Source organism: Staphylococcus edaphicus (assembly GCF_002614725.1).
Classification (GTDB): domain Bacteria; phylum Bacillota; class Bacilli; order Staphylococcales; family Staphylococcaceae; genus Staphylococcus; species Staphylococcus edaphicus.
In genome coordinates this window covers 1-57,671 of sequence record NZ_MRZN01000013.1, presented here as the reverse complement: position 1 = coordinate 57,671, position 57,671 = coordinate 1, and the positions used below count along the sequence as shown (strand labels likewise).

At 32.5% G+C, this 57,671-nt stretch carries 54 protein-coding genes, 2 pseudogenes and 1 riboswitch (1 of these 57 running past the window's edge); of the genes and pseudogenes, 23 read left to right on the top strand and 33 right to left on the bottom strand.

Features of this window, described 5'->3' with window-relative positions; translation table 11 throughout:
• The 5 genes from BTJ66_RS08720 to BTJ66_RS08700 all read left to right on the top strand — a co-directional run.
• On the top strand, nt 1–958 hold the 3' portion of the coding sequence (locus BTJ66_RS08720) for a Gfo/Idh/MocA family protein (RefSeq protein ID WP_099090581.1). The gene continues 188 nt to the left of window position 1, outside the view; 958 of the gene's 1,146 nt are visible here — the last part of the coding sequence; its start codon lies off the left edge, out of view; its stop codon occupies nt 956–958.
• A 31-nt stretch (nt 959–989) separates the two neighbouring features.
• Nucleotides 990–1,997, top strand: coding sequence for a Gfo/Idh/MocA family protein (locus BTJ66_RS08715; protein ID WP_099090580.1), 1,008 nt, complete (start codon nt 990–992; stop codon nt 1,995–1,997).
• A gap of 162 nt (nt 1,998–2,159) precedes the next feature.
• Nucleotides 2,160–2,726 carry a dihydrofolate reductase family protein gene (locus BTJ66_RS08710; RefSeq protein ID WP_099090579.1) on the top strand — a complete coding sequence of 189 codons (567 nt, stop codon included), beginning with the start codon at nt 2,160–2,162 and terminating at the stop codon, nt 2,724–2,726.
• 16 nt (nt 2,727–2,742) lie between these two features.
• Nucleotides 2,743–3,549 carry an ATP-binding cassette domain-containing protein gene (locus BTJ66_RS08705; RefSeq protein ID WP_099090578.1) on the top strand — a complete coding sequence of 269 codons (807 nt, stop codon included), beginning with the start codon at nt 2,743–2,745 and terminating at the stop codon, nt 3,547–3,549.
• A gap of 1 nt (nt 3,550) precedes the next feature.
• Entirely contained in the window at nt 3,551–4,249 is a 699-nt protein-coding gene (locus BTJ66_RS08700; protein WP_099090577.1) for an ABC transporter permease, read from the top strand.
• Between the two features lie 98 nt (nt 4,250–4,347).
• On the opposite strand, the gene BTJ66_RS08695 is transcribed toward BTJ66_RS08700, so the two are convergent.
• Nucleotides 4,348–4,548, bottom strand: a complete 201-nt coding sequence (locus BTJ66_RS08695) for a Mid2-like cell wall stress sensor domain protein (RefSeq protein ID WP_099090576.1) — start codon at nt 4,546–4,548, stop codon at nt 4,348–4,350.
• A gap of 208 nt (nt 4,549–4,756) precedes the next feature.
• Here BTJ66_RS08695 and BTJ66_RS08690 point away from each other — a divergent pair, with 208 nt between their 5' ends.
• From BTJ66_RS08690 to BTJ66_RS08665, 6 genes and pseudogenes are all read left to right on the top strand, one after another.
• Nucleotides 4,757–5,569: a VOC family protein gene (locus tag BTJ66_RS08690; protein WP_099090575.1), complete on the top strand. Its 813-nt coding sequence runs from the start codon at nt 4,757–4,759 to the stop codon at nt 5,567–5,569.
• A 14-nt stretch (nt 5,570–5,583) separates the two neighbouring features.
• Nucleotides 5,584–5,787 (top strand): DUF6501 family protein, encoded by a 204-nt coding sequence (locus BTJ66_RS08685; RefSeq protein ID WP_099090574.1) that lies wholly within the window; start codon nt 5,584–5,586, stop codon nt 5,785–5,787.
• Between the two features lie 158 nt (nt 5,788–5,945).
• Nucleotides 5,946–6,737: an ATP-binding protein gene (locus BTJ66_RS08680; protein ID WP_099090573.1), complete on the top strand. Its 792-nt coding sequence runs from the start codon at nt 5,946–5,948 to the stop codon at nt 6,735–6,737.
• A 12-nt stretch (nt 6,738–6,749) separates the two neighbouring features.
• Nucleotides 6,750–8,639: a vWA domain-containing protein gene (locus tag BTJ66_RS08675; protein ID WP_099090572.1), complete on the top strand. Its 1,890-nt coding sequence runs from the start codon at nt 6,750–6,752 to the stop codon at nt 8,637–8,639.
• A gap of 122 nt (nt 8,640–8,761) precedes the next feature.
• Nucleotides 8,762–10,105 (top strand): branched-chain amino acid-like transporter carrier protein BrnQ3, encoded by a 1,344-nt coding sequence (gene brnQ3, locus BTJ66_RS08670; protein WP_099090571.1) that lies wholly within the window; start codon nt 8,762–8,764, stop codon nt 10,103–10,105.
• Between the two features lie 372 nt (nt 10,106–10,477).
• Nucleotides 10,478–12,070: pseudogene (locus BTJ66_RS08665) on the top strand (BCCT family transporter).
• A 169-nt stretch (nt 12,071–12,239) separates the two neighbouring features.
• On the opposite strand, the gene BTJ66_RS08660 reads toward BTJ66_RS08665, so the two are convergent.
• From BTJ66_RS08660 to BTJ66_RS08650, 3 genes are read right to left on the bottom strand one after another with little or no spacing between them, the layout of a single operon-like run.
• Complete coding sequence (locus tag BTJ66_RS08660) at nt 12,240–13,373, bottom strand: toxic anion resistance protein (protein WP_099090570.1); 1,134 nt, start codon at nt 13,371–13,373, stop codon at nt 12,240–12,242.
• 22 nt (nt 13,374–13,395) lie between these two features.
• The gene (locus tag BTJ66_RS08655; RefSeq protein ID WP_099090569.1) at nt 13,396–14,016 is read right to left on the bottom strand and encodes a 5-bromo-4-chloroindolyl phosphate hydrolysis family protein; all 621 of its coding nucleotides are present in this window, start codon (nt 14,014–14,016) and stop codon (nt 13,396–13,398) included.
• A 13-nt stretch (nt 14,017–14,029) separates the two neighbouring features.
• Complete coding sequence (locus BTJ66_RS08650; RefSeq protein WP_099090568.1) at nt 14,030–14,299, bottom strand: acylphosphatase; 270 nt, start codon at nt 14,297–14,299, stop codon at nt 14,030–14,032.
• Nucleotides 14,300–14,652: 353 nt separating this feature from the next.
• Here BTJ66_RS08650 and msaA point away from each other — a divergent pair, with 353 nt between their 5' ends.
• A complete protein-coding gene (gene msaA / locus BTJ66_RS08645; RefSeq protein ID WP_099090567.1) occupies nt 14,653–14,961 on the top strand; it encodes a regulatory protein MsaA in 309 nt (102 codons plus the stop codon).
• A gap of 179 nt (nt 14,962–15,140) precedes the next feature.
• On the top strand, nt 15,141–15,341 hold the full coding sequence (cspA, locus tag BTJ66_RS08640) for a cold shock protein CspA (protein ID WP_001831260.1): 201 nt from the start codon (nt 15,141–15,143) through the stop codon (nt 15,339–15,341).
• 211 nt (nt 15,342–15,552) lie between these two features.
• Here the strand turns inward: cspA and lysA are convergent, their stop codons facing one another.
• From lysA to BTJ66_RS08590, 10 genes are all read right to left on the bottom strand, one after another.
• Nucleotides 15,553–16,818: a diaminopimelate decarboxylase gene (gene lysA, locus BTJ66_RS08635; RefSeq protein WP_099090566.1), complete on the bottom strand. Its 1,266-nt coding sequence runs from the start codon at nt 16,816–16,818 to the stop codon at nt 15,553–15,555.
• Nucleotides 16,819–16,821: 3 nt separating this feature from the next.
• On the bottom strand, nt 16,822–17,895 hold the full coding sequence (alr, locus tag BTJ66_RS08630) for an alanine racemase (RefSeq protein ID WP_099090565.1): 1,074 nt from the start codon (nt 17,893–17,895) through the stop codon (nt 16,822–16,824).
• Nucleotides 17,895–19,049, bottom strand: a complete 1,155-nt coding sequence (locus BTJ66_RS08625; RefSeq protein ID WP_099090564.1) for a M20 metallopeptidase family protein — start codon at nt 19,047–19,049, stop codon at nt 17,895–17,897. The genes alr and BTJ66_RS08625 overlap by 1 nt, the downstream gene beginning before the upstream one ends.
• A gap of 285 nt (nt 19,050–19,334) precedes the next feature.
• The gene (gene dapD / locus BTJ66_RS08620; protein WP_099090563.1) at nt 19,335–20,054 is read right to left on the bottom strand and encodes a 2,3,4,5-tetrahydropyridine-2,6-dicarboxylate N-acetyltransferase; all 720 of its coding nucleotides are present in this window, start codon (nt 20,052–20,054) and stop codon (nt 19,335–19,337) included.
• Between the two features lie 22 nt (nt 20,055–20,076).
• On the bottom strand, nt 20,077–20,799 hold the full coding sequence (gene dapB / locus BTJ66_RS08615) for a 4-hydroxy-tetrahydrodipicolinate reductase (protein WP_099090562.1): 723 nt from the start codon (nt 20,797–20,799) through the stop codon (nt 20,077–20,079).
• Entirely contained in the window at nt 20,796–21,683 is an 888-nt protein-coding gene (gene dapA / locus BTJ66_RS08610; protein ID WP_099090561.1) for a 4-hydroxy-tetrahydrodipicolinate synthase, read from the bottom strand. Before dapA ends, dapB begins: the two co-directional genes overlap by 4 nt.
• A 1-nt stretch (nt 21,684) precedes the next feature.
• On the bottom strand, nt 21,685–22,674 hold the full coding sequence (locus BTJ66_RS08605; protein ID WP_099090560.1) for an aspartate-semialdehyde dehydrogenase: 990 nt from the start codon (nt 22,672–22,674) through the stop codon (nt 21,685–21,687).
• A gap of 50 nt (nt 22,675–22,724) precedes the next feature.
• Complete coding sequence (locus BTJ66_RS08600; protein WP_099090559.1) at nt 22,725–23,927, bottom strand: aspartate kinase; 1,203 nt, start codon at nt 23,925–23,927, stop codon at nt 22,725–22,727.
• An 87-nt stretch (nt 23,928–24,014) separates the two neighbouring features.
• Nucleotides 24,015–24,193, bottom strand: a riboswitch (Lysine riboswitch).
• Between the two features lie 188 nt (nt 24,194–24,381).
• Nucleotides 24,382–25,212: an aldo/keto reductase gene (locus tag BTJ66_RS08595; RefSeq protein WP_099090558.1), complete on the bottom strand. Its 831-nt coding sequence runs from the start codon at nt 25,210–25,212 to the stop codon at nt 24,382–24,384.
• A gap of 306 nt (nt 25,213–25,518) precedes the next feature.
• Nucleotides 25,519–27,123, bottom strand: a complete 1,605-nt coding sequence (locus BTJ66_RS08590) for an ABC-F family ATP-binding cassette domain-containing protein (RefSeq protein ID WP_099090557.1) — start codon at nt 27,121–27,123, stop codon at nt 25,519–25,521.
• 143 nt (nt 27,124–27,266) lie between these two features.
• Between BTJ66_RS08590 and cvfB the strand changes: the two genes are divergently transcribed.
• From cvfB to phoU, 6 genes are all read left to right on the top strand, one after another.
• Nucleotides 27,267–28,166 (top strand): RNA-binding virulence regulatory protein CvfB, encoded by a 900-nt coding sequence (gene cvfB, locus BTJ66_RS08585; protein WP_099090556.1) that lies wholly within the window; start codon nt 27,267–27,269, stop codon nt 28,164–28,166.
• Nucleotides 28,167–28,584: 418 nt separating this feature from the next.
• Complete coding sequence (locus BTJ66_RS08580) at nt 28,585–29,541, top strand: PstS family phosphate ABC transporter substrate-binding protein (RefSeq protein WP_099090555.1); 957 nt, start codon at nt 28,585–28,587, stop codon at nt 29,539–29,541.
• A gap of 122 nt (nt 29,542–29,663) precedes the next feature.
• Nucleotides 29,664–30,593, top strand: coding sequence for a phosphate ABC transporter permease subunit PstC (gene pstC / locus BTJ66_RS08575; RefSeq protein WP_099090554.1), 930 nt, complete (start codon nt 29,664–29,666; stop codon nt 30,591–30,593).
• Between the two features lies 1 nt (nt 30,594).
• Entirely contained in the window at nt 30,595–31,509 is a 915-nt protein-coding gene (gene pstA / locus BTJ66_RS08570) for a phosphate ABC transporter permease PstA (RefSeq protein WP_099090553.1), read from the top strand.
• A 104-nt stretch (nt 31,510–31,613) separates the two neighbouring features.
• Complete coding sequence (gene pstB, locus BTJ66_RS08565) at nt 31,614–32,489, top strand: phosphate ABC transporter ATP-binding protein PstB (protein ID WP_099090552.1); 876 nt, start codon at nt 31,614–31,616, stop codon at nt 32,487–32,489.
• Between the two features lie 7 nt (nt 32,490–32,496).
• Entirely contained in the window at nt 32,497–33,147 is a 651-nt protein-coding gene (phoU, locus tag BTJ66_RS08560) for a phosphate signaling complex protein PhoU (protein ID WP_099090551.1), read from the top strand.
• Between the two features lie 58 nt (nt 33,148–33,205).
• On the opposite strand, the gene pepF is transcribed toward phoU, so the two are convergent.
• Nucleotides 33,206–35,017 carry an oligoendopeptidase F gene (pepF, locus tag BTJ66_RS08555; protein WP_099090550.1) on the bottom strand — a complete coding sequence of 604 codons (1,812 nt, stop codon included), beginning with the start codon at nt 35,015–35,017 and terminating at the stop codon, nt 33,206–33,208.
• Nucleotides 35,018–35,265: 248 nt separating this feature from the next.
• Here pepF and BTJ66_RS08550 point away from each other — a divergent pair, with 248 nt between their 5' ends.
• Nucleotides 35,266–35,613 carry a heme biosynthesis HemY N-terminal domain-containing protein gene (locus tag BTJ66_RS08550; protein ID WP_099090549.1) on the top strand — a complete coding sequence of 116 codons (348 nt, stop codon included), beginning with the start codon at nt 35,266–35,268 and terminating at the stop codon, nt 35,611–35,613.
• A 68-nt stretch (nt 35,614–35,681) separates the two neighbouring features.
• Here BTJ66_RS08550 and BTJ66_RS08545 read toward each other — a convergent pair whose 3' ends face one another.
• Nucleotides 35,682–36,698, bottom strand: coding sequence for a siderophore ABC transporter substrate-binding protein (locus tag BTJ66_RS08545; protein ID WP_099090548.1), 1,017 nt, complete (start codon nt 36,696–36,698; stop codon nt 35,682–35,684).
• An 859-nt stretch (nt 36,699–37,557) separates the two neighbouring features.
• Between BTJ66_RS08545 and BTJ66_RS08540 the strand changes: the two genes are divergently transcribed.
• Entirely contained in the window at nt 37,558–38,079 is a 522-nt protein-coding gene (locus BTJ66_RS08540; protein WP_099090547.1) for an HdeD family acid-resistance protein, read from the top strand.
• A 360-nt stretch (nt 38,080–38,439) separates the two neighbouring features.
• Here BTJ66_RS08540 and BTJ66_RS08535 read toward each other — a convergent pair whose 3' ends face one another.
• From BTJ66_RS08535 to BTJ66_RS08470, 14 genes are all read right to left on the bottom strand, one after another.
• On the bottom strand, nt 38,440–39,699 hold the full coding sequence (locus BTJ66_RS08535) for an aminoacyltransferase (protein WP_099090546.1): 1,260 nt from the start codon (nt 39,697–39,699) through the stop codon (nt 38,440–38,442).
• A gap of 27 nt (nt 39,700–39,726) precedes the next feature.
• Nucleotides 39,727–40,989: an aminoacyltransferase gene (locus tag BTJ66_RS08530; protein WP_099090545.1), complete on the bottom strand. Its 1,263-nt coding sequence runs from the start codon at nt 40,987–40,989 to the stop codon at nt 39,727–39,729.
• A gap of 608 nt (nt 40,990–41,597) precedes the next feature.
• Nucleotides 41,598–42,254: a type 1 glutamine amidotransferase domain-containing protein gene (locus BTJ66_RS08525; RefSeq protein ID WP_099090544.1), complete on the bottom strand. Its 657-nt coding sequence runs from the start codon at nt 42,252–42,254 to the stop codon at nt 41,598–41,600.
• A gap of 121 nt (nt 42,255–42,375) precedes the next feature.
• Nucleotides 42,376–43,101: a tryptophan synthase subunit alpha gene (trpA, locus tag BTJ66_RS08520; protein ID WP_099090543.1), complete on the bottom strand. Its 726-nt coding sequence runs from the start codon at nt 43,099–43,101 to the stop codon at nt 42,376–42,378.
• Nucleotides 43,094–44,308 (bottom strand): tryptophan synthase subunit beta, encoded by a 1,215-nt coding sequence (trpB, locus tag BTJ66_RS08515; RefSeq protein WP_099090542.1) that lies wholly within the window; start codon nt 44,306–44,308, stop codon nt 43,094–43,096. Before trpB ends, trpA begins: the two co-directional genes overlap by 8 nt.
• Nucleotides 44,309–44,310: 2 nt before the next feature.
• Entirely contained in the window at nt 44,311–44,940 is a 630-nt protein-coding gene (locus BTJ66_RS08510) for a phosphoribosylanthranilate isomerase (protein WP_099090541.1), read from the bottom strand.
• Nucleotides 44,937–45,719 carry an indole-3-glycerol phosphate synthase TrpC gene (gene trpC, locus BTJ66_RS08505; protein ID WP_099090540.1) on the bottom strand — a complete coding sequence of 261 codons (783 nt, stop codon included), beginning with the start codon at nt 45,717–45,719 and terminating at the stop codon, nt 44,937–44,939. Before trpC ends, BTJ66_RS08510 begins: the two co-directional genes overlap by 4 nt.
• Nucleotides 45,703–46,719: an anthranilate phosphoribosyltransferase gene (gene trpD / locus BTJ66_RS08500; RefSeq protein WP_099090539.1), complete on the bottom strand. Its 1,017-nt coding sequence runs from the start codon at nt 46,717–46,719 to the stop codon at nt 45,703–45,705. The genes trpC and trpD overlap by 17 nt, the downstream gene beginning before the upstream one ends.
• A complete protein-coding gene (locus BTJ66_RS08495; protein ID WP_099090538.1) occupies nt 46,697–47,284 on the bottom strand; it encodes an anthranilate synthase component II in 588 nt (195 codons plus the stop codon). Before BTJ66_RS08495 ends, trpD begins: the two co-directional genes overlap by 23 nt.
• On the bottom strand, nt 47,281–48,687 hold the full coding sequence (locus tag BTJ66_RS08490; RefSeq protein WP_099090537.1) for an anthranilate synthase component I: 1,407 nt from the start codon (nt 48,685–48,687) through the stop codon (nt 47,281–47,283). Before BTJ66_RS08490 ends, BTJ66_RS08495 begins: the two co-directional genes overlap by 4 nt.
• 576 nt (nt 48,688–49,263) lie before the next feature.
• Nucleotides 49,264–49,476 (bottom strand): hypothetical protein, encoded by a 213-nt coding sequence (locus tag BTJ66_RS08485; protein ID WP_099090536.1) that lies wholly within the window; start codon nt 49,474–49,476, stop codon nt 49,264–49,266.
• Between the two features lie 96 nt (nt 49,477–49,572).
• Nucleotides 49,573–49,833 carry a hypothetical protein gene (locus tag BTJ66_RS14030; RefSeq protein WP_099090535.1) on the bottom strand — a complete coding sequence of 87 codons (261 nt, stop codon included), beginning with the start codon at nt 49,831–49,833 and terminating at the stop codon, nt 49,573–49,575.
• 195 nt (nt 49,834–50,028) lie between these two features.
• Nucleotides 50,029–51,063, bottom strand: a complete 1,035-nt coding sequence (locus BTJ66_RS08475) for a M42 family metallopeptidase (RefSeq protein WP_099090534.1) — start codon at nt 51,061–51,063, stop codon at nt 50,029–50,031.
• A 159-nt stretch (nt 51,064–51,222) separates the two neighbouring features.
• Nucleotides 51,223–52,149 (bottom strand): D-2-hydroxyacid dehydrogenase, encoded by a 927-nt coding sequence (locus BTJ66_RS08470; protein WP_099090533.1) that lies wholly within the window; start codon nt 52,147–52,149, stop codon nt 51,223–51,225.
• 280 nt (nt 52,150–52,429) lie between these two features.
• Between BTJ66_RS08470 and BTJ66_RS08465 the strand changes: the two genes are divergently transcribed.
• Nucleotides 52,430–53,521 carry a prephenate dehydrogenase gene (locus tag BTJ66_RS08465; protein WP_099090532.1) on the top strand — a complete coding sequence of 364 codons (1,092 nt, stop codon included), beginning with the start codon at nt 52,430–52,432 and terminating at the stop codon, nt 53,519–53,521.
• A gap of 484 nt (nt 53,522–54,005) precedes the next feature.
• Here BTJ66_RS08465 and BTJ66_RS08460 read toward each other — a convergent pair whose 3' ends face one another.
• The 3 genes and pseudogenes from BTJ66_RS08460 to BTJ66_RS08455 form a co-directional block, all read right to left on the bottom strand.
• Complete coding sequence (locus BTJ66_RS08460; RefSeq protein WP_238597614.1) at nt 54,006–54,878, bottom strand: hypothetical protein; 873 nt, start codon at nt 54,876–54,878, stop codon at nt 54,006–54,008.
• A 21-nt stretch (nt 54,879–54,899) separates the two neighbouring features.
• Nucleotides 54,900–54,965: pseudogene (locus tag BTJ66_RS14025) on the bottom strand (zinc-ribbon domain-containing protein); the annotation flags it as partial.
• 914 nt (nt 54,966–55,879) lie between these two features.
• Nucleotides 55,880–57,142 carry a Y-family DNA polymerase gene (locus BTJ66_RS08455; RefSeq protein WP_099090530.1) on the bottom strand — a complete coding sequence of 421 codons (1,263 nt, stop codon included), beginning with the start codon at nt 57,140–57,142 and terminating at the stop codon, nt 55,880–55,882.
• 150 nt (nt 57,143–57,292) lie between these two features.
• Between BTJ66_RS08455 and BTJ66_RS08450 the strand changes: the two genes are divergently transcribed.
• Complete coding sequence (locus tag BTJ66_RS08450) at nt 57,293–57,481, top strand: 2-hydroxymuconate tautomerase (protein ID WP_099090529.1); 189 nt, start codon at nt 57,293–57,295, stop codon at nt 57,479–57,481.
• The last annotated feature ends 190 nt before the right edge of the window (nt 57,482–57,671 follow it).

Below are 57,671 nucleotides of genomic sequence, written 5' to 3'. Positions count from 1 at the left end.
GGAAAGCGGAGATGTTGATGCTATCGTAACAACAGTTCCACACTATTTACACACTGAAATTGGAAAAGAAGCCTTGTCTAGAGATATTCATGCACTATTGGAAAAACCAGGCGATATTTACGCAGAAAAAGTAAAAGAAATTAGTGATTTAGCCGCTTCAAAACCTGAATTAACATTTGGTATATTTTTCAATCAACGAACAAATCCACTTTATCAAAAAGTAAAATCATTAATCGACGATGGCGAAATAGGTGAAATTCGTCGTACAAACTGGATTATAACTACATGGTGGCGCCCACAAGCGTATTATGATCAAAGTTCGTGGAGAGCAACATGGCAAGGAGAAGGTGGTGGTGTATTAGTAAACCAAGCCCCTCATCAAATTGATTTACTGCAATGGCTTTGTGGTTTACCTGAAAAAGTCTATGCAAATGTAAAATATGGTTATCAAAGAGACTTAAACGTCGATGATGATGTGACTACTGTACTAGATTATGGTAATGGAGCAACAGGTGTATTTATTACATGTACACATGACATCATTGGCACAGATCGCTTAGAAATCACTGGTGATAAAGGGAAAATTTTAGTTGAGGATAGTAAAAAAATTACATTAAAACGCTTAAATAAATCAGAAACAGAAATGAATCAAACAATGACTTGGGAACAAGTAGCTGAGCTATTCAAAGGGAATGGTATGGGCGAAATATATAATGAAGAATCGTTTGAATTTGAAAGCGTTTGGGGCGAACAACATATTAATGTCTTAGAAAACTTTACAGCCAATATCTTAGATGGCACGCCACTCATTGCACCTGGTAGCGATGGTATCAATGGCGTAAACTTTGTTAATGCAATGTATCTATCTAGTTGGTTAGGTGAAGCCGTTTCGCTTCCTGTAGACCCTGAAGTATTTAAAGCTGCCTTACAAGAAAAAATCAATTCGGAAATAAATTAGGTCAAAACATGCAATCATTGGAGATGGTCAAATGCTTAATGTAGGTTTAGTTGGACTAGGGGATATCTCAAAAGTTCATATACAAGCGATTCAAAACAGCTCTATGGCTCAATTAGTAGCTATTTGTGATAAAAATGAATTGTTGGGCAAAGGCATGCCACATGTGAATTATTATCATGATTTGGATAAGATGATAGGTTCTGAAACATTGGACTGTGTCCATATATGTTTACCACATTATTTACACGTTTCAGCTACAAAAACATGTGTAGAAAATGGTATTAACGTCTTACAAGAGAAACCATTAGCTATAAATGCAAAAGAAGGGCTTGAACTTGTAAAACTTCAACATAAACATCCAAACGTTAAAATTGGTATATGTTTCCAAAATAGATACAATGATACTTTTCAAACATTGCAAAAAGTTGTCGAAAGTAAGACTTACGGAGAAGTGATTGGTGTAAAAGGATTAGTTACGTGGTTTAGACCTGAATCTTACTATAAAGACAAACCGTGGCGCGGTAAAATGTCAACTGCAGGCGGCGGGGTCCTAATTAATCAATCCATCCATACGCTTGATTTGATGCAAGTATTATGTGGGAAAATCGCATCAATTAAGGGAACTGTATCACAATTATTAGATTACGATATTGAAGTTGAAGATACTGCTTCAGCACATATCAAGTTTGACAATAAAGCAAATGGCATGTTCTTTGCTACAAATGCAAATTTCGGAAATTCAACTGTTGAATTACAAATTATTTTTGAAAATGAAAAGTTTACGATCAAAGATAATATACTTACCCGAGTAAATGAAGATGGTTATAAAGTAAAAATTGCGGAAGATGAAAAAATGACTAGTAGCAAAACTTATTATGGACCGAGTCACAGAAAATTAATTAATGCGTTTTATACATGCATTAATAATGACAGTGACCAATATATTCATCCAAAAGATGCACTTCCTTCGATTGCTATGATTGATGCCATCCAAAAATCATCAGAATCAAATCAAACTGTTCAATTTAATAACATTTAGTATATCAAGCAATAAAAACTGATCGTATCGTTTTAAGTACGATTAGTTTTTATTATTTATTAATAACTTTTACTAGACAGATTAATAAATAAAACATTTAATTGATATTTCAATCATACTTCAATACACTGAGTATAATATGATAGAAAAGAGGTTGTTTGTATGAAAAATATTCCTAAAGTGATATTGGATTTAGCTGTTTCTTTAGACGGATTTATTGAAGGACCAAATGGAGAGATAGATTGGTGTATCATGGATCCTGAAATGAATTTTAATAATTTTTTAAATCAAATCGATGCTATTATATATGGTCGTAAAAGCTATGACCTTTGGGGAACATACGCACCTAATGACGCTGAATCAGATAATGACGATAAAATGATGTGGCAAAACATTCACAGCAAAAATAAATATGTGTTTACGCATCAAACATATTCCAATAACAGTAACACACAATTTATTAATCCTATAGATATAGTTGCTACGATCAACGAAATCAAATCATATCACCAAAAGGATATTTGGTTATATGGCGGCGCTCGTATTATTACCTCACTTATCAAACACAATCTCATTGATGAATATCGCTTATCAGTACATCCTGTTATTTTAGGTAAAGGAAAACCACTTTTCGAAAATATTTCTGAAAGACTTAATCTATCTCACACACAAACTCACACTTATAAAAGTGGTGTTGTGCAATTAATTTATAGTAAACAAACATACTAAGAAGGGAAGCGTACGTGTGAGTATAGCAGTTAATGTAAAAAATGTTTCTTTAAAAATTAATAACAAAGCAATAGTTGATAATCTGTCTGTTGAGATACCGAAAAATTCTATAACGTTAATCAGTGGTGCTAATGGTATAGGAAAGAGTATTACTTTAAAATTAATAGCAAAATTAATTCACCCCAGCAAAGGAAACATTCAAGTTAATGGTCGTATTTGCTATGCTCCCGATAAATTTCCTGACAATTTAAACATCAAAGTCCATACGTTTTTAGAGACAATACAAAACTTAAATAAAGACAATGGACTAAATTGGAAATATTATAGTAAATTATTCAATTTAACTTCATTTGAAAAAGATAAATTAAATCAACTGTCAAAAGGAATCCTTCAAAAAATTAATATTATTCAAGCACTTTTAAAAAATGGAGATATATTAATCTTTGATGAACCATTTTCTGGTTTAGATAAACTAGCAATCAATCGATTTATTATTTTGTTAAAAGATTTATCAAAGTCAAAAACGATTATTTTAACTTCTCATGAAAATGATAGCTTTCAATCGTTTATAACTCACGAAGTCAATCTACAAAATGGAAATTTCACAAATAATCATACAAAACCTTTATTGAAATCTATTACTGTGTTAAGAACCGAAACTACACCGAATACTTTCCCTACTACAGTAGAACAAAAAGTTTATAACAAAAATATCATTAATAATAATTCGATAAAATTATATATAGCGCGTTCTGATACTAATAACATATTGAGTGACTTAATTAAGCATAATTTCAAAATACTAGAAGTAAAGGACGAATAACATGTTACTTACATTTTTGAAGTATGAAAATTTAAAATTTATTAAATCTTTTCAATTTGTTGCACCTGTATTTTTATATTTAATGTGGGTGATTGGTATTTATATATACACTGATATACCTATTTTATCTAGTTATGGCTCAACTTCAGTAGGTTTGTATCTTATTTCAACATGGATTACTATTGTGATATTCAAAGATGATTCTATTAATGAAAGACATATATTTTATATTCAGCTGTCTTCAAAAATTAAATACTTATTATTGAAAATGATATACATACATTTCATTAGCTTAATATTACTTACTATTGCTTTACTTTATCCAATATTAATTGGGAGTTTCGATAAACCTATGACAATCAACCTATTTTTAATAGGGTTCACTACTCACTTTCTTATGGGAAATTTCGGTATTTTATTAGGAAGCTATGTAGCAAACACGGGGCTTTTTTACAAATCTTACTGGTGGTTGATTACTATTTTATTTTTAATAGTCTCAATGATTAAATCTCAATTAGTGGAGGTTTCACCATTTTTAAAATGGATTTTATGGATTTTACCTCCTATTAATAATTTATTATCTAGTTTAACAGAAGATTCATTGGTGATTAATAATACCAATTTTCTCACAATAGTTTTACTATCATTCACATACATATCAATAGCTTATTATTTTTTAACTATCTTATATAAAAAATAATAAGCTAGACCATCTGAAGTTGATGGTCTAGTTTTTATTATTTGCATAAGGCTTGTCAATCAGAAACATAGATTTTGGGCTTTATAATAATAAACTATTTATGCTATATATACAAAAAGTTCTATAATGGCCAAAATTAAAAAGACTAAAAAGACTATACCGTATATATTATTCTTTTTAACACTTTTATCGTTAGCTTTTTTTTGCTTAGCTTTACTATTTAAATTGAAAAAGAAAGTAATGCCAGAATACACTGCAATAAGTACCGTTATTCCAAATACAACCCATATACTAGTCATCTTATACCTCCTATATTAATTTGTTATATTCTACGTGTAAGAAATGTTTTAATATCCTATATACCTATAGTAATACATATTTCCAAAAGGTCCAATGTATAATCTTGAAATTTCATAAAATGGACTTTACTGACAAACTTCATCGTATAAATCATATTGAAAATGCGTTATAATAAATTGAAAAGTGATAAATAAAGGGGTTAATTTAATGAATGGTCTAAGAAGTGTAACAACAGGGACAGATAATTTAGAAAAAACTAAAACTTTATTTAAAGACATACTTGGATTAAATGTTGCTGATAAAGGCAATGCGTTACGTTTTGGCGATGCTGAACTAAGTTCTGGTACCCGTATTCATTTTGTAGAAATTCCAAAGTACCAAAATAATGATAATCATATTGAATCTATTGGACTAAGAATTCCAAGTGATGAAGGTCTAGATGAATATATAAGCATTTTGAATCATCATCAAATTGAACATAGTGACATTACAGATTTAAATGGGCATAAATATTTTGAATTTAAAGATCATAATAATCAATCCTTCAATATTTATTCAAACGAACATAATATTGGGGCGCCATTAGGTATGCCTACATTTGATAGTACTGTTAACCCACTACATCAAATACAAGGATTGGGTCCTGTGTTACTTAAGGTCAACGAATTATTATTAACACAATCAATATTAGTTAAAGTCTTCGGTTTAACACACTTTGCTGAATATGCACCACATCCAGATGCTGATTATAAAGTACAAGTATTTCGCGTTGGAGAAGGCGGTTTAGGTGGAGAATTGCATTTATTTGCGTCCTCTGATGAAATTAAAATGCCAGAACATGGAATCGTTGAACAAATTGAATTTGCTACCGAATCTAAAAAGCAATTCCAAAACGCTTTACAGCAATTAGAATCCATTGGCATTCCTTATCAATCATTAGACCAAGATGGTGAAAAATCCCTTAGAATAAGTGAGAAAAGTGGTATCACTTTCATATTAACTTTAGAAATCAAAGCATAAGTGGAGGTATAAATATGTTACATGAAACATGGAAAAGCAATACACCTAAAAAGAAAATTGAAGTCGTACATACAGATGCACAAAAATTCACGGTATCTGATATGCTAACTGTCGGTAAGCAATATGATGTTATCAACGAAACCGAAGAATATTATCAAATTATAGATAACTCTGGTCTTGTCGGTGGTTATTATAAAGACTATTTTAAAGAAGTTTAAACTTAGCGCAACACGCACAGCTTCATATGCATGTGTATCAATATTTCTTTCCAAATAAGACTAGGGCAAATGAATGGTTATGTATTCGTGCCCCAGTCTATTTTTAGTGATGTGACAACTTACTATCCAATACATTTAACAAAGGAGATGCTATCACAATGTCGAATACGAATTATATTAATAAAGATGAAACTGTATTTAATGATGCCCAGTCATTAATGAGCCTTAATAAAAACATATTACTAAAAGGGCCAACAGGTTCAGGGAAAACAAAATTAGCTGAAACGCTAAGTGAAACTATGAATAGACCCATGCATCAAATTAATTGTTCTGTTGATTTAGATGCCGAAAGCTTACTTGGATTTAAAACGATTCAAACCAATGAAAATGGTACACAAGAAATTGTCTTTATTGATGGACCAGTTATTAAAGCGATGAAAGAGGGCCATATACTTTATATTGATGAGATTAATATGGCGAAACCTGAAACCTTACCTATCCTAAATGGCGTATTAGATTATCGTAGAAAATTGACGAATCCATTTACAGGCGAAGTTGTAAACGCTGCACCTGGATTTAACGTAATTGCCGCAATTAACGTTGGTTATATTGGCACATTACCTATGAATGAAGCATTAAAAAACCGTTTCGTCGTTATCCAAGTGGACTATATTGATGGTGATATTTTAAGTGATGTGATTAAGCAACAAAGTCAATTAAACAATCACAAAATGATACAGAAAATCATTAAATTCAACGAAGATCTGCGTACAATGACAAAACAAGGTCAAATTTCCGAAGAAGCTGCAAGTATTAGAGCATTAATTGATCTTAGTGATTTAGCTACAATCATGCCAATTGAACGTGCGATACAACGTACAATCATTGACAAATTAGAAGATGAGCGTGAACAACAAGCCATTTTAAATGCAGTAGAATTAAACTTTTAGTGAGGGATAATGATGAGTGATCGTTTTATAAAATTTAATGACGAACAACTAGACGCTAAGCAAGTAATGATGCTTCAAGATTTAGCTCGACTTTTATTAAAAAATGATCAAACACAGGTAAAAATACAAAAGTTTCCTTATTATGACCCTATCAATAACACATTAATTACCAGTTCATTTTGGTCTCACAGAGATAGGAAAGTAGAAACGACCGGATTAAAAACGGATGTTATGCTTGCCGCCTATGGCTATCAATTGATGGATGAACAGATTGTCAATGAAGTTATACACAATCAAACATTTCAACATCCAAAATTTTTCCAACAGGTATTCAAATTACTTGAAGATCAACGCATTTTAAATACGATTGCTAGACAACGCCCATCAACTCAGTCCTCTATACAAATGCGCAATGAGATAAGGTTAAATTATACGAAAACACAAATAAATGTATACAAGACAAAAACTACTTTTACTGATTTGTTATTTTTATATTTAGAAGCTTCTTTTATAACAGAAAATTTCTATGATATTCCTCAAATCCATCCTCATATTGATGATATTTTAATCAATATGTATATGTATTTACCTAATTTCTTCTATAATCAGACATCTGAAGATAATATGTATTTAGCAGAAAGAATCATGTATCAAATTGATGATATTTTAAAAGAGGATATGTTAAATGAGTATTATCATTTACCTAAAAAAGTATATGAAGCTATAGAAACACTTAAACTCGATGATTTAACAAGAACAGACGCTAGTAATTCAGATGGTAAATCAGATGAACAAAATGATGATAACTCAGTTAGTGAAGACATAGAATCTAACTATCAAGATAGTGCTTCTCAAGGTGGCGCATATTTAGAAATGGAATTACATGAAGGTGAAAATAGTGATGTTATGGGAGACAACGATACTGCTCGTGAAGGCGATGCAAGTGATGATATGACTGACATGCAAACGAAGAAAGGTAAAGGATCAGCCAATCATCATGACGAGGATGAAGGTGGATCAGTTGGTCATAATCAAGCTTTTGCATTAAAAGGTATCAATGAAAACGTTGAAATTAAATGGCATATTCCTGACATTGAACCCTCCTATATACAAACATATAAAAATGTAGAATCAGATGTTCAATTTGAAACAAAAGATCTAATTCAAATCATTCAAAAGACTATAGATAGAGAGCATGTAGATGAACGTCATAATTTAGCTAAAGGAAGACTGCAAAAGAATTTATTGAATTGGTTTATTGATGATCAGTATAAATTGTTTTATAAGAAGCAAGATTTAAGCCAGTCGTTTGATGCTACTTTCACTTTATTAGTAGATGCCTCAGCAAGTATGCAAGATAAAATGGAAGAAACAATTAAAGGCGTAGTATTATTTCATGAAACGTTAAAATCATTAAATGTCAAACATGAAATATTAGCGTTTAATGAAGATGCATTTGATGCAGATGAAACTAACCAACCTAATATCATTGATGAAATCATTTCTTATGACCATTCTATGTTAGAAAAAGAAGGTCCTAGAATAATGGCACTTGAGCCACAAGATGATAATAGAGATGGCGTTGCTATCAGAGTTGGAAGTGAGCGTTTAATGCGCCGCTCTCATAACCAAAGATTTCTAATTGTATTTTCAGATGGTGAACCTTCTGCATATAATTATAGTCAAGATGGTATTCTTGATACCTATGAAGCGGTGGAAATGGCTCGAAAAATGGGAATCGAAGTATTTAATGTCTTTCTAAGCCAAGAAGCAATTACAGAGGATATCGAACAAACCATTCATAATATTTATGGACAATACGCATTATTTGTAGAAGGTGTTGAAAATTTACCTGCACAGTTATCACCATTACTGAAAAAATTATTGTTAAAATCCTTTTAATTAATTGGAAAGTTATATTTAGCTTTTATATTTTTAAATATTCTGAAATTTATATAGACGGTATCTAATTAAACGTGATAGAATGGATAATATTATTTTATTGGTTAGAAGGAGAACGACATATGAATAAAAATACATGGATTATAGGTTTCACATTATTTGCAATGTTTTTTGGTGCAGGAAACCTTATTTTTCCACCAAATTTAGGCTTCGATAGTGGACAGTATTTCTGGCCATCCATCTTAGCATTTGCTTTAACAGGCATTGGCTTACCTTTATTAGGCGTTATCGTAGGTGCATTGGATAAGCAAGGTTATATTGGCTCTTTAAATAAGATTTCACCTAAATTTTCAATAGCATTCCTAATCATTATCTATCTTACAATAGGGCCGCTATTTGCAATTCCACGTACTGCGTCGACTTCATTTGAAATGACAGTTACACCTATTGCAAATACAAATAGTAGTCTGGCATTATTTATTTTTACAGTAATTTATTTCTTAATTGTATTATATTTATGTATCAACCCCGGTAAAATGGTTGACCGCATTGGTTCATTATTGACACCTTTGCTGTTAATTACAATTTTAGCAATGATTATTAAAGGTTTTGTCGATTACGGTAGTAACTCACATAGTCAAGCAGCAGACGTGTTCACATCTAATTTCAGTGGATTTTCACAAGGCTTTACGAACGGCTATTTAACAATGGATGCTATTGCAGCCATTGCATTTTCAATGATTGTGGTGAATGCCGTTAAAGCAACGGGTATCACACATGCGAATCAGATATTCAAACAAACATTGATGGCAGGTATTATTGCAGCCGTAGCACTTATGTTTATCTATATATCTTTAGGATTTATTGGTAATCATATGGCAGTACCACATGAAAAGATTGAGAGCCTGACAGCTAATGATCAAAACATTGGTACATATTTATTAACAACAATGGCAAGTGTAGGGTTTGGCACTTTCGGTAAATATTTATTGGGTATTATTGTTGCGCTTGCCTGTCTAACTACAGCATGTGGTTTAGTGGTGGCTGTGTCACAATATTTCCATAGAATTTTCCCGAGAATTTCTTACAAAATTTATGTTATTATCTTTACATTAATCAGTTTCATCTTAGCCAACCAAGGTTTAAATTCAGTCATTACGATGTCTGTACCTGTATTAAGCATTGTCTATCCTATTGCCATTACGGCAGTATTACTCATATTATTGGCACGCTTTATACCTACAAAACCAATTGCACAGCAGATACCAGTAGCCATCGTTTCTATTGTATCTATCCTAAGTGTTATTCATACTCAAGGATGGGTTAAGATGAACTTTATCGATAGTTTGCCATTAAAAGCATACTCATTAGAATGGTTCCCTATAGCTGTCATTACAACAATTATCGGTTATATTATGGCTACAATGGTTAAAAATCAAAAACCAATTATTTATGAAAAAGAGTAATATGATAAAAGATTTGCCTGAGCTTAGCTCAGGCATAAACCCCACTAACTCAATAAATTGAGAAGTGGGGTTAGAGGATTACTTGAGCTTAGCTCATGCATAAGTCCCACTAACTCAATAAATTGAGAAGTGGGTCTATAGAGGTAGGGACGAATCAATGATGTCCTAGCCTCTTTTTATTATTTATAAAGCTATTATTAAATTTTAAAAAGTTATTAGATTAAACAATTTTAAAAGTCCAATTGATTAGTTTTCAAAAGTAAGCTATACTCTTTACTTCAAGTGTTTCGTCTTGAATAAACTTTTTATTATATTTTTAAAATTATAAATCGTTTAAGCAATGAGAACTCGAAAATAGAGGAGTCGAATTATATTAAATATTCACATTGGAAAGAAAAATTAGATTGGCCAGTATTCATAATAAGTGGTGGTATTCTCATCTTATTTGTATTGATGTCGTCGATATTCACAAACACCACATCAGCATTAGTTCAAAAAGGATTTCAGCTTTCAATTACATATTTTGGTGCATTTTGGCAAGTATTATTGTTAGCTACATTTGCCATTGGTGCATTTTTAGCTTTTTCCAAATATGGACGTGTAAGGTTAGGCAATGCATCTAAACCTGAAATGGGCTATTTTAGATGGGCAGCTATAGTAATCACATCTGGATTAGGCGCTGGTGCAATATTTTGGGCAGCGGCAGAGCCAATGTATTATTTCATAGATGTACCACCGACCATGGATTCTGACATAAAAAATAGCAGTCCGCAAGCAGTACCTGCAGCTATGGCGCAAAGCTTTACCTCATGGGGATTCACAGCATGGGCTGTATACGGAGCTGTCAGTGGTATCATTATCATGTATGCACACTATAATAAAAATATGAAAATGCGTCCACGTACACTGTTGTATCCAATTTTTGGAAGTAAAATTGAAAAAAATAAAATCGGATGGATGATTGATGTATTTTGTATATTAGGTGCCGTTGCAGGTACAATTGGCACAATTGGTTTCTTTGGATTTCAATTTAGCTACTGGTTACATAGTATATTTGGTATTCCTGATAATATTATTACACAAGTTTTATCCGTTGCTGGTTTAATGGTCATTGTTACCATTTCAGCGACCACAGGCATTGATAAAGGCATACAGTTTTTAAGTAAACTTAATGTATGGCTAGCGTTAGCACTTGCAGCATTTATTCTATTATTAGGACCTGGCCGTTTTATTATTGATACATTTATTTCATCTTATGGTGTATATCTTACCCATTTTTTAGAAATAAGCACGTTTAGAGGAAATGATAAATGGGCCGGAGCTTGGATGTTATTTTTCTTTGGTTGGTTTATAGGTTATGGTCCCTTAATGGGCATGTTAGTTGCGCGAGTTTCAAAAGGGCGTACAATCAGAGAAATATTTTTACTCGTTTCCATAGTAGCAGCAGTTGTATCTCACTTATGGTTCTCAATACTTGGGGGTAGTGGGTTATTTTACGAAACGAAAGATAGTGGGGCGATTAGTAATCCTTTAGCTGATAACGGCCTTCCAGCTGCTGTTATATAAATTGCATCCCATTTACCATTAGGTACCACATTAGTCATCGTCTTATTATTGTTAACACTGATATTTGTCATCACAACCGCTGATACTATGTCATTTTCAATATCGATGTCCGTTACTGGTGAGGGAGATCCACCGAAAATGATTAGACTTTTCTGGGTTATTATCATGGGAGTTATCTCTATTATCTTAATCAATATTGGAGAAGGTAGCATTGACGCAATACAATCTTTCATCATTATCACTGCTGTACCCATATCAATCATTATGTTACCAACAATTTGGACAGCACCTAAAATTGCTCATAAATTAGCTATTGAACAAAACATAACTACTGATAAAAAGAACATGCATACTAAGGATAATATCTTAGAAGAAAAATCATCAGAAAATCATCACTAAATATGTCATCAAATATTGACAGTCATCTATTATGATGCCTTCTTTGCGAAAAGCACTTGTCGAAGATTACAGTATAAGGCTATAGCCGTGAGATGTATACTTATAAACTGTCGACAGTTTAAAACACGGAATTACTATAATCAGTAATTCCGTGTTTTATTATATTCTTTTATTTTTTCTCTTTCATATCTAATAATTGATTTTGTAACTCTGTTTCAAGTACATTTAATTCTGATTCAGCTTGTTTACGTTTCGTGCGGCCTTGCTCTTGAATTTGTAATGTTTGCTCAATTGTTTCAATGATATCATTTTGTGTTGTTTTCAGTGTTTCCATATCAACAACACCGCGTTCATTTTCAGTAGCAGTAGCTAAGGCATTTTGTTTTAATAGCTCTGAATTTTTCAACAATAAATCATTAGTTGTATCAGTCACTGCCTTTTGTGCAGAAACCGCATTACGTTGTCTCATCAGTGTCAGAGCGATAGACATTTGATTTTTCCATAATGGAATACTAGTTAATATTGAACTTTGTATTTTTTCTGCAAGTGCTTGGTTTACATTTTGTATCATGCGTATCTGTGGGGCAGTTTGTATTGCAATTTGTCTAGATAATTGTAAATCATAAATACGCTTATCTAAACGATCAATAAATTGTTCCATATCAGATGCAGCTTGCACATCCATTTGATTCCCAGTCGATTTCGCTTGTTCCCTTAGTTTAGGCACTTCTTTAAGTTGTAAATCAGCTTGTTTCTTTTTAGCAGCTTCAATATATAAAGATAACTCGTCAAAATAATCTTTATTCATATCATATAATTCATCAAGCATATCTATGTCTTTTTTTAAGTTATTCTTATGTTTATCTAACTCAATTGATATACGATCAATTTGTGATCCAACAGATTGCATTTTTGAAAATATTTCATTTACAGATGCTTTTGTTCGTTTGAAAATGCGCTTTAATTTTGATTGGTTTTCTGGATTTAATTCCTCAGGATTAACTGATTTCAATTTACTCATTAAGCCATTTAATGAGTCACCTACAGGCCCAACATCTGTAGTCTTAACTTCGTTTAAAATACGGTGTGAGAATTGTGACATATTAGATTGTGCTTCTGTACCGTAACTTAACAACCCGTCGTTATCCATTGGTTTAATTTGTTCACTCAATTTATCAATTTTTTGTTGATCTTCGTGAGAAAACTGTGTTGTGCTTTTAACGATTTCAGACTCATTTGCTGAATTCTCATCTATATATTTATCCAATGGATGTGAATTAATCGAGTCCTGTTCTCTAACCATAAACTTCCTCTCCATTCTATGTTTATTTGTTTCGCTTCTGCTCAATTTTATTCAATTCCATCTCAATATCTAATTGACTATAATCTTCGTCATTTATTCTTCTTAAATCAGCGACCAGCGTTCGTTTCACTTCATCTAAAGTAATGCGCGTTTGTTCTAATTTTTGCTTTTCTTCTTTAGATTTTTTTGGTGATTTAGACAATCTCGTATACGCTTCAATTAAATTCAAAGCATTATCTATGTGAGAGTAAAAGAAACTTTCAACTTTAAAAAATGCCCCTGGCTGTTGTTTAACAGCAAAATATATTGCGCGAGATATACGATATATCTCATTCACTTGCTTAAAATCTTTAATAGATCTAACATTCACAAAAGATTTGAATATTCTTCTAATTTTATCTTGAGCATTATTTAATTGACTGTTTACAAAATGATAGTCGCGACGTGACAAACCAATTTCTCTTAAATATTTTCTAGAAGTTAGTCGCTGAGTAGGGAAATAAAATACGACAAATGTTGCTACAGATATTAATACATCAAAAATAAAATATATGTCTAGTGCAAAGATACTAGCGAACCATGCAATAACCGCTGCTGGAAAAGCAATAATCATCCCAAAAACACGAGAAATATTATATCTCAAATTTCATCTTCCTTTATATCGTTCTAAATTTTTTCAATGATTGATCATTCTCTAAGTCTTCAATTGTATAGTCTTCAACATGTGATGCTGGAGAGGCACCTTCTGTAACAGCGTTGATAAATTCTGTTAACGATGGCTCATTCCCTTGAGCATAAATATCAACGTAATTGTCAACATTTTCAACAGTACCAACAATATTATGTTTTTGTGCTATTCTTTCCGTATAGTAACGGAAACCCACACCTTGTACCATTCCAAATACTTTAATATGTTTGCGTTGCATGAAAATCACCTCTTAATAACATTATACGAAATTTCACACTACAAAACTAATATTTACGTTTATAATTTAATTGTTATATCGGCCAAAAGTATGAGACAGATAACTTGATTTTGTCTCTTAACCCGTTAGAATATTACACATAGGCAAAAATTGTACGTCTCTGAATTGAAAAACGTCTATCGTTAGTCTTACTAATTTATAGGCTTCATGTAAACATGGGGGACTTTTATTTAGGGTAAATATATCAAAAGTATACATAGGTATATCCAATTTGCACTATGAGTCTAAAATAAAGCACGCGTTTAAATATCAAAAAAATGCAATTTAGACTAATTGTGAAAGGGTGAAATAACATGTGGACAGTTGCAAAAATTCGAGCCGATTACGAAGGTTGGTGGTTATTTAGTGACTGGACTGATCAAATTGTGGAACAGTACAATTTCGAGACATATCAAGAAATGATTACTTTTTATAATTCTTTAATACTAAAAAGTAAAAATGATTATGATAATTACTTAGTTGGCAAATATAATATACATGCATTTTATAATAATTGCGAATTGGGATTTTGCGAAGATTGCGATGAAGATTTACAAATATTCTATAGTTATATTGTTTTAAATAACAATGAAGTTTATTATAATTTACCTATTATTGAATAAACAGTTTATTCACATTTGTCTTGCAATTCACTAACAAATGCTTTATACTGTAAGTCAAGCAATTGTTTTATTCCATATTGCAAAGAATATGCTACAAGTTTTTTGCTATGTTATTGTATTTTTTGTAATATGCGAATAACGCATATTGAATGAATATTAGTCTTGGAGGTTTCACATTTATGAAACAAGGTACAGTAAAATGGTTTAACGCCGAAAAAGGTTTTGGTTTTATCGAAGTTGAAGGAGAAAACGATGTGTTCGTACACTTCTCAGCAATTAACCAAGAAGGTTACAAATCATTAGAAGAAGGTCAATCAGTTGAATTTGAAGTAGTTGAAGGCGATCGCGGTCCTCAAGCTGCAAACGTTGTAAAACTATAATATAGATGCAATATTGACTTATCTAAAGAACCTTGTTAAAGGTTCTTTTTTTTTTGTAGAAATTTTTAACTATTAAGCTACGTCTTCTTATAAGAAGACTTTAAATGTATGTCGTAATTACTAGATTCGGTAACATAATTGATATTTTTAATTGCGTTATATCAATATAAAAAAGATAGCTGTGTTTCCTAAGTGAAACACAGCTATCTTTTTATTTAGTATCGTTTATGATTAATTGGCGTAATGACTGACGCTTAACGACTTCTCTTGCTTTACCATCTTTCAAGAAAAAAACAGAGGGTTTCTGCATTTGATTGTAATTAGAAGCCATAGAGTAGTGATATGCACCTGTAGATAAGATAGCTAAATAATCTCCACGTCGAACTGTACTAGGTATTTTGGCATCTTTGATAATAATATCGCCAGATTCACACAATTTACCAGCAATTGTTACCGTCTCGTCTTTAGGATCATTTCTATTGACTAATAACGCTTCATATTTCGCATCATATAACGATGTTCTAATATGGTCACTCATGCCACCATCGATTGAGACGTATTTGTTAACTTGTGGGATTTCCTTGATTGTTCCAACTTCATATAAAGTGATACCCGCTTCACCTACAATTGAACGACCAGGTTCAATACCAATTTCAGGCACTGGATATTCTGTTTCTTCAGCAATTGCCTTTATAGCAGAAGTAATTTCAGAAATACCCTCTTCAATAGGGAAGCTGATGTCCTCCTCAACATATTTAATGCCAAAGCCACCGCCTAGATTAATCAAATCAACTTGGATATCATTTTCTTTTAACCATTTGATAACAATATTAGCTGTTTCAATCATTGCCTCAGTTCCTTCTATTTGCGAACCGACATGGAAGTGAACACCTTTAAGTTTTAACTTTTTAGAATTACTTACTTTTTCAACACCTTGTATTGCCAAGCCGTGTTTAATGGATAGTCCAAATTTACTATCTTCTTGTCCTGTTTGTATAAATTCATGAGTATGTGCTTCAACACCTGGATTTAATCTAATAACTACATTGACTTCTTCACTCGCATATCGCTCAATAAGGTCTATTTCTTCTAATGAATCAATAACAATATAGCCAACCTTACTTTCTAAAGCATATTGAATTTCATGCTTCGTTTTATTGTTGCCGTGAAAATGTATATGTTGTGACTCAAATCCAGCTTCTAATGCTGTGTACAGTTCTCCTTCAGATACCACATCTAATTCGAGTCCTTCTTCTTGTACTAATTTAACCATTTGTAAACAAGTAAATGCTTTAGAAGCATATGAAATATTATAATTCAGTCCACTTTGTTTAAACGCTTCATGATAACGTCTCATTTGATTTCTAATTTGTACTTCATCATAAACAAAAGTAGGCGTTCCAAAACTCTGCGCTATCGTTTTTAGGCTCGTACCTCCCATTGTAAGTTCACCATTGTCATTATATTCTACTACCATATTTTATCTATACTCCTTTATTAATGAGTCATGATTCATTGCACTTAATTGTTCTGAATTAGCGCCAACACCTTTAAAAGTAAATTCATCGACGCGCATATTGTTATTATATAGTATCACTTCATCTTGTGCATTAACACTATCATCAACTTCTACAAACATATGACTCATCATAAGTGCTCGAATAGGGTAACGCTTGTTATTTATCAATGCTTCATGTTGCGCTCTTGCTTTGAGTATACCGTCTCCATAGCCAATATCAACTACTGCTAATTTAGTATTATTTTTAGTCGCTTCAAAAGCAAAGCTATAACCACAAAAATCACCCGCATTGACTTCGCGCACTTGAATTACATTACCTTTAACTGTCAAAGATTGTTGTATGTCAAATTCACTTATCGATTTATAAGGCCTTGAACCATACAATGCGATACCTACACGCGCATGTGTATGGTTAGATAATACACCCTGTTCACGATAATAACTCGCACTATTTTGGGCATGAATCATGTCGAAATGATAACCTTCATCCAGCAATGTATTTACAACGCTCAACCACGATGTGCGTTCTGTATCATACTCTGAAACGTCAAATTCATCTGCATAACCAAAGTGGGTCCATAAGCCTTTAATACACATTTTTCGTTTATTATTATTCTGAGTATGATGTTGTAGCACTTCTTTTATTTCTTCAATTGTTTTAAAACCGGATCGATGTAATAAATTTTCATATTCTAAGTGAACTTCTATGTCGTATAGTTCATTAATATTTTCATAATAAAAGGAAAGGGAAGGCAATGTCATCTGAATATGATGTTGACGTATTTTATCGAATTCATTAACTGCATTCATTAAAAAAATGGTTGCATTTGGCGCTATGTTACGTATACGAATTGCTTCTTTAAGTGAAGTGGTACTGAAAGTATCAATGCCAATGTTTAAAAATTGTTCAACTGCAAACTCAAGTCCATAGTGATAAGCATTATTTTTCACTACTGCCATGATTGAGTTGTTTTGCTTCACATGTTCAGCATTTTTTCTAAATAGCTGTCGATTCACGGACCATATGGCTGTCATTACGATTGCACCTCGCTATATGATTTTAATATTTGTTCATAGTAATCAGCAATTCGTATCAATATAGATTCATTAAAATTCAAATGGGATGTATGTAAACCGGTAACAAATCCTTGTGTTTCGTCACGAACACCCACAAATACAAAATAGCTTGGTGCAATTTGGCTATAGAAACTAAAATCTTCCCCAAATAAGTATGGCGTAGGTTTATCAATTACTTCAAACTCAGCATTTACTAAGCCATTTTCAACGTGTTTTCTTAATTGAGGATCATTATATGTAGGTGGATATCCTTCTTCGAATTTTACTTCGCAGTCTACATTAAATAATAATTTCACACTTTCGCTAATTTTAGTCATTTGCTGTTTTACTATTTCTAAATCTTTTACGTCATATGTTCGAATCGTACCTTCTAAATATCCATTACTTGGAACCGTATTGATAGCCTCTCCAGCTTCAAAGTGACCCATATGTACAATGTTTCGTTTCAAACCATTTAAATGGTATTGTTGAATTTGTCCTACTTGTGTTAATACATGCTGTAAGGCTTCGCCACACGAATGACCTTGTTCTTTATCCGCAACGTGACTAGAAAGACCATGCAAATAAAATCTATATTCAGTAGCACTCGCTGTCATTTCTTCATCTCTAATCACAACACGACCTTCATTTTCAAATGGCATAACATGTACACCAAAAACCGATTCAATAGGGTATTTATCGAATGCACCTGCACGTATCAAACGATTCGCACCTCCACCTGTTTCTTCAGCAGGTTGAAATATAAATACAATATTTTGAGGAAGTTCGCTTTTATCTGCCATTATTTTACAGCGCTTCACAAATAGCATTAGGGCAGTTGTATGTCCATCATGACCACAAGCATGCATGACATGATCAACTGTGCTTCTGTATGGAACATCATTTTCTTCAAAGATGGGTAACGCATCGATGTCAGCGCGATATGCGATTGTATGTGCACCATTTCCAGATAAATAAGCAATTACACCAGTATCTAATGGACGTTCATATTGAATACCTAATGCTTCTAAAAAACGAACAATATAATTGGTTGTTTCATACTCATGTAAACTTAATTCCGGGTGCATATGTAAATAACGTCTGTGATCTGTTACAAATTCCAACTCATTCATTATTATCAAATCCTTCAAGTTAATATATTAATGCAGTTTATAAAAATAAAAATTCAACTTAATATGTATACTAGTCATTTGTTATTAGTATGAAAATAGGAGGCTAGACAAACTTATCAAATAATAGGGCAATATAGCACCAAACCTTTGATAAACAGAGACATCATAGCAAAAATATAGTGCCTCGTCTAAACCTCCTACATTGTTAAAATGATTAACATGTCTTTATTTGATATACATGACATGCAGTCATAACCATCATTCAAAACGCATTAAATTTCCAAACTAGTCATTTAATTTTCTTAACGCTGAAACGATTTCACGTTTTGAATCTTCAACTTCACTTGTTTGTTTAATTACTTTAGCTGGCGTACCGGCAACTACTGCACCTGCAGGAACATCTTGCGTTACGATTGCGCCAGCAGCCACAATTGCACCAGCACCTACACGTACACCTTCGAGAATTACTGCATTCGCTCCGATAAGAACATCATCCTCAATGATAACAGGTGACGCACTTGGTGGTTCTATAACGCCAGCTAACACTGATCCTGCACCAACATGTACATTTTTGCCTGTTGTAGCACGACCACCCAATGTTGCATTCATATCAACCATTGTGCCTTCTCCAACAACTGCACCAATATTAATTGTCGCACCCATCATGATTACAGCACCATCCTCAATTGTAGCTTGTTCACGAATAAATGCACCGGGTTCTATACGTGCATTCGTATTCGTTAAATCTTTTAACGGAATTGCTGAGTTTCGACGATCCATTTCAACTTCAACATCCTTAATAACAGATTGATTAGACTCATAAAATGGTTTCCAATCCTCTGCTTCACAAAAAATAACTTTAGAATCCGATGAACCAAATACTTTAAAGTTATTAGGGAATACTACATCCTCAAAATCGCCATTGATGTATACTTTAAGTGGTGTAGATTTTTTTGCATCACTTATATATTGAATTATTTCTTCTGCCGTTAAATGTTGTACCATAATTAAATTCGCTCCTTAGGGTTTATAGATTGTCAAAAGTATAAAAACCATTTTTATTTTGTATTAATTTTTCTGCCGCGCCAATTGCACCATTGGCAAATATATCTTTAGATTGTGCACGATGTGTAATTTCAATTGTTTCATCTGTACCTGCAAAAAGTACATCATGTTGACCGACAATCGTACCTCCTCGAACGGAATGAATACCAATTTCATCTTGTGAACGTTTTTCAGTAATTTCATGTCTATCGTAAACAGGCGTCGAATAATCACGTAAAGACTCAATAACATCATATAATTTAACTAAAGTGCCGCTTGGTGCATCGACTTTTTTATTATGATGTGCTTCTGTAAGTTCGATGTCAAAATCTTGTAACAAAGGTACAGCCGCTTCTAAAATTTTTGTGAGAGCATGTACACCATAGCTCATATTTGCACTGAAGAATACTGGCACGTTATTACTAAGTTCTTTTAATTTACTAATGATTGTTTCTTTTTCACCAGTAGTTGCAATAACTAAAGGTAAGTTAAAATCTTCATCTAATAAAGATAAGAGTAATTCTGGGTTTGAAAAATCAATTGCAACGTCCGCTTCAGTAGCATCTGCGATATGTTCGAAAGTAGGGTAGGGATAACTTTTCTCACTATTTCTCACAATAATCCCAACAATCTCATGTTTTTTCTCCTCAGCCAATCTTGCTACACGCTGATTCATAGCGCCAAATCCAATTAATAAAATTTTCATGTATTTCCACCTGCTTTAAACTGTTCATAAGCTTGTTCTAATATTTGACGCTCTTTATCTCTAAGCGTAACAAGCGGTAAACGAACTTCATAATTACCGAATCCTTCAACTGCAGTTAGTGCTTTAATTGGTATAGGATTGACATCCACTGATAAGGCATCTAACAATGTTTGAATAGATTGAAATTGTGACTGAATATTTTCTCCATTTTGTTTAGCATCATATAAAGATTGCAAGGCGTATGGAATAACATTGGCAACTACGGAAATAACACCATGACCACCTTTATCAAAGTAATCGACCACATTATCGTCGTTGCCACTATATAATGCAAATTCATCTAAATTGATTCTTTGCTTTAAATCATCTAAATAATCAAAATCGTTTGTCGCATCTTTTAATCCAACGATATATTCATTTTTACTTAGTGTTTCAACTGTTGCTGTTTCGATAGTCATGTTTGTACGAGAGGGCACATTATACAATATAACCGGTAACTTGGCTGCATCGGCAATTGTTGTAAAATGAGCGATTAAACCTCTTTGATTTGTTTTATTGTAATATGGTGTTATCAGCATAATTGCATCCGCACCAATTTCACGTGCACGAACTGAAGCTTGAATTGACTTCTGTGTATTATTCGTACCTGTACCTGCAATTACAGGCACTTGACCATCTACTTCATTAACTACAATCTCTAATACTTGGTTTTTTTCATCATCTGTTAGTGTTGGATTCTCAGCTGTTGTACCATTTACTACTAATGATTGTGCACCGTTATCTAGTAAATATTTAACGTGTCTTCTTAGTGCATCAAAGTCGATTTCATTATGTGTGAACGGCGTTGCTAAAGCAACACCCACACCTTCAAATATATGTCCCATATTATTTTACTCCTTTCAAGCTCATTACTTGTTCAAGTATTTGTACTGCATTCAATGCTGCACCTTTCAGTAAGTTGTCAGAAGTACACCATACATGGAACGTATTATCTAAGCTGTCATCTCTACGAATACGTCCAACAAAAATTTCATCTCTACCTGTAGAATGAATTGCTAATGGATATTCATTATTTTGTGGATTGTCAATGAGTACAACACGCTCATCTTGTTCAAACAAATCTTGAATGGCAGAAACCGTTGCTTCTTTTTCTAATGTTACGCTCATGTGCACGCTGTGACTATCTTGCACAGGAACTCGAACACAAGTAGCTGTCACGTTTAAATTATCATCTTTTAAAATTTTACGCGTTTCATCAATCATTTTTTGTTCTTCTTTTGTATACCCGTCTTCAAGGAAAGTATCTATATGTGGTAACACATTGTTATAAATAGGGTGGGGATATGCTTCCGGTTCTTTACCATTTATACCTTCTGCTAAATCTTCTTTACCTTTCACACCTGAACCCGACACTGCTTGATATGTTGTATACGCAACACGTTTCAATCCAAATGTATCTTGTAATGGTTTCAATGGAACTACAGATTGAATTGTAGAGCAGTTAGGATTTGCAATGATTTTTCTTGCTAATTTTGGTTCGTTGACCTCTGGTACAATTAAATCAATATCTTTAGTCATTCTCCATTGACTAGAATTGTCAATGACGATAGCACCCGCTTGTTCGAAAATAGGAGAATAATGTTCACTTGTACTGCCACCTGCACTCATTAAAACATAGTCAAAAGCTTCACTCGCTGCTTCGTCAGTTAATTCACGAACTGTGTATGATTTACCTTGAAACGTTATTTGTTCTCCTGCTGATCTAGCTGATGAAAATAGTACTAATTCGTCAAAGTTAATTTCTTTTCTATCTATTGTTTCTAACATTTTTCTTCCTACTAAACCTGTTGCACCCGCAATTGCTAATCTAGTCATATACAAAACACTCCATTTTTATTTTAGTTAATTTTAAAAATTATGAAAATTCAGATATCAAACACTTCATATAATGTCTGTACAGCACGTTCACCGTTATTGGCATCAATCACACATGAAATACTAATTTCTGATGTTGTTGTTTGATAAAACGATATATTATTTTCAATCAAGGTAATAAATGCTTTTGAAGCAACGCCTGACATATCTCTCATACCAGATCCAATTAGAGAAAGTTTAACGTAGTCCTCGTTTATTTTAAAATCTAAAGCGCTAAAACTTTCTTTTAATATGTCTAGAATAGATGAAATCTGTGCTACATCTGTGTCCTTAATTGTAAAAGACATTTGCAAGCCTTCTAAATTAACAATTTGAGAAATCATATCTACATTCACAGCACCTTCTTCTAATTTACTAAACAATTCTGTAAGTAATTTATTATCAGGCAAGGGGTAACTAATTGTAACATGCATCATATGAGTATCTAATGCAACACCCGTGACGGCTTTTTTCTCTAAAATTTCTGTTTGAGACATAATCCAAGTTCCTTTCACATTTGATAAAGTTCTACCTAAATATAGGGGGATATTATAGTTATTTGCTAATTCAACACTTCTCGTTTCTAACACTCCGGCACCTAATGCACTCATTTCCATCATTTCTTCATAAGATACATAATCAAGACGTTTCGCTTTTTTATATACGCGGGGGTCCGTAGCATAAACGCCATCCACATCTGTATATATCTCACATGGTGTATTATTACTAGCTGCCAACGCCACGGCAGTCGTATCAGAACCACCACGTCCTAATGTAGTTACCTCTAATGCATCATTAATCCCTTGGAAACCCGCGACAACAAGTACATCATTTTCCTCAAAAGCCTGTTCAAATGTGTTTGGATTAATTTCCGCTATGCGACTTTTCAAATGATGACCGACTGTTTTAATACCAGCTTGATAACCTGTCATCGCTTTAGCATTAATCCCAATGTCATTCAATACCATTGATAAATACGAAACGGTTTGTTGTTCTCCAGTAGTTAGTAAGAGTGCTAATTCCTGATCTTTTGGACTAGTCGTTAATGTTGAAACATTTGCCATCAATTCATCAGTCGTTTTACCCATAGCACTTACGACCACAATAAGTTGTTCTCCTTGTTGAATTCTTAAACTGAGCATCTCAGCTATATTTTTAATTTTAGTAAAATCACTAACTGAAGAGCCTCCAAACTTCAAAACACTTCTTTCCAAATCTATATCCTCCTCATTGAATAGGGGAGAATCACAGTAATATAAAAAAGAACAAGTCCGGAATGCGAACCTGTTCTATAATATATATACAAGTGATGCACTCCATTATTTTAAAATAATGACAGACTCTTAGCTCTTAACCATAAAGTCCAACGTGTTATAAGCTGCTATTATAACTGTTTCGGCATCTCACCCTTTCAAAATTAGCTGCTAGCAGTCAGGTTCTTCTAATTTTTACTAATGATTGATGCGCCTCATCAAAAACTTATTTAATTTTTGTTTATGTTTCATATTATACATAGGCATATATGTACTGTAAACCGCTTTTCACTAATTTTTTAAATTTACTGAAAAATATGACATTTAAAACATACTTTTTACCTCGGAAATGTAAAATCACACACTTTTGATGTGCTATTGTGCTTTTTCCTTACTGTAAACATAAATCAATCCCTTAAAATTCTTCATAAGTGGCTGGATCTTGACCTTTTAATCGACCATTTTGTTGTGTCAATTTGTTAATTTTATCGATATCTTGTTGTTCTAATGTAAAATCAAACACATCTTTATTTTGAATTTGTCGTGCAATAGATGTTGACTTAGGGATAGGGACGACACCGTTTTGTACATGCCATTTCAGTATAATTTGAGGAATCGTTTTATTATATTTTTCAGCAATGACTGCAACGTCCTTATCATTAATCACCTCAGAAGCTCGTCCTAATGGACTCCATGCCTGTGTAATAATCCCTTTTTCATTATGGAACGCAACCATATCTTGTTGATTAAAATATGGATGTAATTCAATTTGGTTAACTACAGGCAATACTCCCGTTTCTTTTTCTAATGTTTCGATATGCTCAGGTAAGAAGTTACAGACTCCAATTGATTTAATAAGACCAGATTTTTGAGCATCAACCATAGCTTGCCATGCTTCTACAAATTTCCCTTGCTTAGGATTAGGCCAATGAATTAAATATAAATCTAAATAATCAACGCCTAAGCGATAAATGGATTCTTGGATGGCAACCATAGCTGCATCATAGTCATGATAACGACCAGGTAATTTTGAAGTTATAATTACTTGATCTCTTGTGACATGACTATTTTCAATAGCTTTACCCACAGTGCCTTCGTTTTCATAATTATATGCCGTATCTAATAATCGATAACCTTGATTCAAAGCATTTGTAATGGCAAAGGCACCATGTGACCCATTAAGTTTATATGTACCAAATCCAATTTGGGGTATTACTTGTCCATCAAGCATATTTAAATTGTCCATTTAAACATTCCTCCTATAATTTAATTAATTATGATTATATAATTCTAAAAATGCTTTTTAAAGCGATCGGCCTATAAAATGCTGGTTAGATAATTAAAAGGCGCAGTACATCAATCAATTTATACTAAAATAATATCAACCAGAGTAGGTTAGGTGTTAGATAATAAAACAGAGGCTAGGACATCATTGGTTCGTCCCAGCCTCTGTTTATATTTTTCAATTCTAGTCATATTTGCCGTGGGGGGCGACAAAATCTTTTTAATAAGTTTAGATTTTTGCCCAATTCCCAGTTTAATAAACTGCTGATTATTTAGATAAAACACCAGATTCTTCTAAATATGCTTCGTATGAGATTTCTTTAGAAACTGCACCAGCAGGGTTTAAATCAATGACACGATTTGCTATTGTATTGATAAACTCAAAATCATATGAAGTAAAGATGATTGAACCTTTGAAGTTCTTTAATCCATCATTTACTGCAGTAATACTTTCCAAGTCTAAATGATTTGTAGGTTCATCTAATAACAATACGTTTGCACTTGATAGCATCATTTTACTTAACATACAACGTACTTTCTCTCCACCTGAAAGGACGCTTGCTTTTTTCTTAACTTCTTCACCACTGAATAGCATTCTTCCCAAGAAACCACGTAAGAACGTCTCAGTTTGTTCATCTTCAGGTGCGTATTGGCGTAACCAATCAACTAAATTCATATCTACACCTTCAAAGTAAGCTGAATTATCTTTAGGGAAGTAGCTACGTGAAGTAGTAACACCCCATCTTACTGTACCTTCATCAGGTTCCATTTCACCAGCCAGAATCTTTAATAACGTCGATTTAGCAAATTCACTATCGCCAATTAATACAGCTTTGTCATTAGGATCCATCGTAAATGAAATGTTATCTAGTACTTTCACACCATCAATTGTTTTTGAAAGGTTTTCTACAAATAATAAATCATTGCCAATTTCACGTTCTGGCGTAAACTTAACGAATGGGTAACGACGTGATGAAGGTTGAATATCATCAAGTTCGATTTTTTCAAGTTGTTTTTTACGACTTGTTGCTTGTTTTGATTTAGAAGCATTAGCCGAGAAACGTGCGACGAAATCTTGCAACTCTTTAATTTTTTCTTCTTTTTTCTTATTTTGATCTTGTGCCATTTTCATTGCTAATTGGCTAGATTGATACCAAAAATCATAGTTACCAACATAAACTTTAATCTTTCCATAATCTAAGTCAGCAATGTGAGTACATACGTTGTTTAAAAAGTGTCTATCGTGAGAGACTACTATAACTGTATTTTCAAAATTAATTAAGAAATCTTCCAACCAACTAATCGCAGGAATATCTAAACCATTGGTAGGCTCATCTAGTAGCAATACGTCTGGCTTGCCAAAAAGACTTTGTGCCAATAACACTTTTACTTTTTGATTATTTTCTAACTCTGACATTGTTTTATCTTGTAAATCCGCTTTAATTCCAAGTCCAGAAAGTAGGGAACCAGCATCTGCTTCCGCGTTCCACCCGTCCATTTCTGCAAACTCGCCTTCTAATTCAGCAGCTCTAATACCATCTTCATCACTGAAGTCTGGCTTCATATAGATTTCATCTTTTTCTTTCATTACAGCATATAAACGTTCATGTCCTTTAATGACTACATCTATAACACGTTCATCTTCAAATGCAAAGTGATCTTGCTTTAATACTGCTAGACGTTCGTTTTTACCCATAGATACATGCCCCGTTTGAGCATCTAATTCTCCAGATAAAATTTTCAAGAACGTTGATTTTCCTGCACCATTTGCGCCAATCAATCCATAGCAATTGCCATCTGTAAATTTAATATTTACATCTTCAAATAGCTTACGATCACCAAATCGTAAACTTACATCAGTAACTTGTAACATGCATTTACTCCTTTTCGTTAATCTACCGCACAAATTATAACACACTTATCTAGTACTTTCGAGCTTTCGCGCTAGACTGATGCTTGTTTATCTATAGCATGTTATAATAAAGAAGAATAAATATAAGTACGAAGGAGAAAAGTATGGCCCAAGATGAAAAAGATATTGTAGGTTCAATAGAATTCCTTGAAGTTATGGGATTAGAAGGATCCACATACAAATTAAAAGGACCAAATGGTGAAGAAGTAAAACTAAACCAATCTGAAATTAGCGACGATGATGAATTACAAATAGGCGAAGAATATAGCTTCTTTGTTTATCCAAATAGATCTGGTGCATTATTTGCCACTCAAAATATGCCAGATATAACAACGGATAAATACGATTTTGTAAAAGTATTAAAAACAGATAGAGATGGCGCGCATGTTGATGTAGGCTTACCAAGAGAAGTATTAATCCCATGGGAAGACCTTCCAAAAGTCAAAGAAGTCTGGCCAGTGCAAGGCGATGAATTATTTGTTACTTTACGTATAGATAGAGATAACAACATGTTCGCTCGTTTAGCAACGGAAACAATCGTAGAACAAATGTATACGCCTGTATTTGATAACGAACAACAGAACCAAATTATCGAAGCGAGACCGTATCGCTTATTAAGAATTGGTAGTTTTCTCTTATCAAAAGATGGTTATAAAATATTCGTTCATGAATCAGAACGTAAACAAGAACCAAGATTAGGGGAGAATGTAAGCGTTCGTATTATAGGCCACAATGAAAAAGGCGAATTAAACGGTTCATTCTTACCATTAGCTCATAAAAGACTAGATGATGATGGACAACACATATTTGATTTATTAGTTGAATATGAAGGCGAGTTACCTTTTTCTGATAAATCAAGCCCAGAAGCAATTAAAGAAATTTTTAATATGAGTAAAGGTGCATTCAAAAGAGCCATTGGCCATCTTTATAAAAATAAAATTATCACGATAGAAAGTGGTAAAATCACTTTAACCAAACATGGCTGGGAAAGAATTGAAAAATAGTTTCTTCTATTATAGTACTGTGCACTTTGTAAATAATATCATTAAAATTTCACATCATAATTTAACTAATTGATTATAATTCTAACGCGTTCATATAACCCAATATCATACAGTACGCGATATTAAAACCTGAAAATACTACTTTTTTGTAGTAAGTTTCAGGTTTTTTTATATGCCTGTAGCGAATGTGTTCTATTTTTGTAATATAAGAACGATAGTAAAACATTGATTTAAAGGGAATTAGCTAAGAAAACGATCTTATTATGTTACAAATATAAATATTGTAAACAATAATAATAATCCCTTAACAAAACATTTACATTATCTATATTTGTATTTAATAAAAGGCGTGTAGTATAGGAACTGTAAGAAATACATATAACTTTTTGGGTTATTCATTTATTAGGAGGATGTTTCAATGAAAAAATGGCAATTATTTGGTACTACAGCAATTGGTGCTTCACTTTTATTAGGTGCTTGTGGCGGCGGTAATGCTGGTTCAAGTAAAGACGGAGGAGAAGTAAAAGGCGATGGTTCATCAACAGTAGGTCCAATCATTGAAAAACTAAACGAAAAATTTGCTAAAGATAATAAAGATGTAACTGTATCAAATGGTACTGCTGGTACTGGTGGCGGTTTCGAAAAATTCATCTCAGGTAGTACTGATTTTTCAAATGCATCTAGACCAATAAAAGATGAAGAGAAGAAAAAATTAGATGATAAAGGGATTAAATATGACGAGTTCAAAATTGCGCAAGACGGTGTAACAATTGCTGTCAGCAAAGATAATGATTTCGTTAACGAATTATCTAAAGATCAACTTAAAGAAATATATTCAGGTAAAGCTAAAACGTGGAAAGATGTTAATCCTAAATGGCCTTCTAAAGAAATTAAAGCTTTCTCACCTGACCAATCACATGGTACTTACGATTTCTTCACTGAAGAAGTAATGGACAAAGGTGATATTAAAGCAGAGAAAAATGCTGATACAAACGTAATTGTTCAATCAGTAGAAAAGAACAAAGAAGGTATCGGTTACTTCGGTTATAACTTCTATGAACAAAATAAAGATAAATTAAAAGAAGTTAAAATTAAAGACGACAAAGGTCAAACAACTGAACCTACTAAGAAAACAATCCAAGATGGTTCTTATGCTTTAAGCAGACCATTATACATCTATACTAATGAGAAAAAACTTAAAGATAACAAAGGATTCCAAGACTTCATGAAGTTTGTTCTTGAAGACAAAGGTAAATCAGCTAACGATGCTGGATTCGTTGCATTACCGAAGAAAGATTACAATGAACAACAATCTAAACTAAAAGATATTATTGGCAAAGACAGTAAAAAAGAAGATAAAGAAGAAAGTAAATAATAGCTTAGGGTTGGGATTCTGGAATTGGGGGACAAAGTTAGATTTCTTAGATACTTTGTCTTCTAATGTCCAGGCCCAACTTTTTTAAATAATTGGGAGTTTACAAGAAGGAAGGAATTCATATGGCGAATAATAACCTCTCCGTAAGTGAAATGATAGCAAAAAATAACGCTAAAAAGAATGGCGCAAGCGATAAAGTTGCACCTATTATCTTAGGCCTAATAGCCGTCTTTTCTATATTAGCTACTGTTGGGATAGTTATAACATTGTTGACTGAAACCATTACGTTCTTTACACGTGTTTCGTTAGCAGACTTTTTCTTAACGATGGAATGGAACCCATTCTCATCATCACCTAAATATGGTATTTGGGCATTAATTCTCGGGACATTAAAGATTACAGCCATTGCTACTATTGTAGCCGTACCACTTGGTTTAGGTGCTGCACTTTATTTAAGTGAATATGCATCTAGTAGAGCGAGAAGTATTATCAAACCAATTCTTGAAATATTATCCGGTATTCCTACAATTGTATTTGGTTTCTTCGCACTGACATTTGTAACACCATTATTACGCTCAATCTTCCCTGAACTTGGTAGTTTCAACTCTATCAGTCCTGGTATTGTCGTAGGTGTTATGATTATACCTTTGATTTCTAGTATGAGTGAAGATGCAATGTCTTCAGTGCCAAACAAGATGCGTGAAGGCGCATTAGGACTTGGTGCAACAAAATTTGAAGTAGCTACTAAAGTAGTCTTACCTGCAGCAACTTCTGGTGTCATGGCCTCCATTGTACTAGCTGTATCTCGTGCAATCGGTGAAACAATGATTGTATCGTTAGCTGCCGGGAGCACACCATCCGCATCACTTGATTTAACTGGCTCTATCCAAACAATGACTGGTTATATCGTACAAGTAGCAACAGGGGATGCAACATTCGGTTCAGACATTTATTACAGTATTTATGCTGTAGGTTTCACATTATTCTTATTTACATTAATTATGAACTTAATTTCACATTGGATTACGAAACGTTTCAGAGAGGAGTATTAATATGGCTGAAGCTAATAATAGTAAAGTACTTGTCGATCAAAACACTGTTGAAAAGAACCTCTCTGGGAGATTGTCGGTTAATAGGCTTAATAAATGGGCATTTTTTGCATGTACGATGATCGGATTGCTCGTCTTAGCGGCATTGATTATTGATACTTTAATCAAAGGGGTCGGTCACTTAACACCATCATTCTTCACAAGTTTCTCATCATCTACACCATCCATGGCAGGTGTCAAGGGGGCACTCATTGGTACAATTTGGTTGATGGTTACGATTATTCCAATTTCTATAATTTTAGGTGTCGGTACAGCCATTTATTTAGAAGAATACGCAAAAAACAATGCATTCACAAGTTTTATAAAAGTAAGCATCTCTAATTTAGCCGGTGTCCCATCAGTCGTATTCGGTTTACTAGGATTAACTATTTTTGTAAGAGGTATGGGAGTGGAATCGTTAGCATTAGGTAATTCTATCTTAGCTGCCGCACTTACAATGTCATTACTTATCTTACCGGTAATCATTGTGGCTAGTCAGGAAGCGATAAGAGCCGTGCCTAATTCGGTTAGAGAAGCATCGTACGGCCTAGGTGGTAATAAATGGCAAACAATCAGACGTGTCGTATTACCAGCTGCCATACCAGGTATTTTAACTGGCTTTATTTTAGCATTATCTCGTGCATTAGGTGAGACAGCACCACTCATTCTTATTGGTATACCAACTGTATTGTTACAATTGCCTTCAAGTATCTTTGATCAATTCCAAGCATTACCAATGGCAATTTACAGCTGGGCGAAATTACCACAAGCAGAATTCCAAAACGTAGCTTCTGCAGGCATTATTGTATTGCTAGTTATCTTATTATTGATGAATGCAATTGCAATTTTCTTAAGAAACAAATATAGCAAAAAATTCTAATTCATAATCTATAAAAAGCATTAAACCTAGGCTAGTAAACTGGGAATATTCGATTTATTTTAAATCGATAACTACTAGTCTTCTATAAAAAAGGAGTTTTAATTATGGCTAACAAACAAATAATTGACAAAAATGATGATTTACAGGCACATACAGACCGCAATGATACACCTATTTCAACTATTGAACCTAATCACACTGAAAAGACTATTCCAGATAGTGAAAAGAAAATTGTTTATTCTACAAAGAATTTAGACTTATGGTACGGTGAAAATCACGCGCTTAAAAACATTAACTTAGATATTTTAGAAAACAATGTTACTGCTATTATAGGACCATCCGGTTGTGGTAAATCAACTTATATCAAAGCTTTAAATCGAATGGTGGAACTCGTACCTTCAGTAAAAACTGCTGGTAAAATTATGTATCGTGACCAGAATATTTTTGACGAAAAACATTCTGTTGAAAAATTAAGAACTAATGTAGGAATGGTATTTCAACAACCCAATCCGTTCCCTAAATCAATTTATGATAATATCACTTATGGTCCAAAAATTCATGGTATCAAAAATAAAAAAGTGTTAGATGAAATTGTAGAAAAATCGTTACGCGGTGCTGCAATTTGGGATGAGTTGAAAGATCGCTTAGACACGAATGCCTATAGTTTATCAGGTGGGCAACAGCAACGTGTATGCATTGCACGTACATTAGCAATTGAACCAGATGTTATCTTAATGGATGAACCAACATCTGCACTAGACCCAATTTCAACATTAAAAGTTGAAGAACTTGTTCAAGAATTAAAAGAAAAATACTCAATCATTATCGTTACACATAACATGCAACAAGCTGCTCGTGTTTCTGATAAGACAGCATTCTTCCTTAACGGCTATGTGAACGAATACGATGATACAGATAAAATCTTCTCTAATCCTTCTGATAAACAAACTGAAGATTATATCTCAGGTCGTTTCGGTTGATCGATATATGGCTATAATCAGACAAAAATATGAAGGCCAACTCGACGGTTTAATAAAAGATTTACGTCGACTTGGTCTTCATGTATATCAAAATATTGAATTTGCATTGACATCGTTAAGTGAAGAGGATCGGAATTTTGCCAGAGAGTCCATTGCCAGAGATAAAATTGTAAACGAACTTGAAACTGAAATTAATGAAAAAGTTATTATGCTGATTACGAAACAGCAACCCATTGCAACCGATTTAAGATTGATGATGGCAGCATTAAAAATTGCATCTGATTTTGAGCGTATAGGTGATAACGCTGCAAATATTGCTGAAATTAGATTAAGAGCAAAAATCATTGATCATTACGTACTGACAAGGCTTAATACAATGGGTAAATTAGCATTGTTAATGTTAAAAGATTTAAATGATGCAGTTAAAAATAATGACGTTACCCTTATAAAAGAAATTATCGAACGAGATAAGGATATTGATGATTTGTATAAAAATATTGTTAATACAACCTACTTAATTGACAATGACCCATTTGTGGCAGGGCAAGCACACTTAGCAGCGCGTCACTTAGAACGCATAGGTGATCACATTACAAACATTGCAGAAAACATATATTTCTTTATAACTGGTAATCGTTATGAATCTTACAATAAATAATATAATAAAGCACAGTGAGCGCGAAATTTTTATTTTCAACTCACTGTGCTTTTTAATTTTATAAATCTGCTTCAATTTCACTGGTTAATTTTTCTAATTCATCAACAAGACTACCGATATAGCCAATTGTTGATTTTAATGGGGCGTCTGTACGAATATCAATGCCCGCTATATCAGCTAATTCAACAGGGGACTTACTTCCACCTGCTTTAAGCGTTTCTAACCAAGCATCTACGGCTGGCTGTCCTTCACTTTGAATACGTTGAGACATAACTGTACCTATAGTTAAACCAGCAGAATATGTGTAAGAATACAAGCCCATATAATAATGTGGCTGTCTCATCCAAGTCAACTCTGTACCTTCAGTTAATTTCACACTATCACCAAAGAATTGACCATACACATCTAGCATAATTTGATTTAAAACAGGCGCCGTTAATGACTCACCGCGGTCGACTTTTTTGTAAACTTCTCTTTGATAGGCCGCCTCAAGTAAATGAGTTACCATATTATGGTAATATGTTCTAGAAATTATTGAACCGATAACCCAACGTTTAAATTTCGGATCATTACTATTTTTAAATAAATAGTTGGACATTAACATTTCGTTCATAGTAGAAGGTGCTTCTACAAAGTACATTGACGCTTCTGATTCTAAATAGTTTTGATTTGCTTGAGCTAAGGTAAAATGTCCCGCATGGCCTAATTCATGGGCTAATACAAATGTTTCAGTCATTTTTCCTGTCCAAGAAATGAATACGTAGGAATGTGATGCATAAGGACTAGCGCAATAGGCTCCCGTATCTTTTCCTTTATTTTGAGCAAAATCAATCCATCTGTCATCATATGCTGCTTCGACCATTTTCAAGTAATCTTGTCCAAGTACCTCTAAAGCACCAAATATATATCGCTTTGATGATTCTATAGAAATTTCCGGCTCATAATTAGGATCTATTGATACTTTTAAATCTTCAAATCCCATTACATTAAGGCCATGTACATGTTTGATTAGCTTAGCATATTTTTGCATGATAGGCGCTAAATCACTCATGATGACATCTATTTGTCTATCAAACATTTCACGCGTAACTTCTTGTTCTTGTAATAAATAATCAATAACTGAGTCATAACCTCTTAAATCAGCTTCTATTTTCTCTTGTTGTACTTGCATATTATAAGTAGCCGCTGTAGTATGCTGATATTTACGTAATGCATTGCTAAAATATTTAAAGCTCGTTTCTCTAAAACCTTTATCTGGATGATCTTCATACTCATTTTCAAATGTAGCGTAATCTAAAGGATATGTTTGGTTATTGTACTCAAATGATTCAAAATCAATATCTAACATTTTTGTTGTCCCATATAAATCGAAAACGCTGTCAAAAGTGGGAGATAAACTAGCTAATACTTTCTCAACTTCTGCAGATAATTTATACGCTTTTTTAGCTTTAATTTTTGTTAAAAAGTGGGGATATTGAGACGTCTTTATTAATTCGTCTAACGTTGTATCTGACAGTTCTAGTATCTCTGATTCTACAAAAGATAATTCACTTGCAATTTTTCCATATGAAGTTGAAAATTTAGCATTTAATGTTTGAGCCTCTTCATTTGCTGTATTAACACTTAACTTCAATTCAGCATAGTTTGCCATACGATCTAGCTGAATTAATATATCAGAATAAGCATTCAGTGCAACTTCTATCATCTCTGCATGATTCAATCGTTCTGTAAATTGCTTATTGAATGCTTTGGCATCATTTAAAGTATCTTCCAATACTTGATAAAATGCTTTATCTGAAGTAAATAAGTCTGTGATATCCCAAGTTTCATTTAATGGGACATCATTTCTAAACGGCAATGTTTCAGTCATTTAATCACTCCTTAATATAAATTGAGGTTTTCCTTAATTATACATGAAAGATGATAACATAACACAATTCTAAGTTTAGTTGTTATTAAAGTGGGGAACATAAATAAAAATTAGATTTACGATTACTTCGTTTGTCAAAATACAATGTTTTAATACTACTGTAGCCCGAAGGAAATTTTGGTTAATTGTAGTATACTAGTAATCATTAGATTGAAATGATAAACAAAAGAATGTAAGGAGTGCAACAAATGACAATATTTGATATGCCTAATTATTTATGGATTTCAGTAGTTGCAGTTATACTAGTTACTATTTTCTGTAATCTTGCCTTAAATAAATGGTTTGTCCCAGCTGTATTAACTATCGTCGTATTAGGAATAGCAGCTTTCTTAATTCCTAATTTTGAAGACATTACATATGAACCATTACTAGGATTTGCAGCATTTATGGCTGTATTAAGTTTAATTATTAGTTTTCTCATTTGGTATTTCACACGTAATTGGAGACGCAATCGTCGCGATAAAAAAGCAAGAAAAGAAATTCGTAAACGTGGTGGAATTCCAAAAGATGAAATAGAAGATTATAGACAACATTAAATAAGAGCAAACAAAAACGAATTGTAGTGATTTAAGTTACAATTCGTTTTTGTTTTACTTTATGTTATTTATTTTGCCCTATATGCCTTCTGTATTTGATCTAGTTGGTCAATCGTCAAACCAATGCCTCCTTCACCAAAATACCAGCTATTTGCTTCAAATACGCTTACATGATGCTGTTTGATAGCTTCAACATTTTTTATAACATCATTGTCCAAGGATGGAGGCAACGCTTTACTTTGCGAGGACGCTTGTTTTGTTCTATCGACAACAAATAACTTATCGGGATTGATCTTATTTAAATATTCATTAGATATTAATATACCACTTGAATTTGCTTGCATATTTTTATCTGCGTGCTTTATGCCTAAATCTTTGTTTAAAAAGCCGCCAAATCTTCCAGTAGGGCCAAAAGTCTTAATTCCTTTATCATCTACATTTAAAAATAGCACAGTTGAATTATCAATGACTTTTCGTGTCGCTGTAATTTTTTTATCTAGTGATCTATTTAAAGCTTTAACTTCAGTTTCCTTTTTAAATATTTTACCGATTTTCATGGTATTTTGTTTAATTGAGTCTATATAATTGTCATTTTGAGGACTAACAAAGATGATTTTTGCATTTGGCGCTGCTTTTTTCATTTCTGCTAACGTTTTTGAACGTGCTTGTCTAAATGATGCAAATATGATGTCAGGTTTTGCTTTTGCCAAATTATTGAAATTGGGTTGTCCGGGATTACCAATATTGCGGTACTTTTTATCCTTAAATTCTTTTAAACTGTTAGGTAAAAATGAATTGCCTTGGCCTTTAGCAATCGCAACGATATTTTTTTGCAATTTCAATGCTTTCATAACATCCAGCGCACCATAATCCATAACAACAACCCGCTTAGGATTAGTAGGGACTTCAAGCGTTTCATTAATAATTTCTCCGTTTTTATGATCTTTATTTTTTTCCTTAAATTCATATGTATTTTTAATTTTCACCGTATCTTGCTGTGATTTAGTTTGATTTGACTCTTTATTACAAGCGGTTAATACTACGATACAGCACAATGTTAAGAAAATAACTAATTTTGTTTTCAAAAAAATTCCTCCTTGTTGTAGAAATTAAGTATATATTAATTGAAAATCATTATCAATTACTGTTTTAAAATAAGTTCTACATAACAAACGTAAATTAAAGGAAGCTACAAATAATTTGCAACCTAATTAGATTTTCGTCGCCATAATAGCAGTGTATGACGCATCGCTTATGAATCAATAATCAGAAACAACATGCCGTTTATAATAAGTAATGATTTGTATAGTAAAAATGCAATACTTTATACATAGGAGAGCCATTCTCTTCAAATACATATAACTTCCTATAATATATATTATGTAAACTAAAATGCAAAATAGATGTTATAACAAGCAAATCATCGTTAATTGCCACTTGTTACGTTAACCTAATAATATAACTCGCATTATTGAATTAATGACTACAATTATTAAATATCTTTATGTTTAACATTGTTTTTGATTCGAGCGAACCAACAATTCTTAACGCATCGTTATGTATCCATTTGATTAAAATAACAAATACTGCTGCACTAATATGTCCTAAATTGTTTATCTATGATTATAGACTATTTATTTGCACTTAGATGAACACTTATCCATGATATTTATTGAAACTGTTCAGAAATCTTAATCTCAGCGTTATCCAATTTTGCTAAAGTTCATTATATCCTTGTAACCATCCTTAAACAGAAAATTTTCCTATTCGTATTATAATATTAAAGATTGATTGTATAATCCCAACAATCCTTAAAAATGGTTTAATTTAAATGACTAATTAGTATAAGTTTACATAATATAATTATGTTCACGTATATTAATTAGTGTTTCTTTTCTTGATTTGGGTATATACTATTTAGAGAATATTTTAGGAGTGAAATGAATGCAACAATCTTCGGGTATTAAATGGTCAAGTTTGCTCATCGGAGTTATTTTTCTAGTAATTGGTGTATTTATTATAAGCTTTCCAGAAGAAAACTTATTTGCAATTACTTGGCTAATTGGTCTTTTATTTATTATTAATGGTTTTATAGAAATTTTTATCCGTCGTGTAATGAAAAAAGCGTCACAAAGCGGCACCAATATACTGGTTATTCTAGGTGTTATTAACATTATAATTGGATTACTCATTCTATTTAATGTCGTTACAAGCACAACATTTATTATTTACCTTTTTGCTATTTGGTTCATTATTAATGCCATTTTCAATATATTTACGGTTACACCGTCTGAAAAATCAAATAAAGTTTTTCATACCTTTTCAATTTTATTAAATATAGTTGAAATTGTTTTTGGTCTTATATTGTTATTTAATCCACTAATGGCAGCTTTATTGATTGCTATATTTATGTGTATCGTATTCTTTATTATTGGTATCACATATATTATCGATGCCTTAAACTAGGCTGATCCATTCTTGACTTATACCTTATATTACTAGGGCGTTTAACTAAAAATGAATTAAAACCACACTATAATTCAATAAATTATAGTGTGGTTTCTTTTGTGCTGTTTTATTTGTTATATTCCATTACAACATATAATAAATATATTTTTTACTAAAGAATTATTATCCGTTAAATATATTGAAAATAAATTAAACTATGCTATAATGAAACATGTGGAGAACAACTAGAATTAACATCTCAGAATATTCCACATTCTAGTTTGTTGTTATATTGGATAGCCATCCTAATATAACCAAATTCAACACAAAAGAAAGCACACTGATCAGGGCTTACAACCAGTATGCTTTCTTTTTTTACTATTTTTTAATTTTCTTTCTAACATTATTCAACGTATTAAATAACCAATACTTAGTTTTCTTGATTGGTTTATAGAAATCTCCAATCAGTTCCTCAATTTGTACATTGAAACCACGTTTAAAGCGATATACGCCATAATCTTCACTATTTTCAGTAAAGTCTCCTGAAAGTCCATAGAAATTATAACGACCATAGCCATGATCAAAACAGTAGTTCATCATGTACCAATGCATCATGTAAGGCCCCATGTATTGATTATATTTTTCTGATGATCCACCTGAGAAATAATTCACTTCATATGCATTTGCAAAATATACACCTGCTGCTAAATTCAATATAGCACCATCCGTTAATCTTAATTCACTGGCATGAAGTAATTCTTTTTTATCATGCTCAATTTGTTTATCTAGTTCAGCAATTTTTTTCAATTGCTTATCAGATTTGTTCTCATTTTGCATCATTTGGTCACGTCGAGCTTCTTTTTCGTTAATGCCTTCTTGGGTATGATTGATATATTCATCTAAATCAATATAAGCCAATGGAATCAATGCTTTATCCCCATAATTATCTATAAAATTATAGAAATATTCATCCGTTTTAGAAACAAAACCTGTACGTTCTTCAGTTTCACGATACAATTCTAAGAATATATCAAATTCGTCTCTTGTTAATAGTCTTACTTTTACACCAAAATTAATCGCCTTATTGATGTTACGCTTCCTTTGACTATCAAATTGTTTTTTCAATGATGTCGGCGTTTCCCCATCAAGATTTAATACACCCATCCATCTAACTTGACTAGACGTATCGTACTCTGTTGTAAATCCATGGTGTATATAATGATGCGATTTAAATAAATTAACTAATGCATCATTCTTATCATGATTCGGCAATGGATTAATATCTTTGTCATAGACTTGATAAATCCAATAGGGATCCATCTTCACATATAAACAATTATGTTGTTGCAAATAAGTGTCTAATTCACGTAAATAAAAATCTACTAACCCTAAATCATTGTAATCCATAACTGGACCACGATTTGAATAATAAACATAGCTTCCCATTGTAGGAATTTTAGAGAAAAGACTAGCAGCAATTACTTGATTATCATCGTCTTTTAAACCTAATAGTACAACTTGAAATCCATCTTCTTCTCTTGTCGCAATATTTTCTTTCACTTGAAAATAATGACTTTCTAATGCTGGATTCTGTACAAAATTGTCATATTCTTTAACAGTTAACTCTGTAAATTTCATTCTAGCTTAGTTCCCTTCTATTTATGTTTAATTCTTTCTATCTTTTATTTTTTTCAATGTCGTATAAATTTTGTACATTGGTTTATTAATTGGTTTAATAAAATCACCAACATATTCTACTACGTCTGCGTTAAAGCCTTTTTTAAATTTAACCACGCCTGCATCTTCTGCTTTTTCAGTAAAATCACCACTGATGCCATAGAAATTATATCGATTTATACTGTGGTCTATCGCATAATTTATCATCTTCCACTGAATAGCATAACTTCCTGCAAAATGTCTAAATTCGTTAGACGTGCCACCTGCATAATAGACTACTTCATAAGGGTTAATAATAAAATATGCTGCTGAAATTGGTAATTCATTGCCATGTTTTTCTTGTAACGCCACTGCTTCGTCTATTTTCTGTTGATTTGCTATAAGCTGTTGTTCTAAATTATCTTTTTTATTATATGCTTTTTTATTTTCTGGTCGTTTCTCAATATCTTTAACTGCTTTATTGATATCTTTACTCAACACTTCACGTTCCGATTTTAATTCTTCAATATATTCGTTAAAGTCCATATAAGCTAAAGGTACTAGAACACGATCTTTATAATATCTTAATCTATTATAATAAAAATCATCATCTCTATCGTCAAAATCTTTCGTTTCAGAAGTGTCTTCCATAAATGAGCGGAATATAGGCAATTCATCTTCACCTAAAAATCTTACTTTCACACCATTTTTTTGTACTTTTTTAGTATTTCTTTTACGCAAACTATCCATACCATTGAGTACATCTTTAGCCGTTTTCCCTGCTAAATCTAAAACGGAATGAAATCTTATTTGAAGAATAGGATCAAATCCAGTTAAAAATCCTTGGTGTTTATAACCGAGCTGTTTCATTTTATCAAAGATCCAATCGTTACCAGCATTTTCTAATATTTCACCATCATGGTTACGATATTGATATGCCAGATAAGGATCTACACGTAAATATAACGCATTATGTTGTTTAACATATTTCGTCAATTCATTAAAGAAATAATGAACAAGTTCTTTATTGTCAAAATCTATAACTGGTCCTCTATTTGTATAAAAATACTTAAAGAATTTCATCACTGGTACCGCTGTTAATAAACACGCTGCAATGACTTCATTTTGGTTGTTTTTAATACCAACCAAGTGGGTTTCTGTACTTTCTGCAATTTTCAATTCATAATTCCCTATCATTTGTGTGAAATGACTATTTGGCATTTTATCGGTAAATGCACCAAATTCTTTTGCAGTTAAATTCGTAAATTTCATTTTTATATACTCCTAGTTATCTATAGTCCTATTTTCGAGTTTAAATCTCAATCTTGATTATTATACAACATTCATTTATAAAACTAAATCAATAGCCTGCGCATCATCTTTCTAATGTAATGATTACATTGCGCTTTATGTATTATTTAATTATATCACTACTTTTATTTTAACAAAGCTTAAGCATTTATTCATATTTGACACCTTAAATCTAAATTATCATCTAATTATAAACTATATAGTTAGTTTCAATGCAATATTCACTATTAATATGCCATTGATATTTACCGCGCAGTCTATTTTGTTAGGCGTATTGTAGCTATATTATACAAATAATCTCACCTTACAATTCTAGACCTTTTAATTTTAAAATACGTTAAACAAAGAACATATACTTATTTTCATCATTCTTCGCATCAGTTACATTAATAAGTGATATTTTTTATGGATTGAACAACACCATTTTATTTTTGCAGTGACACAACTAAACCTTTTGTCTCAAAACAAAAACAAACCCTAAGTGACATATCACTTAAGGCTTGTCTTAGTTCAAACATTGTATTCTTATCCAGTACTTCAGTTTTTTACTTAAAAGTACTTTGTTTAAATTATAAAGCATCTCTGATTGCTTTACCTATAGCTACACTTGATTGTGGGTTTTGACCAGTAATGAATTGTGCATCAGATTCAACATGTTCTGTAAAATCATCATTAGCTACAAACTTAGCACCTTGGTTCTCCAATTCAGTCTGTGTTAAAAATGGAACTTTATTATCTAGACCCATCGTACGTTCTTCATTATCTGTAAATGAAGTTAATGTTACACCGTTCACTAAGAAGTTACCTTGTTTATCTTTGGCACCTACAAAAGCACTTGGTCCATGACATACAGAAGAAATAATTTTATTTTCATCCTTGAAGTCTGCTAATATTTCTGCTAATTGCTGATTGTGCGCAAAGTCAAATACTGTACCGTGACCACCTGGTAAATAAACAGCATCGTATTGTGCTACATCCACATTTTCAATGCTAGGAACTTGTTTTAATTTTTCAACAAATTTAGCATATTGATCTAATTCATCATTTTGAGTAGAATTTGGATCTAATGGCACTTGTCCGCCTTCAATTGAAACCAAATCCACATCAATTCCTGCTTGTGTTAATATATTATAAGGTTCACTCGCCTCTTCTAGCCATAAACCAGTTGGTGTACCATCATCATATTGACTTCTACTTGTTATTATAAATAAAACTTTTTTACTCAAATTTAGTCACCTCTTTTTAAAATAAGGATACTAACCATATAAGTTATTTTGCTATTATCCTCTAATAGATAATTACCCTTATTTTCAATGCGTATACATAGAAATCAAATCTAAACGTTACTTAATTTAATGCATCTCGTATAGTTTTTAAATATTCAATAGTACTTTGTTTATCATTGTTATCAAAACGTTTTACTATTTCACTACCAATAACAACGCCATCTGAAGCTTCGATTATATCTTTAACATGTTCTGCTGTTCTTATACCAAATCCTGCTACCACAGGAACTACACTATGCGATTTTATATTTTTAATCTTATTTTTTAATTCGGGGTGAAATTTTCCATTTTCCCCAGTTGTTGCATTCATCGTTACTGTGTAAATAAAGCCTTCCGCATCTTCAGCAATTTGATTACTTCTAGTTTCTGTAGTAGTCATAGCAATTAATGAAATAATATTTGTTTTGCGTTCTGGATGGCGTGCTTTGAGTTGTTGCACTAATTCATGAGGTAAATCAGGAATAATCAAACCGTACACACCCGCTGCTTCACAAGCATTTAAAAATGCAGTCTCGCCATAGTGATTTATGATATTATAATACGTCATTAACACATATTCGCTCTGAATTTCATTACGGTGTTCAGTAAGTTGATCGAAAATATATTGTATATTCACACCTTCTTGAATTGCCTTATTGCCAGCATTCATAATTACCGGTCCATCAGCAACAGGATCTGAAAATGGTACACCTACTTCTATAATATCTGCACCTGCATCATTCAATGTTTTTACATTTGCGATAAAATCTTTGTCTCCCATTACATAAGGTACAAATAATTTAGACATGTGATTCACCTTCCTGTTTCATATAATTTCTAATGGTTTCCATATCCTTATCTCCACGTCCGGATACTGTAACCACAAGTATCTCATCGTTACGCATTGTAGGTGCTAATTCTTCAACGTAACTTAAAGCATGTGCGCTTTCGATTGCTGGTATAATACCTTCAGCTTTAGTAAAACGAACTAAAGCATCCATAGCTTGTTTATCACTGGCAGTAGCATATTTAACTCTTCCAATATCATGGTAATATGAGTGTTCCGGTCCGACACCTGGATAATCTAATCCAGCAGATATCGAATGAGCTAACTGTATTTGGCCATTGTCATCTTGAATTAAATACATTTTTGTGCCATGTAAGACACCTTCTTCTCCTTTATTTATCGCCAAGGCATGTTTATCCGTATCAATACCATCACCAGCAGCTTCTACGCCATATAGTTTAACATCATCATTTATAAACGGATAAAACGTCCCTATAGCATTAGATCCACCACCAACACATGCAACGATAGCGTCTGGTAGTTGTCTTTCTTTTTCATGAACTTGCGTTTTAATTTCTTGTCCTATAATTTTTTGGAAATCTCTTACAATTGTAGGGAATGGATCTGGTCCTAATGCAGAACCTAATAGATAATGTGTGTCATCCACATGACTCACCCAATATTGAAGTGCTTTATTGACAGCATCTGATAAAGTTCCTTGACCTTCAGTTACCGACTCTACCTTTGCTCCTAACAATTCCATTCTAAAAACATTTAAGGCTTGGCGCTTCATATCTTCTTCCCCCATAAACACAATAAGCTCCATATCAAATAAGGCAGCTACCGTTGCGCTAGCTACACCATGTTGACCTGCACCAGTTTCAGCAACTAACTTGTTTTTGCCCATGCGTTTAGCTAACAATGCCTGGCCAAGCGCATTATTTATTTTATGTGCACCCGTGTGGTTTAAATCTTCACGTTTTAAATATATTTTAGCCCCACCTAATGATTCCGAATATGACTGAGCATAAGTCAATGGCGTTTCACGACCTACATAATCTTTTAAATACCCATCGAGTTCTTCTTGAAATTCAGGATCTTCTTTTGCTGCCTGATAAGCTTGTTTCAGTTCTTGTACTGCAGGCATTAAAGTTTCTGGTACATATTGACCACCATAATTACCAAAGAAACCAAATGCGTCTACTTCAGTTTGTATATTTTTCACCATAATTAATTGTCTCCTTTTACTCGTGCTATTATTGATTGCATTTTACATATATCTTTATCATTATTTGTTTCTATACCACTCGATATATCATAACCTCTGTGTTGTAGGGATAGTTTTTCTATTTTTTTGATATTCTCATCATTGATACCGCCAGCAATCAAAAAATCAATATCTTTTATATCTTCTAAAATTGTCCAATCATATACTTTGCCAGTACCACCATAACTTTGCGATGGGGTATCTATAATAAATTGATCTACTTGATGTGAATAATATTCAATTGCAGTCAGTAATGATGCACTATCTTTAGCAGGCAATGCTTTAATAATTTTTATATGATCATGCTTTTGCCTGATATATGAGATTGTTGTTAACGCTTCATCACCGTGTAACTGAATAGTTGTGATTCCAGTTTGTTCTATTATACTATCTAGCACATGATATTCAGGGTTCACCAGGATTACGACCTTTTCCTTATCATCAGGAATAACATCTGTAAATTGCTTGATGGTTGGAATATCGACAAAGCGTTTGCTTTTTGGAAAATGAATGAATCCCATCGCATCAATATTTAAATCTTTTGCTTTTTGTACATCCTCTAGATTGCGAAAACCACAAAATTTTAATTTCATCTTGTCACCTTAGTCATTTTTAATCCCGGTAAGAATTGGCTTAAATCATCGCATTTCATCAAAGATTCACCAATTAATAAACCATCTATACCAGAAGCTACTATATTTGCTACATCTTCCTTATCGCGAATCCCACTTTCAGAAATGTAGTAGAAACCATCTTTTTTATTTTCTAAAATCTCATTGGTATGCAAGACATCTGTAACGAACTTTTTAAGATCTCTGTTATTCACACCAATTATTTGTGGATTTAGGTCATAGGCACGCGCTAATTCTTCTTTATCATGTACCTCTACAAGTACCTCTAAATTTAGTGATGTAGCATATTGATATAATTCTTTTAGTTGTTCATCGGATAACACATTGACAATTAATAGAATAATTGAAGCGCCTGCTTTTTTTGCAACATCAATTTGTACTTTATCTACTACGAAGTCCTTACATAATACAGGCAATTCAGTTTGTACGGTTAAAGATTGTAAACGTTCATAACTGCCACCAAAATATTGCTCATCAGTTAATATCGAAACTGCATTAGCACCATATGCTTCATAATCCTTAACTTGCTGCACTAAATCTCTACCAGGCAATTCATTTAATGTCGGGCTTTTTGATTTTATTTCTGCAATTACTGCTAAACAATCTGAATCCTCTATTTGAGTTTCAAATGACGTTTTATGTGAAATATCTATATCTTTTAGTGTTTTTAATTTATCTTCATAATAGCCTTGTTCTATTAAATCTTTTTTATATAATACAATTTCATCCAATATAGTCATATGTTTTACCTCCCATTTTGTTGTATTGTGCTAATGCTTCGCCCTCATCAATCAATTTCTGTGCCTTATACACACCTTCTTGAATTGTTCCCACTTGCTCTGATGCATACAATGCAATACCAGCATTCAATACAACTACATCTCGCCTTGCACTTCGATCATTACCATTTAAAATGTTTTTAGTAATTTCTAAATTTTCAGCTGGGGTGCCACCTTTAAGCTCTTCGTTTGACGCATAATCTAAACCAACATCTTGTGCATTTAAAGTGTATGTTTCAATACCTTCATTTGCATTTATCTCATATAACAAATTATCTCCAGACAAGGTAGCTTCATCCATACCATTAGCCCCATACACTACAATTGCTTTTTTACGCCCTAGATCTGCTAATGTTTGTGCAATTTTATCTAGTTTTGACTTTTCATATACTCCCATAACTTGATAATCCAATTTAAAAGGATTTATCATTGGTCCAGTTATATTAAAAATAGTTGGATTGCTCATATGCTTTCGTATAGGTTGTATTTTCTTCATAATTGGATACGTTTCTGTCGCATTTAAAAACACTAACCCTTTTTCATTCAATTGATTGGGCGTCTGTGTTACAGCGGTCGTTTGAATTTGCATTGCATTTAGTAAATCCGTACTTCCTGATGAAGAAGTTACACTCTTATTGCCATGCTTTATTACTGGCACGCCTGCACTAGCAACTACAAATGAGACAGTTGTAGATATATTGAAACTGTTTGATTTATCGCCACCAGTACCACAGACACACATACTCTTTGGATAATATGGTTGTTGATCATACATAGAATGAATTAAACTGTTCGTAATGTAGGTTAATTCTTGTTGTGTAATTTCCTTCTCTGAAAATGACGCTAAATAATCTATTTTCACATTCTCTTGCACATCTTCGGAAATAAGTAATGCGATAAATGCGTTCATTTGTTGCTGATTTAATGGTTTATATTGATTAAGTAATGTTTGTAATTCCATGATTTTTAACCTCCTCTACAATGCCTAAAAAGTTGTTAATAATTTCTTTGCCAAATTCCGTTGCAAATGATTCTGGATGGTATTGAATGCCATAATGTAATAGCTGTTTATGTTCGAATGATTGTATACAATCTTCAGTTTCAGCTGTAATCATTAAAGATGTCGGCATCGTTTGCGGATTGCTGATAAGTGAATGGTATCTCATTATTTCAGAATATTCTGGAATATTAGTGTATAGTTTTGTTTCTTTTATGATTTGCATTTGATCTTTTTTACCATGCATAATGTTTTCACTTTGAATCACATCCCCATGATAATAACAAGTTAATGCTTGTGCTCCTAAACACACACCTAATATAGGCTTTTCTTCATAATGTTTAATAATATGCATTAGGTTCTCTGTATCTAATGGATGACCAGGACCAGGAGATATTACTACACCATCAACATCTAAATGATAAATACTCGGATCATCAGGATACTTAACGATCACTTCGTCTTGTGGTGCTATCATATTCACTAAATTATAGGTGAACGAATCATAGTTATCGACTATCAATATCATGGTGACACCTCCAATAAACTTTTTGCTTTCAGTTTTGTTTCTTCCAGTTCTTTTTCAGGTACAGAGTCATATACTACGCCACAACCAGCTTGAACATTCACATATGTGTCATCAATCATCATCGTCCTGATTGCCAAAGCAAAATCTAAATCATGATTGCAATTAATATAACCAATACCACCACTGTAAACACCACGTTTATGTGGGTTTGATTCGTAAATTCGTTGAATTGCTCTAAGCTTTGGTGCTCCAGATACCGTACCAGTAGGTAACAAACTTGCAATCACAGTCATTGGAGAATAATCACTTTCTAATTGACCAGTCACTTCACTCACAATGTGCATCACATGTTCATATCGTTCAATCGTCATCAGTTTTTGAATTTTTGAGGTTCCTGTTTGACTTATTCTGTGAATATCATTTCTTCCTAGATCAACAAGCATACTATGCTCACTCAACTCTTTTTCATCATTAATGAGCAGCGTTTCATTCGCGTTATCTTCTTCTTCGGTCGCACCCCTTTTTATAGTTCCAGCAATTGGGTTAGTCATTACTGTTTGTCCTTTTACTTTTACAAAGCTTTCTGGTGAACTACCTACAATAATTGGGCGATCCATATTCATGTAGTACATATATGGACTTGGGTTTTGTCGTTTTAAATTTTGGTATAGTTGATAAGATAATTGTTGCAGTTGTTGACCAAAATAATGTTCATAACTATAAATAATAGATGGTACTACTTGGAACATATCACCTTGTTGAATAAGTGTTTTCATATGTTTAACCGTTTCAATAAATTGTGTTGGCGACATATTAGATTTTATATGCTTCTCTGTTGCAGTATGTTCAATTTTTGTTGGATAGATTTTTATTTGTTGCAATTCTGCCACACGACGTTGCACACGTTCCTGTAATTGTGCATCATTATCATTAGAAAATATGTTAGTGGCTATAACATATAAATGCTCTTTATAATGGTCAAACACATAAACATCTTCTACCATATGAAATTTTGTATCATGTTGTGAATGATCTGCTAATTCAATTTGTTTTAAAACTGGAAATTCATGTCTCACTAAATCAAAACTACATGACCCAACGAACCCTGAGATAAACGGTAATTGCGCCAATCTTTCGTCTTCTATTACCGTCTTGTATTGATCAATAAGTGCTTTCATTTTCTCATAGGGCTGATCATGTTCTATATTATTTCCACCTGGTGTTGATACAGTCATAGTATCATTATCTAAAGTAATAGCACCGTATGTGTCAAAAATAACAATAGAATAACGCCCTTTTAATTTGGATTGATCTGAACTTTCCAAAATGATTTTATTATCTTTTAATCTAGCTAAGGCTTCTGGGGTAACTTCAGCATTTAGTTTTTGATATTGTATTTTCACTTTACTTTCCTCCTTATAAAAAAATCAGCATCCTTAAACATTGTTAAGGACGCTGACGCGCGGTACCACCTAAAATTAGTAGATATTTGAATTATTGAAATTCATCTACTCTCTCTTTATTTTATTCTTTTTTAATCCAACAAAACCCAATTTCAGTCTATGTAGGTGTTAGTTCACATCAACCACTAACTTTCTGCCACTACCTAATCATCACTTACTTCATTTTGTCTTCCAACATAAGTCCATTTCAATACAAAAAACACCACACTAACGCATACTGTAAGGACGCGTTACCGTGGTGCCACCTTAGTTAACAAATTCATTGTTCACTTTAATTGCTATTTAATTTTCATTTAAAAGCCCAATTCACAATATATGCAGTGCTAATTTTCATCAACCATTAGCTTTCTTTTTGCTACATAACATATTTGCTACGTTATCTTTCAAATGGCAACGAATGTATTTTCTGTTGCAATAAGTAATTAACTAGAATCGTACTAGGATAAATTCAATTTGTCAACACTTAACCCGCACATTTATCTAATTTCGTTTATTTAGTACCTAAAATCAAAACGTCTATTGCAATTTATCTGTATTATTTTGATATTTTTCATAAGTATCTTTTGGTGCGACTTTCCTAATCAGATTAGCTCCTATTGCAAACAAAAATAAAAATACAATTGGATGATAAGCAAACTTATGCTCTCCAAATGTAACATATCCAGCATATAACAATATTAAAATCCAAAATATAGTTAGTAGAATCGTTCTTAAGCTTGGTTTTTTCATATATTATGATCTCCCAAATTTTATTTATAAATTTTTTAGTCACATACATTTTTACATATTCAATTAAATCGAATCTTTTTTTCAATGTATTTAGAATTATTTTCCGATTTTATCTTGCTTTTTTTGCGCACTATGCCATTGACCTAAGAGAAATAGCAGTCTTATAACCCCGAGTATTATAGTGCCCAATATATTTAATCCTAATTTTTCCGTTAGAAATAAATGAGTAAGCGTAATTATAAAAAAGATAGATACAACTGCTTCTAATATTTTATTTCCTGTTTTGGATAAAAAATATTGAATTGCCAATAAAACTGCATATATGATTACTCGTAATAATGCTGTTAGAATGCTCATATCAAACCAAGCTTCTCATTACATTATCTTTAATTATTAATGAAATTGAATTCATATTTGCAAATAATAATTGCAATTTATCCTTATGGAGAGCATCAGTCATAAACGATATTTTCCACAGATACTCCAAAACATTTAGCATCATATTAAAACAATTTATTCAGATTTTTCGAATTTTTTCTTATGAAATCTAAATTATTGTATGGGTGCTAAACAATATGCTTGTAACAAAGCCTGTGTTGCTTTGATAGAATCTATATGTGTACGTTCGAGTGCATGTGAAGATTCTATGCCTGCGCCAAATAAACCATGTCTGATATCAGCACCTGCTTTTAACGCTGCAGATGCATCTGAGCTATAATATGGATAAATATCTACTTTATAGGGTATTTTATTAAGCTGGCATAAATGAACTAGCTGTTCACGTAATACTTTATGATAAGGTCCTGAAGCATCCTTCGCACAAATAGATACTGTATATTCATCGGACGCTTGACCATCACCTAATGCTCCCATATCGAAAGCGATAAAATCAACAATTTTTGGCGAAATTGAAGCATTCGCACCATAACCAATTTCTTCATTATTTGAGATATAAAATTGTATAGTATGAGGCAAAATTAAATTTTCATTTTTAATTACTTTTAAAAACTCAATAATCATTGCAACACTTGCTTTATCATCTAAATGACGTGACTTGATAAATCCAGAAGATGTGATTTGAGTCCTTGGATCAAAACTTATAAAATCTCCTACACTTATACCTAAACCTTCAGTGTCCTCTTTTGACATTACTTTTTCATCTAATCTCACTTCCATGTGTTCAATGTTTCTTGATATGTCGTCATTATTACGATACACATGTACACTTGTCTCATGTAAACAGATGGTTCCAGTATAGGTTTGTCCTGCTGAAGTTTCAATTTCACAATATTCTCCTTCAATAGCGTTATAACTGAAGCCACCAATTAAATCCAATGCTAATCTGCCATCTTCCTTAATTTCTTTTACCATTGCACCAAGCGTATCAACATGTGCAGTGATACATTTTTGTGCTTCATCGTTCTCACCTTTCACAGTTATCAACAATGCGCCTTTATTCGTCAACGTTGTTGTATAACCTAAATGTTCGACTTCATCTTTAACGTAAGCAATTGCTTTTTCTGCGTGTCCTGATGGACTATTGATCTCAGTTAATGCTTTTATTGTGGTGAAAATTGATTCCGTCATGCAATCCCCTCCTAGTCTATTTATGCCTATTCTAACTTTTCTCCTCGAAAATTGGTACAATTGTACGAAAATACTTGTCATATTAACACACAAGATTAAAAATTGACTTAAATATATTGAACAATTTCATAAAACAACCTGGTTATTACTTAATTGAGTTTAATATCCTTTACTGAAATCAACTTGATTCTCTAGTGATTCATTGTTCTCTATTTTCTTCAATGTATTATAAAAACAAGATACGGCATTATCTATATCTGTTAATGCTGAAATATGTGGCGTAATCGTAATATCTTCCCTTTCCCATAATTCAGAGTCCTCTTTTAAAGGCTCTGACTCAAAGACATCTAATACAGCATACCTTAATTTCCCTTCATTTAAAGCATTTAACAGGTTCTCCGTATCTACTACCTTTCCTCTTCCAACATTAATAAAAAACACATCATTTAAATGGTTAAAAAATGATTGATTCAATAGTTTCTCTGTATCTAGTGTTAACGGTAAAGTACTAATAATGTAATTCGATTGTTCAAGTGTTGTTGTCGCGTTTTCCATGTTAGTTATGTAATTAAAATATGATTTATGTTCACCATTGTTCGAAATACCGTTTACAGTTGCTCCAAATCTTGAAAATACTTCGGCAATCTTTTGTCCAATTTCTCCTGTACCTAATATTGTTACAGTCTGCTCTTTTAACGAACCTGGCGATTTAACTGCCCAAACTTTCTCTTTTTGCTGCGCTTTGAATCTTGCGTGATATTGTAAATCAGCTAATATATAACTTAAACAATAGGTACTCATTTTTTCTCCGAAATCACTAATTGTTCTAGTTAACAATGTATCTTTCCAACCAGAAATAGCTAAATAATTATTCACTCCTGCGTTAAACGTGTGCACCCAGTTGAATTTAGCAGGATCAAAACTTTCATTCGGAGCGAATCCTACGTAAACATCTGCCCAATCCATATCATTTTGCGAAATGGCATCGATTGATTTAAAGCGTAAATGATACATCTCTAATTGTTTCAAATATGGATGAAAATCAAGTTCGTGTTGGCCCGCAATTAAGATGTTCTTTATTTTCATACTATCTACTCCTTTTATTTTCTAGGTGTCTTAACTCTTTTGTTTTATTTTATTTTGATACTTTGTTTCTCTTACTTCAACATAATTCTATTTGCTTCATTGTCTTATTTTTCACTCTAAATAACATAATGTTACCTATGATTATAAAAATAGCCACACGTGTGCGAAGGTTGTCACTATCATTATAAATTAAGTAAAAAACCTAACACATATTGCGTATTAGTAGCACCTACTATACAATATTACTATTCTGAAAATTTTGATAGAGGTGGTTTACTAAATGAAACAAATCCTTTTCGTTGGCTTAGGTCTTATCGGCGGGAGCTTGGCGAGTAATTTAAGATATTATCATGATGATATTGAAATAACCGCCTTTGATGCGGATACGTCACAACTAGATAAAGCTTTGTCTATTGGTATTATAGATTATCAATCAACCGACTATAAGACAAGTATTGAAAATGCCGATATTATTATTTATGCCACTCCAGTACAGCAAACAGTTAGATACCTACAAGATTTGCCAAACTATCAATTAAGAAAACATGTAATCATTTCGGATACTGGAAGTACAAAGTCGACGATTCAACAATATGAACATTTCCTTTTAGATTATGATATTCATTTAATTGGTGGCCATCCTATGGCAGGAAGTCATAAATCTGGTGTATTAAATGCTAAAAAGCATTTGTTTGAAAATGCTTTTTATATACTCGTACATAATGAACCTGCTAATGACCATGCTTTTGAAGAAATCCAAGACTTATTAAAAACGACTGATGCTAAATTTATTTCAACAACTGCAGAAGAGCATGATTTTGTTACCGGAATAGTTAGTCATGTCCCGCACATTATCGCTTCAAGTTTGGTCCATTTAAATGCCCAACATGTAGATGATTCTGCTTTAGTAAAAACATTAGCTGCGGGTGGTTTTAGAGATATCACAAGAATTGCAAGCAGTAACCCAGTTATGTGGCGTGATATTACAGTTGAAAACAAAGACACTATACTAGGTATCTTAAAGGAATGGAAAGACCAAATGGGAGATGTTATATCGTTGATTGAACGTAATAACGCTGAAGATCTCCACGCTTTTTTTAATGATGCTAAAATTTATCGAGACGAACTCCCCCTTAAACAACAAGGCGCACTATCTGTGGAGTATGATCTATATGTAGATATTCCGGATAAATCAGGTATGATTAGCAAAGTTACAAACATACTAAGTTTACATAATATTTCTATAAGCAACTTAAGAATATTAGAAGTTCGTGAAGATATCTATGGTGCTTTGCGTATTAGTTTTAAAAATCCTGAGGATCGTAAAGCTGGTGCTGATGCACTCAGTAATTTCGATACTTATATCGACTAATACTGTAGTTAGAATGTTTTATCGCTATTTAGTATTTAAAAAACTTTCTGTTAAAGTATGAAATATAGACCCATCTAGCGGAACTAATACGTTAGATGGGTCTTTTGTTACTTATATAATGGCTTGAAGCGTATTGAAAAAATTTCAATAGTTCTTTCTGTATAAAATGCTAAATGAATAGGCAGATTTAGAAGATGCAGTATCAAAAGTTGAATCTTTAATAATTAAAATGAGTTCTGGAACATACTATAAAATATTCAGTCAGATTAGGACTTTTATCGCAATGTACCAAACTTTTATAGACAAATAAAAAGAACGACGATAAAAGTTGCTGCGTAGAATAACAATCCCCACGTTAATCTTACTGATACGCAACTTTATCAAGTCGTTCTTGTAACAAAATCAGAGCATTTATGTGCTTTTTAATTATATCGTAATTCTTAAAAATACGTATTATCTATGCTAAGCATAACTTATAATTTGTTTATTCTGCATTAGGGTCAACTTCACTGATATCCCCTGTATCTTCATCAATATATATAGCAGCATGTGCATGACTAGCATTACCTTTACCATAGTTCACACGATAAATGCCATTTGCTTTATCGACAGAATGGAACCAGTAATCATCATAACGCTTATCTAAATACTCTTTGCCTATTTCTTCTGCTCTAGATGAGCTTATTACAGGTTCTTTATTACCACTATGTCCTTCATGATTTGAAGCACTTCCACCATTTCTTTCAATAGCATCTACATTTTCGACACCTGTAACATTAGCATTTTCATCAGCATAAACTTTTATGGTAAATGAGTTGTTAGCATTATCATCATACACGACGCCACCTTCAGCCGCTTTCATTGTAGGTTCACCATGCTGACTTGTAAATTGTTGGATAGTTATATCACTATTCGGCACTACGAAGTATCTATCTACTTTATCATTATCATAATGAACAGCTATATTCCCATGCTTTTCAGCAGTAACTCCTACTATGGAAAGGTTTCCATCAGCTGATCCTAACTGATTTTTTACGTCATCCTTACTCATCCCAATCTCAACGCCTTCATAGCCCTGACGATTATCTTGATTCATAAAACTAGTATTGAAACTTTCTGTCAAAATATCTATTGAAGGTGCGTCTCCTGAACCGCTACTATTTGATGATGTATTGCTTTGGGAATTATTATTTTGATTAAAACTAATATTCATATTTTCAAAAAATAACTTATATGCTCCAAATATTAAACCAGCAACCAACAATAAAAATACTAAAATAGTTATAATTATCATTATGATTTTACCACCATTTTTTTTAGGTGGTTGCGGAATAAAATTATGATTAGTACTAACCATATTTGAGTAGTTAACACGCTTCCCACATTTATCACAAAACTTTTGTCCATCATGTAATTTATTCCCACAATTATTACAGAATTTCAAAAATACATCCCCCTTTATATTCGATCTTATTTTAATAACAATTAATAATTATAAGTTACTGATATTAAGAATGATTTAAATAAGAAATTAAATACCTACACCAGTTACTATGATTAAAAAATACATTACTCCCATACTTCAAATAATATATTAAGTATATCAAAACCCAAAAATAAAGCTATATACGTTTTGCTGAATTTTACATTTTAATGTGTGTTATCTAATATTAGCCGTAAGTATTTATAGAATCATTTAAATTTCCATGAAGCAATATTAGATATACTATAAATATAACTACATTTAGTCTTTGCTTCACGATTTATTACATCTTTTTTTCTTCTAGAGCTTGTCATTTTACTTTCAATTATTTACTTTTTCGACATATAACGCTTATTATAACTATTAGATTTTCTAATAGTTTCTATTTAAATTACTTGCTGTTGTTTTAGCTAGTCTGCTTTAAGTTTATGTGACAATATCGTCATTTTCTTTAATTTATATGATTTGAAATGTTTTAATATATTAATAACCTATTTGCTAGGAGGAGGCTTATTATGAGTTTAGTCGTTTATCTACTTTTCCTTTTTTCCCCATTATTATTGTTATAGGATTAATTGAATATATTTCACGTCACAAGAAATGACATTCCTGTAAAGCCTGTTTAAATGCTTAACTCACAATATTTTATTTTAGATATTAACTTGATAAAGGCGTTTTCCACATGACAGCGGTCCTTCTAATAATTCTCACTATCCTAGCACTTCTATTTACTATGTCAATACCAATAGCTATTATCATTCTCATTGTCAAAGCGTTAAGCAATTTAAAAATTATCGCCAACCACTTCAGTTTGAGGTTCCGATTATTTATTCTCATCATATAATTATGCTTGTATATCTTAATCTATGCATTACTTACATTTTATGACCAGCCATAAGTCCTAATCGTCCGTGTTTTGTCCCTGCTTCAGTATAAGAAACCGCTTTAGATACAATACCTCGGCCAAATTTTTGATGCAATGCATCAATCGTTTTAGCTAACTTTTCATTTCTTTTTCTTTCGTATTCGTCAATGAATAAATTCAATTGTCTATCTTTCTCATCTATAAATTGTGTTAATGAAATACTGACCGTCCGAAACAACGCATTGTGGTCACATAATTTGTCAGCAAAATATTCAACAACTTTAAAAATATTATCTTCTAAATTAGTTGGATCCTCTAGTGTATATTGCTTATTTATTCCACCTTCATCACTATAGCCAAATGAAAAGTGAATGGTTCTAGCCAATTGATTTCTTCCTCTGACGCGACTTGCAACATCTTCAATTAACTCTCGCATCACTACTTTCGATTCTTCATAACGATAATCACGCATCAGTATTTGACTCTTACAAATAGATGGATTCATCACTTTATATTTATCTCTTACTTTACTTTGATCAATACCGTTTGCATGTAGATGTAAATCGATACCAAGGATACCTAAATCTCGTTTTAAATACGTGTGAGAATAATGTGCCAAATCACCAATGGTAAAAATGCCTCTTTTATTCAATTTCGCTTCTGTTCTTCTACTGATTCCCCAAAATTTGCTGAGTGGCTGAATTGGCCAAACCTTTTTAGGCACGTCTTGATAACGCCATTCCGCAATTAAATTATGGGTATGTTTCGCTTCTATATCCATTGCAATTTTACTCAATAACATATTAGATCCTATACCAATCGAACAATTAATACCTGTTTCTTCCTTAATTTCAAACTGCAACTTTTGGCAAAAAGAGTCAATCGTACTACTAAATCTATGATAACTATCAGTCACATCCATAAAAAATTCATCTATGCTATATTGATGTAAATCTTCAGGCGGGACATAACGCAATGCAATTTTTGATATTGCTACAGAAACTTCTAAATACTTTCTCATACTTGGATTAATAATATATATGTCATTTCTATGTGGTATTTCAAATAATCTCGATCCAGTTTTCACACCCAATGCTTTCAAAGGCCCTGTAGCCGCCAAAACGACTGAACCCTGTCTTTTAGTATCAGCAACAACAGCTAATTTTTCTTTCATAGGATCCAGTCCTTTTTGTATGCAAGAAACACTAGCAAAAAAACTTTTTTGGTCTATACATAGTACATCTCTTTCTTCCAGCAGATTATAATCATACATAGTACATACCCTCCCTTAATTAATTCCATTATATACGAACAAAAGTTCTATTTCAATATCCAAAAGAACAAACGTTCCGTCATTTTAGATAAATAATTTTCACTGTTTTCATGCTATAATATATTCAAATGACTTAAGGAGGATTTATATATGCCAATTGTAAATGTAAAATTACTAGAGGGACGCTCAGATGAACAACTTAAAAATTTAGTAACTGAGGTTACAAACGCCGTAGAAAAAACAACGGGCGCTAATAAAGAAGCGATACAAGTCGTAATAGAAGAAATGAAACCATCTCACTATGGTGTAGCTGGCGTGAGAAAATCTGATCAATCGTAACAAATGAGATATCATTTCAGACTTTAATTCATCCTATCAAATTCACATGTTCTATATAAATTAAAAAGAGTCCGGGACATAAACATTTCTGATTAAAGAATAAACGTCAATTTCTATTGAAATTATATAGAAATTGACGTTTTCTTTATTTTTATATAATTTTGTAGCTCGTTGAGCTACTATTTTTCTT

Bases quoted from the DNA above. Each gene is read 5' to 3' on its own strand.
- BTJ66_RS08715 (WP_099090580.1), top strand. From the start codon at position 990: ATGCTTAATGTAGGTTTAGTTGGACTAGGGGATATCTCAAAAGTTCAT.
- BTJ66_RS08710 (WP_099090579.1), top strand. From the start codon at position 2,160: ATGAAAAATATTCCTAAAGTGATATTGGATTTAGCTGTTTCTTTAGAC.
- BTJ66_RS08700 (WP_099090577.1), top strand. From the start codon at position 3,551: ATGTTACTTACATTTTTGAAGTATGAAAATTTAAAATTTATTAAATCT.
- BTJ66_RS08695 (WP_099090576.1), bottom strand. From the start codon at position 4,548: ATGACTAGTATATGGGTTGTATTTGGAATAACGGTACTTATTGCAGTG.
- BTJ66_RS08690 (WP_099090575.1), top strand. From the start codon at position 4,757: ATGAATGGTCTAAGAAGTGTAACAACAGGGACAGATAATTTAGAAAAA.
- BTJ66_RS08685 (WP_099090574.1), top strand. From the start codon at position 5,584: ATGTTACATGAAACATGGAAAAGCAATACACCTAAAAAGAAAATTGAA.
- BTJ66_RS08680 (WP_099090573.1), top strand. From the start codon at position 5,946: ATGTCGAATACGAATTATATTAATAAAGATGAAACTGTATTTAATGAT.
- BTJ66_RS08675 (WP_099090572.1), top strand. From the start codon at position 6,750: ATGAGTGATCGTTTTATAAAATTTAATGACGAACAACTAGACGCTAAG.
- brnQ3 (WP_099090571.1), top strand. From the start codon at position 8,762: ATGAATAAAAATACATGGATTATAGGTTTCACATTATTTGCAATGTTT.
- BTJ66_RS08660 (WP_099090570.1), bottom strand. From the start codon at position 13,373: ATGGTTAGAGAACAGGACTCGATTAATTCACATCCATTGGATAAATAT.
- BTJ66_RS08650 (WP_099090568.1), bottom strand. From the start codon at position 14,299: ATGCAACGCAAACATATTAAAGTATTTGGAATGGTACAAGGTGTGGGT.
- msaA (WP_099090567.1), top strand. From the start codon at position 14,653: ATGTGGACAGTTGCAAAAATTCGAGCCGATTACGAAGGTTGGTGGTTA.
- cspA (WP_001831260.1), top strand. From the start codon at position 15,141: ATGAAACAAGGTACAGTAAAATGGTTTAACGCCGAAAAAGGTTTTGGT.
- lysA (WP_099090566.1), bottom strand. From the start codon at position 16,818: ATGGTAGTAGAATATAATGACAATGGTGAACTTACAATGGGAGGTACG.
- alr (WP_099090565.1), bottom strand. From the start codon at position 17,895: ATGACAGCCATATGGTCCGTGAATCGACAGCTATTTAGAAAAAATGCT.
- BTJ66_RS08625 (WP_099090564.1), bottom strand. From the start codon at position 19,049: ATGAATGAGTTGGAATTTGTAACAGATCACAGACGTTATTTACATATG.
- dapD (WP_099090563.1), bottom strand. From the start codon at position 20,054: ATGGTACAACATTTAACGGCAGAAGAAATAATTCAATATATAAGTGAT.
- dapB (WP_099090562.1), bottom strand. From the start codon at position 20,799: ATGAAAATTTTATTAATTGGATTTGGCGCTATGAATCAGCGTGTAGCA.
- dapA (WP_099090561.1), bottom strand. From the start codon at position 21,683: ATGGGACATATATTTGAAGGTGTGGGTGTTGCTTTAGCAACGCCGTTC.
- BTJ66_RS08605 (WP_099090560.1), bottom strand. From the start codon at position 22,674: ATGACTAGATTAGCAATTGCGGGTGCAACAGGTTTAGTAGGAAGAAAA.
- BTJ66_RS08595 (WP_099090558.1), bottom strand. From the start codon at position 25,212: ATGGACAATTTAAATATGCTTGATGGACAAGTAATACCCCAAATTGGA.
- BTJ66_RS08590 (WP_099090557.1), bottom strand. From the start codon at position 27,123: ATGTTACAAGTTACTGATGTAAGTTTACGATTTGGTGATCGTAAGCTA.
- cvfB (WP_099090556.1), top strand. From the start codon at position 27,267: ATGGCCCAAGATGAAAAAGATATTGTAGGTTCAATAGAATTCCTTGAA.
- BTJ66_RS08580 (WP_099090555.1), top strand. From the start codon at position 28,585: ATGAAAAAATGGCAATTATTTGGTACTACAGCAATTGGTGCTTCACTT.
- pstC (WP_099090554.1), top strand. From the start codon at position 29,664: ATGGCGAATAATAACCTCTCCGTAAGTGAAATGATAGCAAAAAATAAC.
- pstA (WP_099090553.1), top strand. From the start codon at position 30,595: ATGGCTGAAGCTAATAATAGTAAAGTACTTGTCGATCAAAACACTGTT.
- pstB (WP_099090552.1), top strand. From the start codon at position 31,614: ATGGCTAACAAACAAATAATTGACAAAAATGATGATTTACAGGCACAT.
- phoU (WP_099090551.1), top strand. From the start codon at position 32,497: ATGGCTATAATCAGACAAAAATATGAAGGCCAACTCGACGGTTTAATA.
- pepF (WP_099090550.1), bottom strand. From the start codon at position 35,017: ATGACTGAAACATTGCCGTTTAGAAATGATGTCCCATTAAATGAAACT.
- BTJ66_RS08550 (WP_099090549.1), top strand. From the start codon at position 35,266: ATGACAATATTTGATATGCCTAATTATTTATGGATTTCAGTAGTTGCA.
- BTJ66_RS08540 (WP_099090547.1), top strand. From the start codon at position 37,558: ATGCAACAATCTTCGGGTATTAAATGGTCAAGTTTGCTCATCGGAGTT.
- BTJ66_RS08535 (WP_099090546.1), bottom strand. From the start codon at position 39,699: ATGAAATTTACAGAGTTAACTGTTAAAGAATATGACAATTTTGTACAG.
- BTJ66_RS08530 (WP_099090545.1), bottom strand. From the start codon at position 40,989: ATGAAATTTACGAATTTAACTGCAAAAGAATTTGGTGCATTTACCGAT.
- trpA (WP_099090543.1), bottom strand. From the start codon at position 43,101: ATGTCTAAATTATTTGTACCTTATGTAATGGGAGACAAAGATTTTATC.
- trpB (WP_099090542.1), bottom strand. From the start codon at position 44,308: ATGGTGAAAAATATACAAACTGAAGTAGACGCATTTGGTTTCTTTGGT.
- BTJ66_RS08510 (WP_099090541.1), bottom strand. From the start codon at position 44,940: ATGAAATTAAAATTTTGTGGTTTTCGCAATCTAGAGGATGTACAAAAA.
- trpC (WP_099090540.1), bottom strand. From the start codon at position 45,719: ATGACTATATTGGATGAAATTGTATTATATAAAAAAGATTTAATAGAA.
- trpD (WP_099090539.1), bottom strand. From the start codon at position 46,719: ATGGAATTACAAACATTACTTAATCAATATAAACCATTAAATCAGCAA.
- BTJ66_RS08495 (WP_099090538.1), bottom strand. From the start codon at position 47,284: ATGATATTGATAGTCGATAACTATGATTCGTTCACCTATAATTTAGTG.
- BTJ66_RS08485 (WP_099090536.1), bottom strand. From the start codon at position 49,476: ATGAAAAAACCAAGCTTAAGAACGATTCTACTAACTATATTTTGGATT.
- BTJ66_RS14030 (WP_099090535.1), bottom strand. From the start codon at position 49,833: ATGAGCATTCTAACAGCATTATTACGAGTAATCATATATGCAGTTTTA.
- BTJ66_RS08475 (WP_099090534.1), bottom strand. From the start codon at position 51,063: ATGACGGAATCAATTTTCACCACAATAAAAGCATTAACTGAGATCAAT.
- BTJ66_RS08470 (WP_099090533.1), bottom strand. From the start codon at position 52,149: ATGAAAATAAAGAACATCTTAATTGCGGGCCAACACGAACTTGATTTT.
- BTJ66_RS08465 (WP_099090532.1), top strand. From the start codon at position 52,430: ATGAAACAAATCCTTTTCGTTGGCTTAGGTCTTATCGGCGGGAGCTTG.
- BTJ66_RS08460 (WP_238597614.1), bottom strand. From the start codon at position 54,878: ATGGTTAGTACTAATCATAATTTTATTCCGCAACCACCTAAAAAAAAT.
- BTJ66_RS08455 (WP_099090530.1), bottom strand. From the start codon at position 57,142: ATGTATGATTATAATCTGCTGGAAGAAAGAGATGTACTATGTATAGAC.
- BTJ66_RS08450 (WP_099090529.1), top strand. From the start codon at position 57,293: ATGCCAATTGTAAATGTAAAATTACTAGAGGGACGCTCAGATGAACAA.